Source organism: Acinetobacter sp. V91_7 (assembly GCF_031799075.1).
GTDB lineage: Bacteria > Pseudomonadota > Gammaproteobacteria > Pseudomonadales > Moraxellaceae > Acinetobacter > Acinetobacter calcoaceticus.
Genome location: NZ_JAVQNT010000045.1, coordinates 173,015 through 227,562, shown reverse-complemented (window position 1 = coordinate 227,562; position 54,548 = coordinate 173,015). Strand labels below are relative to the sequence as shown.

Genomic DNA, 54,548 nt, shown 5'->3' with positions numbered 1-54,548 from the left:
TTGTTTGGGAATGTACTGGTCCTTATCAACCCATATCAAACCAATCTTCTTAATCTGGTTCTCACATAGCCCAAGCATGAGCGAAGCACTATAACTAAATGTTGTATTGCTTGTTTTAGTGCTCCCACCCTTGCCGCCTGATTTCTCAACCGTAGTGTGAGGCGTAGCCAAGAAATCACCGTACCAAAACATGTTGGCCGCTACACGGGTTTTTCCATATACCAATGGCTGACATAGCCCATAAGCTGATTGTTGAATCCGCATAGAGTTGATACGGGTATCAGTAGTACTAATCGTGGTACCGCCAAATAATCCACCCATTATTTTTTCAGCCTCTTCATACGAAAAAAGCCCGTTATACGGCGGGCTAAACTTCCTTTAGTTCCATCTTGGATAATCACTCCCTGATGGAGATAACTGTGAATGACCTGCGGCCACTCGATGACAATTGCACCATGACTAATGCACTTGCCAAATTGATATAAAACGATGTCACCCGGTTGTGGTGGTCCTTCTATCGGATCACACACACCTAAGATAAGTTCTAAATAACGCTGCCCCATCTGATGCAGGTGCCAGTCTGGTGGATATGGTCGCGGATCTAAATGATCCATAAGGCCGACTTTCTCGTAGACCTCACAAATCAAAGTTCCACAGTCTACCCCAACCCCTTTAACACGACCTTGGTGGTGGTAAGGTGTGCCCAACCAAGTAAGCGCTTCTTCTACTGCTTCAAGGTTTTTCATTTCTTAAAATATTACCCCACGATGCTCTTGTCTAACCTTCATACGTTGCGCCAATGCTTGTATTTGAGAAACGGTAAGCGCTTTTGTATGGATAATTGATTCAAAGTGTTGGGTAGTAGAATTGACTGAAGATGCGTAACGATTATTACCAATCGATAGGGGTAAATTTGAATTTACATAGGAAAGATTGCCTGTTTCCTTTGAGTAAAACATACCATCTTGATACGCACAAAAAACCGCGGTTCCTGCGGTTTTATTAATCGAGATAGAAGTAAATACTGGCATGGCTGGATCTAAGACTATTCCAACATCCCAAGATGACACTTGAGGACGAATTGTTGCATATAACTTTTCACCTACAGTAAAAAGCCCAAATCCATCAGATGTACTACTAGCACCTAAAACCCCCATAAGCGTTGAAAGCTCTGATGTTCTAGGTTTAACTAAACCAGATAAAGTAAAACCTGTGACACTAGAATCAAGCAATTGTGAAATGAGAGCATTACCACCTTTCACACTAAGATCAACATAATTATCACCATAAGAAGGTTGTACAGTTGCGCCATTCTGAACAGTTAATGTATGACTATTAACCTTGCCAATTAAGGAATTAGAATCACTACCAAACATCCAATGGTCATAAGAATCAGATTCATATTTTTCAACATAAATTAGATCTTCGGTTTCAACTTTTGGCAATTGTGATGCAAAAGGACTTATGTAGTCTTCAATTTGAATGCAAATATTCATTTTTAAATTCCTTTATCTAAATTGGCAATTAACTCGAAATGTGGGCAAACGTGGTACAAGTGTTGAGTCACACCAGCTATATCAACTGAATCGGGGGTAGAATCTCGCAGGTTCCCACTCGCACCGTTAAGAATATTTAAACCAGCACCTAGATAGTCCATTGCATAGCGGACAAGTATTTGATTTGTAGGTGGTGCATTAAGTTCTAAAAAAACAGAATCATGTTCTGCTGACACTTTTAAAATCGGAAGGGCTATTTCATCGCCATTGGTATCGGTAGCAATCAGACCGTTTTCATCAAGCAGAAGTACTTTAAATCCATCATCAGTCGTCTGTGCTAATGTCGTCCGGTCAACCTGCAACGGTAAGGCTGGAACATCAAATTTAATTTGGATTTTGCTGCCCTCAACTAATGCAGCAAGTGGTTTTATACAATCTGGATATCGCCCTTCCGTATAATACTGACTGTATGCTCGGCCAAAATAAGCACCTAAACGTTTGTAGCCAATATTAGTTAAATGAGTGCCTTCAGAATGTTGAAGATGATATGTAGGGGTTATAAATAAAAAATTTTCATTTTCTTGAGGCAGATCCCATAAAGCTTTAGATATTTGCGGTTGTGTTTTAACCCCGTAACTAATCTGAACAATTGCAAAAAGCACATCTTCATCTTGCCCTGTTAAGGCTTTTACATCGGCATTAAAGTCTAAATGGACCTGCTGAAAGGTATTTTTAAAACTTACGTAACTAGTAGCGTAATAAGCGTCATTGGTTCCAATTATAAACGGCGTAAAAACTGCTTTATGGGATTTGCCAGCATTAAGCTCTCTTGCTTTGTTAATATGATTTAATACGCGCGGATAGATAGCACCGCCCTTTGCTAAATCAGAAATTTTGGCACCACCATATCCTGCTGTAGAAGCAAAGATAATATGTTCGTTTGGACTTATACCTTTGCGAATTAATTCAAGAGATGCATAGTTTGCGGCACCAGAGCAATGAGTTTCCCCTCGGTTCCCACCGCCATCTGAAGCTGGGCTATTATATTGCTCAACTAAAGGGATAATTCCTAACGTTTCACCAGAACCAAGCGGATCCAAACGTGGACCTTTACTAAATGTTGTATTTAGATAAGGCTGTGACGTGCTCAAAATATTTTGGGCTGTGGCACCTACAGATAAAGACTCACCGTAGCTCAGCATGTGATTAATTTCAGCAGCAATAGGCTTTTGTTCAAAATACTTATATGTTTTTTGTTGGACTGATGAAGGCTCTAAACCAGCAGCAAAAAATTTACCAGTTGACTTTTTGATGCCCCATAAAGCATTTCCTTCAGAATCAACTTCGCCGGCAATTACATCAGTGTTGCTATAAGACTTCAGTTGAAAAATACGGGTGAAAATATTTTGTAGAAGTCCGACTGCATTAAAAATACCTGTGGCTTTATCGATCCATACCAATGAATTGCCAAGAGAATCATTAACAATATTAAAAATGGTTGGGTCATTTGCTTTTTTTAAAGTGATTGCAGCACTAACAGCATCAACTTTAGTATTGGTGTAACCATTTGAAATTGTGACAGGATCGTAAGGACTTTTAACTAATTCCGTTCCGTTCCACGTGTAATCCCCATTTTTTGTTTCATCAGGATCATTGCTAACTGTCACCTTATAATCAATAGGCATCAATTCAGTTTTAGAGTCAGCAAGTTCCTTTGTGGCAAAGATATTAACTAATTGTTCATTAGTTGGAACTTCATCACCTAGAAACCGAATCAGTTGAGTTTGGGCTTCTTTAAAGCCGGATTCAGTAACATTTTGACCAACAAACTGGTCGGCATTAGGTAAAGGCATTTCTACCCCCAAATAAAAAGCCCTGCAATCGCAGGGCTTGGGTTAAATTTAAAAACTAAATTGATGTTTCAGGAACTGGAACGAACGGCGCACCACGGAAACGAGCACGGTTGTTAAAACGGTTGGAACATGTATCAAGTCGCTTATCACAACCCGGATAAACTCGGATTGCTTCACCGATGTCAGGCATTTCTAAAAGCGGTAAAGTTAAGAGCAATGACCCTGCTTCATGTAAGCGCACAGTACGTTTAATACCGATATTTGCACCCTCTAAAAACTCTACAACACCTTGTGTAAACCAGCCCTGAGGCTGGCTTAAGTCACATAGGATTCGACTAGGCGTACTATTAGCTCCAATAGTCGTATTTACAGCAAAATCCGCACTTAGTAGTCCACATGCGCTATCAAACAAAGTATTTAAGCATCCTGGTGTATATAAATTCCGTGGCATTTGAAGTTTTAAATTGTCTACATCAGAAACCACACTTGCATTAATTACATAGCGATCAAGTTCGGGCTCAACAATACGGCCTTCAAATAAAACCAAAGTGCCGGCACTTGTATCAGTAGGTGTGTGCATATCCATGAATATGCGTTCCAACTTAAATCGTGCACCGTCTAATATGCCATTATGAAAAGCTTGAGCTACAGGAACATCGCCAAATTTGGTGCTTTCATTTGTTTCAATCGTGATAGATAAATTGTCCACCTCAATCCCCAAAGAAAGGCTTATTCCATCTCGGCTTATAACTGGACCATCAGCACGAAATTCTTTGCCCTGTACCGTCAAATTGACGTCATAGCTTGTATAACGATATTCAATGCCCTGTATGGTTGTGATGGTGTATAGGTCTGCCATGATAAATTGATCAGCATCTAACAGGGCAATTAATTGAGGTGATGCTTGTCTCATATCTTAGTCCCCAAGGATCCGATTAACTCAACCTTTCCAGCCTTCCAGAGCTTATGCATAAAGTTGACGTATTGCTGGGTGTCATCTTTAAAACGGCAACGGTAGTAAAAAGTACCAGTTACAGTCACTTCTACTCCTTCCTCGATCGGCTGTGAAAGTACATATTTACCGTCACTCGTTACTTGAGCTGATGAGTTATTCCACATCGGTTTTTCTTGGTTTGAGTTCCACATAGTTTTTACAGGAACTTGATTCCACATATTAGGATTAACTTCACCTATGATTTGCTCTTGTGTGTTACCTAAGGGCAATTGGCTCGTATGCATATCCTTGTATAACTGGAATGAAGTTGCAGCCCCATCCCCAACAAATGTGCAATTAAATTCATTATCATCCGGCATCTTGTAAAGAAATGAATCAAAAGCCCCACGGCGCTCTAAATAAAACCCTTGAAGTTGCTGCAACTCCTTTCTCCCCTTATTTTCACGCAAGAATGCGTAAGACAACGAGATTTCATATTTTGGTGCGGCCTGAAAGCTCGCACGGAGCTCTCGGCCATTAATTGAAGTCATGATCTTTGTATTGAACATGGGAGTAAGTGAGGTATCCCATTCAAGACCGGGTAATTCTGGAAATAAAACGTTTGACACTTACACCCCCTTATTTACCATTCTTACCGAATCCACGTGCATAGCTTTGCAGACCACCAGCAACCGCACGACCATTATTCTTAAACAATCGCTGAATACTCTTGGCATCGAGTGTATTAATATTTATGGTCGCCCCAGATCCGCCGCCTTCAGCTGCTGCAGCTGCTCCAAAACTTGCACCACTACGCATGGCTTTACCCATTTCACGAATGGTATTTGCATGTTGTGAAGGTAAAACCATTTCATCTTCATGAAGCTGGGTCACTGGATTCACACCGGATGGGATGTCATAACCGCCTCGAGCAGATTTAATCTTACCCGCTAAGCCTGCCACTAAACCGAATGCAGCCGCACCGGCACCAACGGCGAGAATAGGACCAATGTATGGAATAGCAACCATAGCTTTAAATGCGCCCGCCATAGCCTCCCACGCCGACATCATAATGCCCTTGATTGCCTCGGCTGCCTTTAAGCCCAAACGAGCTATACCACCCGCAGCAGTTACACTGGTACGTGTTGCTTCACCTGCGATCGTTGCACCTGTTTGTGCAGCCTGACCAGAGGCCTCGGCCGCTGTTTCTGCCCCGACAAACCCAAGCTTACGAGCTAACTTAATCGCTTGAATTCTGAGCCAGCCTTGAAGCTCTTTAGTTGCTGATTGCAATGCAAATGCACCCATATCAGCTAAAACTGCTTTAGTGGCATTACTCCATGTTAGAGTGCCATTCATTAAAGATTGAATGCCTTGATCCCAAAGGTTAGAGAGTCGAGAAGTGAAGCCGCCGAACTTAGCCTCAAAGTCTTTCATTTCCGCATCACTAATTAAGCCCATAGACTTGGTGTCAGCAACTTTCTGATCTGTCTCTAAATCAGACATGTTGTTTGTGATTTGGTTTTGATTACCTTGCTTACCAGTAATACTGGTTTGCTCATTCTCTAGTGCTAAACGCTCCCTAAGACCCTTTAACTTAATTTCACGCAGCTTATCTTCCTGTTGCTTCTCCAATTGAATTTTCTGAACATTTGAAATTTTCTTGGCATCATATTCTGCTTGAATACGCGCCATCTCAAGTTCATACATTCTTTGATTTTGTTGCTGATAATTGTCGATCTGTTCTTCACGAGCTTTTTTGTATTCCTCAAACTCTTTTAAACGGATAGTAATGATCTTGTCTGAAGCATCCTTTTCGGCCTTAACTTTTGCAGCGGCTTTTTCATCGGCAGTCATCTTAGATTTTTCAATCTCATCCAATGCCTTTTGCAGATCTAAAGCGACTTTCTTTTCTTCGGAAGCATATTTATACCGAATATCAGCCAGTGCTTTAGCTGCCTGTTCAGCTTGACGCACAGCATCGGATTTGCCCTGCTTTGCCTTATCCGACTTACCTCCATCTGGATTGAGTGCCTTATTTTGTCCGATACCAAAAGTAACCCCTTTACTGCCACCTCTAGCACCTAGTTGAGCATTTTGAATATCAATTTTAGCTTGGGATAAGCGATCAAATGAGGGAGTTCCGCTGAAGATATTTGATGCGGAATTAATTGCGGCTTTGGTGGTACCAGCAATATCAACCACCGTATCTTTGGTTTCAGTCCAGATTGCCTTAACACCACCCGCCAGAGCCTTACCTTTAGCCAGAATCCCATCCGCATTTACAAAGTTTACGGCGGTACTTCCAATGGTCCTTAGGTTACTCATCACACCAGACATTAATCGCACAAGATTTTGTAATCCAGCTCCAAGCCCAACAATAACAACTGCCACGCCTTTAGCAACTGAGCCTAAGGTCTGAATAACTCCGGTAAATGCTCCACCTTTTATGGTGCCATTCATAAAATGACTAATAACACCGCTTAAAGCGGGCATCACTGCTTGAGCCAATTGATTTTTTAAACCGGTGTACTGCATTTGAAGTACTTCGGTTTGAGCCTTTAATTCAATGGATTTTTGAATTGCCTCTTCACCCGTAATAATCCCTGCTTCTTCCATGGCAGACTGGTATTCTTTCCAAAGCTTACCGCCATCCTGCAAAATCGGAATCATAGCTGTAAGATCAGATCCCATACTTTCTAAATAAAATGACATTTGCTGCTGGTTGACTCCAGCTTCTTCCAGCTTATCAACATACGTTTGTAATGCCTCCACGCCATCCATCTTGGACATTTCTTCAGCAAGCTTTTTCGCACCTGCCGCACCACCTTCTGTTTTAACGGCAATTTGCTCAAAAAAGTCCATTGCACCACCAGAACCTACAGATGCAAATTCTCCAAGTTTTTCATTGAAGTCTTTCATCATGTCTGAGACTTTTTCTTGGGAAAACCCTAAAGTTTGGGCTGCGCCAGATAATCCCTGAAATGTTTGTATCGAAGTATTCGCCAGAGCTGAAAATCTTGCGAGTTCAACATTATTATTGGCAACTTCAATTGCTAGCGTCGCCATACCTGCAGCAGCTACTGCTGCTCCTCCCACAGCTAAACCCGCAACTGCCCCAGCCGCAACCAGTGCACCGCCACGTAGAGCTCCTAACTTGGAAGTAATACCATCAAATGCTGAACCTATTTTTGAACCGCCGAATGCTTCACTAATTTGGTTGCTAAAGCCTTCTGAAATTGACTTAGAAACATCATCGAACTGTCGTTTAACACCTGAAAGGTCAAACTTAAATTTCACCCCTTTGGTTGTGTTTTCAATTTCCTTGGCTGATTCAGTTACTATTTTTTCAGCATCATCCATACCCTTTTTAAGCTCGGATGTTTTTGCACCCACATGGACTTCAACGCGGTTGTTATTTGCCATACGAACCTCTTAGGCATAAAAAAACCACCCGAAAAGGTGGTTTTTAGATTATTAAAAAGGCACCCTAAGGTGCTTTAAGCTAGAATTTACAAGCTTTCTTTACTGGATCTATGTTCTTTTCAAATTCATCAAGGTTAAACTCGATAACAAATGGGCCTTGGCGGTGAATATTTACCTCAAGTAATAATTTATTATGGCCTTTTAGTTTCTCAATTAGTTGTTTTGGCTTTTCTGCAAAGAAAGTTGTATAAGACCCCTGTCCATTACTAAATGAAATATTAAAGGCTTTCTGGTTATCTAGTCTTGCTTTAATTGTTTTACCTAATGCATTTCCATACTCAGGACTTAAAGGTGTTTGAGTAGATAAAATTACATCAATCGATTCATCTTGGCATCTAAAGGTTAAATCAGGAATAACCGCCTGCGATGGGTCACTATTCTTCATCCAGATAGAATCAGATTTTAAAGTAACATAGACATTTTTTTTATCTGTCATTTTGGAAATATCTTCTTGATATTGCCACTTCGAATCTTTTGTTTCACTAGTGCTATTTTTAGCTTTATTTTCAGAACTGCTACCCTTTACACCTAACAAATTAAGAATAACACCCAAAAGAAAAAAACCTATAAATAGAATCAGCACCCACTTGAAAAACTTTTTCATGAATTCACCGGTTGTTATAAAGTAAGCATAATTTAACAAACCGATTACATTTTGTCATATCCAGATAAGTCAGGGCGGCCTTAACCACCCTGTGGGAAACTTTCTAATACTTCCAGCATATCGTCTTCGTCATCGTCTGAGATGGTTATTGCTGGGTCTGTCTCCTCAATTCCAGCGAAAGCTTCCAAGATACGGCAAAGACGTTGTATTCCAATATGTGCGGGAGGGTTACTTTGCTGATACGCACTTAGTGCTCTTAATCTAGGTAAATCAATTTCATTACGTACATAGTCGTAATCTTTACCCATAGTCAGCACTAAATGCGTGTACAGCTCCTCCCAGTTTATTCCCCCGAAGATTCACCTGCTGGTTTAGCTGTACCTGTATATTCCAAACCAGAGGTTTTAGTTACTATTGATAAAACCTCTTCCATGTTAGCCATATCTAAGAGCTCATCCGAAACATATTCACGGGTAATATCTGGATAATTTCGCTTTAAACAAACATGCGCCATATCAATAATTACCGAGACAGGGACATTATTTGATTTCAATTGTTCTTCAAATCGCTCAAGCGTACCCAATGGAGCCGGAGCAAAAATCCAAGTCTGACCATCAATTTCTTTACTATTACCACGAGGGTTTTCAACTTGCTTAAATTGCATCTGGTATTACTCCGATAAATCGATTTTGAAAACACGGTTAAGATCATCAGCCATAGGCTGAAATTCAAACTCAGGAATGTCGTAATCGTCCTGTTTTGAACTGAATCCAAGTTTGTTACTGGTACAGCGATAGAAATTCATGTGCATGAACTTACCCTTGTAATCACGCTGAAGATCCAAGGCAAATTCAGGTGTATAACCCATATCTAAGTTAGATACAGTGATTGACTTACCACCAGCAACTGTCGCGGAATATCGGAAGCTAATGAATACAATCTTGCCAACATCGGCTGTAGCAAAAGTATATGCTCCTGTCACGTTATCAACGCTGTATTGCCCTGCCGTTGGTGTTGAAGCTACACGTTTAAGCGGAATAGCCTTCCCATCAGTAACACCTAAATCCTTAACAAAAGTGCCAGCATTTGGAACTACAGGTGTAACCAAGCCGCCTGCTTGAATAGTTTCACCATTGATGGTTTGGGATACCGTCTCGATTCCACCTTCTGCAACAACGCCACCGAAGAAAATAGAATTTAGCAATGTTCCGTTAATACGCCCAAACGATGCTTTACCTTTAATAGATCCTTTACCACGTGCAGCATCTACAGCGAACTGCCCACGACCAAAGAGTTCTTTTAAATCGAAACTAATATCGACACCTACCGACTGCAATACCCCTACTTCAACTGGTGTGGGATTACTAATCGGCTGCCCATAAACGTCTTGAATCGGTGTAGCAAAGATTTTGCCGGCACCAAATAAATATTGAGCCATTTATTTTGACCTCTCTAAAATGACAAAACCGCCATAGAGGCGGTCATTAATTAAATGTTTTGTTAGTTAGTTGTGAGGATCCGGATAGGGATAATCGCAATCGCCTGATCATCTAGCATGTTTTCTACTGCTTCATATACTTCAACTGTGCCTTCGATCCAGCAATGTTCCACCAAACCACCTAAGGTTTGATATTCGCTAAATTCTGGATGGTCTGGCTGAATAGCTTCACGTACACGATCGATGAAAATATTCATCTGTGATGATGGTGGTTTATCTCTATCAGACTCATGGATATAGAGATAAACCTCGGCAGCAAGTTCAACTTTTGAATCTAAACCATGTACCGGTACTTCTTGCTGGTTGCCTTGTGTAATAAACATGGCTGGGCGCTGTTCTGGTGTTACATGGTTAAAATGACGTAAACGGCGACTTACCGTAATCAATCCTTCTACATTTGTACTTAACCGATCAAATAACGCTTGATAGATTGCTTCGCTATCCACCTGCTATACCTCGCTCAATTGCTGCATCAATATTTTTCGGAACAATCTTGGCTACCATATCCAGTGAATCACGCATGAAACGCAACTCCCTAAATCTGACGTTTCTTGAATGGGCTTTAATATTGACTTGAACTGGCGATATGGGTCGGCCAAAAGCCTGTTTTATTGTTCTAAGGTGAGCTTTCACCCCCATAGATCCATTTAAACCAAACTCATGTGCAGGTGCATAAGGTACCAATGCACCACCAGCTCCCACCGTCCCCTCTATCGAATCTTTATTCTCATCCACTTTAGATGAAACGGATCCACGTAAGCGGCCAGACTGTACATTAAGCCGTTGGCCACTCAACATGTCTTCCTGAACAATCCGCTGTAAGCGCAAAGTAAGAGCGTTAATCGTGCGTCTTACTTCAAACCTAATGCGATCATTCATCTCATCAAAGTTGACTCGAGTCTCAACACGATTATCACTCATGGCCTATTTACTCTTTTGCGGAGGCTGCCGATTTCTTTGGCTCAACCACTTCGACATAACGCTCAAAACCTAGAGGCTTTAACATATTAATAATGTCGTCCTCAGATTCTAAAACACCATTTTTGATATCTAGGTTTTGACCAGCAATAACGATTTTTGTTGGCTTATAGCCTTGGGGTGCCTGATATTTAAAAGGCATGGGATTCTCCTATACAACAAAAACACCAACGCCTAAGCGATTAGGGTTTGTGCCTTCGTCATCAATTGGAATTGAGTTTTTTAATGCAAGGTAGCGTTGGCCATACATGCTGAGATCATAGAAAGCTTCTTTCGATGATCGTGAATAACTCACACTTTGACCCGCAATTGTCATGCTCGATGCGGTACCAAAAGCAGCACCATTGCCGCTTACGGTACCAACTTTAAGAATGTGTGCTGCATATAGACCTACAGCACGCTCCTTTAATGCCCCGAACTCAATTTGAGAAACAACCAGCTCAGCCTCTTCTAAGGCATCCTGAATTTTATCATTAGGCAAATTTACCAAGGCTGTATCAGACGAGTACTTCTGGCGAAACGTTTGTACGTCCATAGGTCCACCTTATTCCTTAGCTTGAGCTAACTTTGCTTGTAACTGCTCAAGTGTTTCATCGTCACTGAACGTTACTTCAAGCCCTGCTAGTTCAGCTCTCACGGTGGCCAAAGCAGCTTCATCAGTTGGCTTTTGCTGCTCACCAGCTGCATCGTTTTGTTTACCACCTTTACCACCACGGCCACCCGTTTTACCTGCTGCTTTGGGCTCTTCACTCGGAATTTCCTGAACTTCAAGCTCTCCTTTTTCAATGAGTGATTTAAAGGCTTTACCTTTTGAAATACGTGCGAGATCCGCAGCACCAACTTCCACAGTTTGACCCAGACCGACTTGAATCCCATCAAAAGAAAAAGCGGCCTGAGAGCCGCTATAAGTAATTTTTGGCATGTTTAGTTTTCCTTATTCAACATCGTAGTAGCGGAGAGAATCGACACGTTTTAAATAGACACCCTCATACATATAGTGTCCTGGTGTTCGCATCACATAATTGATAGGTTGAGCTGCTAAGAATTCCAGTTCATTACAACGGAAAGTAATGCAGCTTGGATCACGGCGGTAAATAATGCTACGGTCAGTACCACCTTCACCTTTACCTTCAAGCATACTTTCAGAAGTGAATGTCAGAGTTTTACCTTGCATTGCAAAGGTGTTCTTTTCCTTAATATATTCAAGGAAGGTTTTCCCTGCTGAATCGGGAACGATACGACTAGCGAGAATGGTGAACTTATTCTCAGGCATTACAAAAGTATCAGGCTGAATACTGCTATCAAACTTAGAGGCATTCGAAGCGCCTTTAATTGCCTTATTGATATCGGCAAGAACGGCTTCAACTGTAGCTGTTGCATAATCAACCGTAGAGGAAATAACCTCTACACCAGTCTGATTATAGAAACCAAGTAAACCCGATTCAGGCTCTCCAAACCATGCAACGTCACTCATATGGTTTTCATAAGCCAGACGAGCCGCTTCAACTTTATCAGTCGTTAATTGAATGCCTGCTTTTAGGGCTGCTGCAGCTTCAAAAATACTGATTTCATAGCCAATTACACCCGGCTGTACAGTAAGTTTAACTTCGTCATAAACCACTTCTGCTAAGGGAACATCGTTGCCAGTACCTGCGAAACGTTTACCACGGCCGACACCTTTCTTACGTTGTAAGACACTTGCGGATCCCATTACTGCGCCGTCTAATGACTCAATAGGCAAATATTTTGCATAGGCTTGAGCTTCGGCAAGCTGTGGTGTCATTTCATCAATCGATTCAAGTTTTAAAAGTAACTTGGCAAAGTTATCTAAATTGAATGCATCACCTACAGCAGCTTGAACACCATGGGCTACAGCAGTTAAGCGAATTTTCATCCGTTCTAATTGTTTTGACATTGTTTACGCTCCACGTAATCGAAGAATTGCTAAGCCATCTGGACCCGTAATGGTTTCCCATGAGGCATTAGGTAGTTCTGTTGAATCTAATGCTGCAGAAGAAAGTGAACCAAGTGGTGCTTGCGCTGTAGGGTTTGCGGTACGCACATATACCTTTGCATTAATATCAATCACTGGTGCTGAAGACTTCACCCAGATAGAACCAATCTGCATAACAGGCGCACAGTCTTTGGCTTGATATGCTTCCTTACCTAAGGCGTTTTTTCCAGATTTACCGACGTGCTGTAAAACCACCACACCAAACTTTGTATTAGTAGCACCAGTTACCGCAGTAACAGTTTTGCCATCAGTGGACTGAACCACCACTTCACCGTCACTTATCACAGTATTACCCGCAACCGGTAAAGATAAAATTTCTTCGGGCATATGTAGACGTGCACGCATACCCGGAATAGCTTGAGGGGTTAAAGACATTCTCTATTCTCCAGTTTCTTAGAAGCTTTTTTTCCAAGCTTCTTTTTTGTTGTTAGGTTTAAGTTCCCCATCCTCTGGTTTGCCATCACCTGCTTTTATGTTTTGCTGCTGATGGAGTGCATCACCTACAGGATTTGAAGGATGAATACTTTTCAGAGCAGATAGGGCTCGGAATGCTGTATCAATCTGCTCAGGCTTCGCATCACCGACTGACACACTACCCAACACTGCCCCCACCAAGGCATCACCCGCTTTTGCAGCAAGCACATCGCGTTTGATTTGCTCGCATGTGCACCCTTCTGTTTTTACTGTTGGCACCAAGGCTTTAGCATCAGCAATCACAGCAGCACGTTCTGTTGCCGCTTGTTCTAGCTTTTCAGGCGTCATCTGGTTCTTTTCCAGATCACCGACTTTCTGCTCAAGCGTGGTTTTATCGGTATGCAATTGATCTACGACCGCTTGAACGGCGTTTAGTTCATCACCGATAGAAAATTGCTTATCACCAACTTTAAGTTTTGCAGCCTTCAAGTTTTCCAGCTGCTCTTGTTGCTGCTTTAATGCATCCGCCAAGGGCTTGTTATCGCCAATATCAAAACGAATACCGTTTACACTTACTTCCATTATTTTATTCCCCTTAGGTGGAGTTTGCTTTTGGTCACCGATGCGGCAATCACCACCGCAACGGCCATATTTAACTAGCGCCATGTGGTCGCCATTAAAATTAATAAATTTGGCTTGGTATGGCGTTCCATCAGGCGCCGTACCTTGTTCAACGACGAATAAAGCTCCATAGCCAAGCGACATTTCTAGGCGCTCGTTGCTTTGGATCAGATCAATGCTGATCTTGTCTTTAATGAGCAGATCACCCACCAAATAATCGCCTTCCTGTCGGACGTTCTCACAATAGCCAATGTGATAATCCTTCCAGTTAGAGGCATTAATTTCATTCTTTGGCGGGTGATAGTCAGTGACGTCTACACCGTTAAAACTTTTTATAGTCTCAGGCTTAAAAAGCTCATCAGCAGGTGTGTAGACATTGATAATTTGATCGGGTGAGTAACCTTCTAATGATGGGAACTCATACGCATAGTACTGGCGTACTTGAGGCGCTTTAGCTAAGCGAACATTGACACATTTCAGATACCCTTCTTTGGTAAATGAGCGCGTCGATTCGCTTGGCGCAAAGTCACCAATTTTGAGTTGGTAAATGGTTTTCATAAATTGCGCTCAATAAAAAACCCACCGAAGTGGTGGGTTCTTGTAATTACAAGTACATTAAGATTTAGATTTCACCTCATTAATCTTTTCTTGAAGAGCTTTAGCTGTTTGCTCATCCAGCGATACATTTAAACCATGATAAGAGAGCATGAAACGTCCATTTGCATCAACTACTTTGATATTCTGAATATCATTGTGCGGAACCGCGAAATGAAAGCTATCGCTCGATCCTATAAAAGATAGTCCAACTACTTCTTTTAATGAATTTGGATCGTTATATGTTTCTACAGCTAAATGAGATAGTTTCATATTCATTCCTATTTAAAACAAGTTGAAAATCAATCTATATCAATATCATAACTACCAAGTTAATCAACCAAAATATCCTCATAGTTAGGCAATGCAGTACAACGACACCGTATAGGCAGACCAGGATGTCCACCCGCTGGAGGGGAATCCCATCTAAAGGTTTGGCCTTGCTTGTGTTGATGATCAGGCCGCACTCGCTCATCTTTGGCCGTTTGCCATGTATATGTCTCAACACCCATTGAAAGCTGTCGGGCTTGGTTAATTTGGCCGTTAATCTTACCCATCTGATCACTAGCAATAAGACGTGCACGGTAATCAGTAGATAATCCTAATTGCTTAATTGCTTTGGCCAACTCTTCATTTGTTTGGCCAGTCTGCAAAGCGTTGGTAATTAATACCTCAAGCTTATCTGCGTATTGCTGCGGAATAGACTTAATCAAACTGACATTAGCCGTGATATTTAGATCTACTTCGTCTTGAATATCAGCAGCTCGATAGAACGGTGTTAGATCCACTCCAATAATTGATTTGGTGTGTTCTGCTATTTGCTTATCTACTTCCTTTTGTGTGTCAGTCACAACCTTTGTTGCTAGAGGCCTAGAAACCTCAACAACATACTTTGTGAGCTTTTCCCGAAAGGTCCACATCATGTCCGAAAACCATGCATCACCGATGTTCTGGCCTACAGTTGGAATGACTAGATCCTTAGTTTGGTCCTGACAGTATTTTGAGATAGCTAGTAATTGCCGTGTGTAATATAGCTCTACACGGCGATTTACGTGCACGGCCCTCGGCTTAGAAGCTTTACGACCTTTTTTACGTTTCTTCGCCTGCTGGAGGTGTGGTTTCAGGATCTGAATTATCGTCGTCATTAGGCTTCACCATTGTCTCAAGATCTTTGATATGTTCTTCATCTATCACTGAATAAACACCGTCAATAACAAGCTGTCTTGCTATCTGTGGTTCTGTAATAATGCCCATCTCTAAATACTTGGAATCCCGTTCTGCGTTAGCTTTTTCAACCTCAGAACGGACCTTAGCATCCAATTGCCATAACGGATTAAATACAACATCTAAGCTATGGAACTGACGACCAAAGGTAGCTTGAATAATCACTTTTAAAAGCTTAAACATGAAAGGCTTTAAGGACCATATTTGCTTAGTAGCGATACTGTCGTAATAGTTCCGTGTGTCATGTTCGCCTGTCGCATTCATCCCTGCAGGAGATTGGCCGAATAAAATCGTATAAGGCATATCAGCAGCACCAGCAGCTTGAATAGAGAATTCACGCATTAGATCAGGCAAACCACCAAAGCTATAAGACTTTGAATCGTATTCCTCGTCTTTATCCAAGACGAGCATACCGTTTAAACCCTTTAGCAATCCGACACTGAGAAAACGTTCAACTACGGATTTCATGTCCTCCTTGATCTTATCGACCAAGTTGGGGGTTCTAATCACGTCAATTTTTGATTCATGCACAAGACTCGCTGAGGCTTTCTTAACAGCAGCATGATCAAGCAAGTCCTCGTAAACCTCCTGTAAAACACTTACAGGCTCTTCATTGACTACATCTGCATGACCAAATTTAATTAAGCGAGTGTGGTGGATCCGTTGGTTAGACTTTCCATCGAGCTTTAGCTTGTAAAATTCAGGTTGCTTTAAAAGTCCGCCCGCTTCATTTGGTGGTAAGTACTTTGAATTATCGGTTTCAATCTGCTTTTTCTTGAGTACCGTGAAAAACTCTAAACGGCCAACGCCCAACTTGTTTAAATCAAACGGTTGATCTAAATTGCCGCCGTCCACAGTCCCTAGAAGCACATAGCAAACGCCATATAAGCGAGAAAGGATCAAACTAGATAAGAGCACCCCATCTAAGTTAAAAGCTTTACACGCCTCTTTAAGCTTCAATAAATCGTTATCTTGAATCCCTTCAAAAAACCATCCAGCTCGGAGCATGTCACTTGCTGGGCGGTTTACGATGCGCTTAGCTAACCAGTGTTGATACACCGCTTCTAATTGCTCATCAGGAATTACTTTCTTAACGAAAGATCCGTGAGAAGCTTTGTCACGTTCGGTACCAATATTTGAGACAAAGTTTGTATATGCCCCTGCATCGCCAATTGCATCGGGCTTTTTAGTTTCAGCCATAATTTCCTCTAATCAAATACAGTTGGCTTGCTTGCTAATGAATCGTTAATTGCATCAATGGTTGGGTCCCACTGGTCATCATGGTCATGTGTCCAATCGGCCGTGAGCCCTTCAATTTCTTCAACATAATTCAATAACCATGGTGCTTCTGCTGGCAATAAGACACGGCCATCTTCAACATATAAAATGACGTCCATAGTTCTCGATAGCTTGTCGTCGCCACGCTGAATAGCCCGAATAGGTAATGTTGTTTCTTTAGCAATGGTTTGAATTAATCCAGTACCACTAGCCTTATCCTCTACTGCCATATATCGAAGCTTGCCGATTTGGGTATTGCCATCTTTGTGTTTTTTAATGAAGTCCTTGGCTACTTTTAATAGCGCTGGCGCTTCCCATTTGCCACGCTTCACATCGATGATGTAAAGATTATTGTCATAGCCAAGGCCAGCACATATGAATGCTGAATAGTCGTTATGCTTCTTAACCTTCTGTGCTGTATCTGCCCATATCCCACGCCATTTAAGAACGGGTAATTCCAAATATCGAGGGAACCATTCAGATTTAACAAGATCACCACCGAGCTTTTTAGGCGCTTGCTGATATTGGCTGGCAAACGTGTAGCGCGATACCGTAGCACCGTCCTTGTCTTGACCACCCTTTTCAAGCTGCAATAGAGATTGCAATGATTCTTTTAAGGGCCAATAGCTTTGACGGCCTTTCGCATCTCGCTCAACATCACGTGGAATTTTGCTCTGTATTTTTTCGGGTAACTTACTGATGTACTCATCATCGATAAGCGCGGGAATACTGATCTGTTCCCATTCACCAGGCACATTGCCGGTCATCACAAAGTTAGTCGGATCCTCAACGTGCAAACGCTGCATGATCAGAATAATGGGGGTATCAGATTTAGCTTTACGTGAGTTGACCGTGTTTAGAATCTTACGGTTAGCTTTACGTCTTGCTGTTTGGCTAAATGCATCCTCAGGCTTTAACGGGTCATCCAAAATAATCGCACCGGTAAACCCTTCATTCGCTAATGTACCGGCACGGCGACCAGTGACCTGCCCACCCATGGATGCAGAATAAACATGACCAGCGTCATAACCATCGACCGTAGTTTTCCAACTCGATTTAGCATCCGTACTAGTAGAAATCTTTACAGGCCATAAATTCTGAAAGTCTTCTGACTTAACAATATTTCTAGCTGTTGCTGAGACATCCTCTACAAGTGATTGTGAGAAAGACAAATACAAAAAGCGTGAACGAGCATTACGCGCTATACCACGGGCAATAAGGTTTGTTAATAATTCGGTTTTACCGCTACCCGGTGGAACGTTAATAACTAGGTTTTTAACCCTACCAGCAATTACCTCATCAATCTTGTCAGCAATATATTCATGATGCCAATTGACCGAAAACTTAAAGCCCATACGTGGCAAGAAAAATCGCCGTGTGAAAAATAGATGTTCTTTCTCACAGAGCTCTCGCTCTAACTGCATTTCTAGCAGATTAGTATTTACCTTGGAGTTCATTTAACACCTGCTTTATTTGTTCAGGCGTTGCAACAATTTGTGTGACATGCTCACTTTGGAGCGGCCCCCCACCAGCGCCCGTTACTTCGGTTTTATTGGTGAATTGACCGCCCATGTCCTTTGCAGCTTGCTCAAGAATTTTTAGCGAAAATAAAGGATTCTTTGCATGAACTGAATATTGTTTCTCAAGCCTCTGTAATCTGACTGCGAGATTAGCAATAGGAATGTTTAAAGGCTTTTCTAAAAATTCATTTCGTGTGTGCTCAAATTCTTCTTTTAATTCCTGACTAAGATCTTTTCCGGCCCGCTTGGTTGGGTCATATCTTTCACACTGTTGGCGTGAGATCTTGACCTTAAATTCTTCGTTGACGAGCTCAACTGTCTCTTGAGGTGTGTTAAATACAGCAAGTGACCGTACTATATAGAGTTTTACCTCTTTTCTAAGTGCTGCCATAAACCTCTTCCTGTCAACGTACGTCAACGTAAACAGGCAAAAAAATTAAGCCAGTTTCAGTAGACAAGTACCACATGCATGAGCAATTTTTGCTTTTGAAATTGTCGGACCTGCATTAGCTAAATCCACCATATGTTGTACGGCGTCATTTGCGCCGTATCTACCAACTACACCATGAAATTCTTCAACGTCATGGCCACGTAAATAATGCTTTGGCATTCCTGTAATAGGACTCAAGATCATGTCTCCCTCATCCGTACGCTTTACCCCTATGTGGTAAAGCTCATGCTCAATGAGTGCACAAAAATCGATATCACTACACTCAGAAGAATAACGAGCATCGATTGTGATTACGTAATCAGGCACATAACCAAACCAATTAATCATTTGTCTTTCTTGGCGCATCTTTTGCCAACCTCCAGCACGGAACATAACGCGCTCAGTTTGCCCCCATACAGTTTGGCCAGCTTTAATAAAAGCATTAGAAGCCCATAACACTTTAAAAAAACGACTACCAAAATAAGTTAAATGATCATGGTCTGGATTATGCAATGGTGAGTTTGAATCAATGAATGTATCCCAAATCCAATTCTCAAGTTCTAATGAAGGCTCAAAGTCAACATTGTCATAAATAGGATCTAATTTAAGTAAGCGCTCTGGTGGTTCAGGTCTATTCATAAAAAACCTCAGGCTTATTATTGAGACGAGCAATTAACTTATTTTGTTTTGCTAAGGCTAAAAAAAATCGCTCATCTAAGTGAGCGATCTGTTCTTGTGTTAACCATTGCGTGGTGCAACTCCCCAAATGATTAATCTCTAATTGGAGCTGTCTAACCTCATGCGTAGTTTTCTGAAATTCAGTCATAAACACTCCAAATAGGCAATAAAAAACCCACCGAGTGGTGGGTTTCATTTTTTGTTAAAAATAAATTAAGAAAGATATTTGTATTTTTCAGCTAGATGCTTGCCAGCGATTTCTGTTGTTTCCATATATGGCAGTTCAGCACAAAGCCAAAAACGATATGTATTTTCACCAACTATGTAACTCTGGCGGTTGTATGTTGATTGTTTAGTTGCATCTATTTCCTTGGCTTCAAAGTAAGTACCTTCGCGGCCCTCTACAACTTCACCATCCAAGTCACCGCCAATACAAATAAACATTGAGCTAATCCGTTAAATTATGAATGGCAGCTTAACATATAAAGTAAAAAGCCCCGCCAATAATCGATATTTAGCGGGGCCATTTGCGCCGCAATACGTCCGGCAAAATTAATAGTAAAGTTTACTAAGGGAATGAGATCCTAGTATTCGAATTAACTATTTACAAAAATAGAATTTAACGTAAACATGTAATTTCTAAAAACTTATGAGAATAATATGAGCAACTTTACTTATCCAAATTACATTACACCCTCTATAGACGATCCAAACGTACTTGAGCTAGCCAAAACGATAAATTCTGAAAAATTACAATCCATTCCATTTAATGAAAATCTACTTCCAACTGGTAATTGTTATTGGAATGTAGAGCATTACGTCAATACTTATGGAGGAACAATACAATATGGTTGGATTTTCAATCTCTGGCCAAACATTTTAGTTGAAGCTATGCATCATGCTGTATGGAAGACACTAGAGGGTAACTTAATTGATGTCACAGAAAACTATACTATGCTTAGTAAAACAAACATTATTTTTCTCCCAGATGACACTAGTAAGTTAAGCACTCTGGATATAGTTCCCGCTATTCAAAATCACTATCACCCCATAATGAATAATATAGTTGTACAGAACTTTATTGCTGCGAATAAGAATAAAATTGACTTAATTAAACATCATATACAAGCATCATATAATGCTGGTTATCGTTGCGAATTACACAGATCTAAAGCTTCTCAAGATCATTCTTCTTCACCGAATATTGATTACAACCAATTATCAGAAATTGACTCAAGAGCAATAAAGGAAATTCCACAAATGATCCAAACTATTGAGGCACATTTAGGGGCTTATATTTCACATTTAAATCAACTTGGTCAGCAAGATGGCTCTTAACTCCACGAGATAGACTTGTTCCAATATCCATGTAATTGAACCCATTATGAGGTTTCTTAGATTTTTTTGATTTACTTTTTTTCATAACGCACTCTCCTTACAACAAAAACCTCAGTTCCAAATGATTCTGAGGTTTTTCTTTGGGCAATAAAAAAGCCCACCAATTGGCGAGCTCTTAAATTCATTCAGGCGATTACTTTACATTTCGCCCATTTTAGAAATCTTTATACTCAAGTGTATACCCAACTGTCAAGCACAAGTTTCTTGATTATCAGGAAGTTCGTACTGAAACGATCTACGAATTCGTCCTCTAATCTCATTTTCCCATTGTGCAACAATGGATTCACCAAAGAGTTCATATTTCTGGTAGCTCTTAATGTATGCAGTTTTTGTCGCTGTAATTTTAGCAATATTCATTTTCTCATTTAACGTGTAAGGGCGTTTGCCTGTGCTATCACACTTATTGCAAAACACTGCCCCGTTGGGGTTGCCTTTTGAATTGAAAGTTTCAAGCTTACCTAATCCTTGACAAGCCCCACACATAGCCTTAACAAACAAATGACTACGAAGAACTATTTCAGCTATGCCTTTTGCAAGATTGGTTAAGTCACCTTGAGCATTGGTAGGCTTAAATTTTTTCTTTATCATTTCTTTATGGATTTTAACAGCCAACTTATTTCGAGCTCTGAAAAAATCCCCTGACTTAATTTCTCCACGTACAAACTCGACCTTACCGGGTATATCTTCAATACGGCGCTCTGTTTGAAAATTAAAGTCAAACTTACTAACAAAAGTTTCAGTTTGCTTTTCAGCTGGGGTAATGATTGCTATACGCTCAAAGTCTACTTTTTCAACAAGCAATGTAGCCCATAATCTAGCATCTGGTGATAAAAGCCCTAGTTCTCCTAAAACAATATCTTTAGAAATCTTTTTACCTTCTGCCTTACCTTGAGCAATAGCAAGGCGAAGCAACTCAATAAAATCAAACTTTTCAACTAACATAATCGCCTTCCTATTAACCCTTTACCATTTTTAAAAACAACTTGTTAAAACCTATTTCCACATCAAAATTTTGCATATCGACCAAAAACAAGCATGGCCGCATCTCGTGCATGTTCATTTGTACGTTTTGCCCATCCTGTAAGCTTTAAAAAATACTTAGCATCAGTTTTGGTTTTGTTTGCAGCTGGATGAATCATCTGATATTTCAATCCCTGCTCTTTGCACCAATCTTCCCAAATCTGAGCATCACGTTTTACTGAACCAATACCCTCACGAACACCAGCTCCACTTTTGGCTTGTCTGGCATCTGCATTGCCGAACCAAGTGCGTTTACGTGCATCCTCAATAAATAATTTTATGTTTTGCTTACTGTGGATTTCGACCAGCTCTAACACCTTGCTCATTGCCAGGGTAATCGTGTGTGAGTCAACATCCTGAAGCTGTCCACCATTCCCCTGATCAATGGCCACTGCAAAACCAGTATTCACGCCAGTATCAATCCCTATTAAAACTTTACTCATTTCGCTCAAGCCTTAAGTAACTGATCCAATTGATCAGCAATCATGTGATAAACGCGTGATTTATCCAGATCACCCAATAGTGTTAATGCATTGGCATCCTGTTTGTATTTGTTAGCCAGGTTCTCAATAGCACCTTTCAGCTCTACTAATGGATGTTTTTTAATTTGATTTAGTCGCTCAAAGTTTCTAGATTCTTTGCCTTTCAATTCTTCGACCATTTCATGAAAACTTTTTTGTCGCGCTAACTCTCCAGACTTAATAAACTCAGGAGAAAAGTGCTTTTCCAAGTTGTAGCCTTGTTCTTTCAGCCATTTAATGTCCATTATTTTCACCCTCTTTATTGCCTTTGAGCGCTTGCTCTAAATAAAAAACAAAATCATCGGCCTCCCTATAGCTATGCTGGTGATATGCTTCAATCAATTTTTTGACCGCTTCCACTTTGGCTTTGTAGCTGATGCTCTCTTGAGCCATATCGACCAAAGCGCATATATTCAATGGGTGAGCAACAACATCAACAAATGGGCCGTAATGTCTATTGCAAGCATGTATTGCATCTTCAGCTGCTCTACGAATTAGCACCAACTCCCTTTGTGACAACTTAGGTTCATTCATGATTTCCCCCTTGATTACGATAAACCCGCTCACCATCAACGGTTCCAAAACCACAGATCAAACAAGCCACATCAAAACCATGAATGCATTTAGGTTGATAGATTGATTCGTAATCTCGAATAGCCTGCACTAAACGCTCTTTGGTACATGTCCAGTTATCTATGTAGCGATGTTCAAACTCACCCCAACCAAGCTGTACGATGTTAAACAGGGTATCTTTTGCACCTTTGAACCCGTCAAGTTCTTCAATGATTTCTAGCGATTCCACCAGACGTTTGATGTCGGAAAGTTCAACAAAATATTTTTCCCGATCTGCCTTACTAATCTCTACACTTTGGCCACATTGAAACTCAAACCCTTCATTCCACTCAGTTGCGTTAGAGGGTGCAGAATCTACGATATCCTTTGCGTATTTCAGCCCTTTATCTCTAATTAATTTAGTTGCTTTCATTGAGCACCCCTTCAGAATTTTCGCTTGATAATGGCGTCATGACTCCATCAGGCCATTTAAAACTTGTTATCCAACCTCTATCCCATTTTGCCCAAACGCCGTATTTACTTAATCGGTAATACACTCCAGCTTGCCAATGTGTTGCACCTTCAGGGCGGTTTTTTAATATTTCTTCAGACATGGCTTGCTCCTTTTGATGGAGTTTTAAAGCCCATCTCAATTAAATATGGAATGAATGGTTTTTGTTGCTCAGGATCTACCAGCTTTTGGGCCATACGTTTTCCTGCATCCATCCAGGATTCACCGCTATGACAAAATGAATCTTTGAAATCAGGATGATTCACAAGAAGGCGTGCAAAAGTAAAAAGCTGTTTGTCAGAGGCAAAAGTTATTACCTCCGGCAATGTGTTTTCAGAATTAGATTGTGGGCCACTTGAGTTTTTGTTTTCAAAAGAACGTGGTGCCGGTGTTTTCATCTTTGCGTATTTGGCACGTGCTTTAAGCATCCACTCTGCAAAAAACTTAACCATGAAATCATCGGAGTGATTGCGATCCTGGTTAAATCCTTTGAATGCTTTTAGCTCTCTCTCAAACCACGAAGCTTTGAAAATCTCGTCAGGTTTGATTGCTGGATTGATAGAACAAATTTCATAATTCAAATTTTCCAAAACAAACCATGTATTTTTTTTATTTTGATTAGTGTGTTTTGATAGTGTGTTTTGTGTGTTAAAAATTTTAACTAGCAGTGGTAAAAAATTTTTACTAGCAGTAGTTAAAAATTTTAACCGGCAGGTACTTTCAAGGTAGTTAAATTTTTTAACTAGCAAGCGAGATTTTTGAGGGAAATTTAAGCAAAGATTTTTGACCCTTTTGCCATTTGATGTCTTTTTAGGTACTGGTGCTTGGTAGTTAAAATTTTTAACTAGCTGACCATTAAACAAGCTAAAAGATTGGACCAGAACTGATCCTTTATTTGGAAAATTAATTAACTCGCCAATAAAATAATTATCAATTAACGAGTAAACATTTCCGTAAATAGATTGCTCGTGCTTTTTAACCAAGCCTACTTTAACCAGTTCTTTTGTACATCTAACAACGGTCGGATGACTTTTTCCTGACAGCTCTTCCAATTGCGTAAGCGAAAGCGCATCACACTCTTTTGCCCAACCCCGTGTTTTACGGTTAATGATTAAATAAATCTTTACTGAGGCATCTGAGATTTTACTCATTGCCTCATCAACGAAAGCGTTGGCAACCTGGAACGAATTAGGCACATATTTACTCATGTTGTTTGTACCTCATGATTTTTATGCTTTCTGCGCTTATACCGAATGTCATAGCAAGCCTTACAAGTTGCACAGAAAATAGCTGAGCCATCTTTTCTTTTAGAACCAGATCGCCAGAAAAATTCCTCATCTAATGGAAAGTACTCATTGCAATGGATACAGAGTTTTTCTGTACCCAATTCAGTTTGAATCGTTTTTGGCAAAGGTGAATTCGTCATTTAAGTTCACCTTCTTCAATGATTTGAATGAAAGTTCCTAAGTATCTGATCCGCTTAGCTCTATAAAGACTCGAGATAATTGCTCCAGCGTGATGAAGATAAATTCCATGTACACCATGCTCATCTACAAGAGCCTGCATAAACTCATCACGAGTTACGGCCGCTTGATTTTCATCATGGTTTCTACGTTTCAAATTTTGCTTACGCTCAGCTAACAGACCAGACAAAGTTCTTAAAGCTGGTTCGTGCCAGGATTGGTAACTTTGCTGACGCTTTTGTTCTAAAAGTTTGTCTTTAGTCGATTGATTTGATAAATTAGTTTGCATATTCATTGACCCTGAAAATTAATGAATTAAAAGCCTGATCTTGACCATCAGGCTTTTTTATTACCTTGAATAACTTGAAGTGGGTAATTGACCGTTGAATCCCCATCATTCCCCTCTTCGACCACAATTGCCCGCATACGCTCATTTCTTCTAATACGCTCAAGCCCTAAACTTACGGTGTGCCACTCACCAACAATGGCTTTTTCAAAGAGGATTACAGCTTGTCTACTTATCTCCATTCCGTAATAGGCGGAAATATCACGAAGCTTGTCCATGATTTCCGGATCGTGTTTCGTTCTAAGATCTTCTTTTTCAAGACTCATATTTATGCCCTTATGCTGATAGATATTGGTTTCTTAAATAATTAAAATCAGCGCCTGGACATAAAAGATCGCAGGAAACACGCCCTTCACTCGCTTTATCAATACGAATTGCAAGCTCAGCACTGCATTTTTTGTTGACGTAGATAATTTGCTGAAGGTTTCCAAGTGTGGTTAAACACGCTTTAGCAAAGTTTTTGCGATCCTCAATAGGCATACCTTGCAAGTAGTTTTTAAGTTGCTCGGTGTTTGAAGAAGACATGCTAATCTCCCATAGTTAAATATTTAGTAAATACTAATTTTAAATACTAATTATGTCAACAGGAGTTTAGTGGGTACGAATTTACTTTTTACTAAAAAATAGTTGAAATACTAATTATGGATATTGTTTCTTTAAGACGCATAAATTTGCGCGCAGCGATTGATGCTGCTATAGCCTCTGGTAAGTTCTCAAGTGATGCAGATTTTGCAAATCACTATGATATTAGTCCGAGTCAAATTTCCCAGTTAGTAAAGGGTCATGGTAGTTTTGGTGAAAAAGCAGCAAGAAATTTAGAGAAAAAGATTGGTTGGGAAACTGGTGTGCTAGATGCAACACCAAACAATAATGCAGCCGAAATCACAACTGAAAATAACATGAATCAAAAAAAACCTCAGCACATGAACTTTGTGCCACCGGTTGATTTGACATATAACGAAAATCCACGACAAACACCTGTCTTGTCATGGGTGCAGGCTGGCGACTTTAGCTATGTCTTGTCTAGCGACCTGTCTAGTGCAATTGACTGGATACCTTACGATTCAAGAGCAGGTTCAAATGGCTTTGCGCTGATTGTACAAGGTACTTCCATGGAACCTGATTTTAAGCCTGATGAATTTATCTATATCAATCCAACCTATCAAATAGATGAGCTTAACACTGGTGCTTTGGTGGTTATGACTTGTGATGGCGATAGTGAAGCAACCTTTAAAAAGCTAATTTCTGAGGATGGTAACTATTACCTACAGCCATTAAACCCGAATTGGAAACCGCAACTCATACCTCTTGATCATACATGCCGATTGGTTGGTAAAGTGGTTGGTAAGTACACAAGATATTAATAAAGAGAACCTCAAACATGATCGCAACACTCAACAAAACCAAAACATCACTAACGATTAATCGTCAAGAATTCAAATTGGCATTAGATAAAATTGGCGAAGGCATTGAAAAGCAAATAGCCTCGCTTAAAAAAGCCAAGCAAAGTTATGACTCTACTGAAATGGCATGTGAGGTCATTAATGAAGCAAATATCTTTGAGGCTATAATCGAAGGATTTAATGAAGCTGAAGGCACTAATTTAAAACTATCAGATATAAGCAATCTGGAGCAGGCGCAAGGCTGGGTTGATGATTTTTTAGAAAAGTACAGCACTTGAAGGTGTCGAGTTCGATAAATATAAAATTAAAAAACTATGATCCGATGCGGTACCTTTTGGACTGCTAGGCGGATCACACCCAAAGCAAATAAGATAAAGTCAATGAAGTAAGATTGATTATGAGTAAGAAATACAGACAACCGGAGCTTCGCGAATATAGAGGCTTAACAAGCACCGAGCAAATGGCAATACACCAAATGCTCATCTCCTATGTTCGTGAAGAGAATTGTCGCTTTAATATAATAATGACCGGCACAGCAGAACCCTACAACCTGGTAAAGCTAACCAGTATTAATTTTGAGAATGAAGCATCTGCAATTTGGGTCCATTTTGAAACCATCACAGGTGAGCAAATAGCTCTACCAATTGACTTTCTTTCAAGAATTGAATTTTCAGGTCAGCAAGAAATTTAATTAAAAATATTAGGACTCGGTATAGGGTGATCTTAAGGATATAAAAGGGAATCCAGAATATGCAAAAAATAGGAATTAATTCCCGCAATATCAGCCATGTTCTTTATCAACACTTCTTATTGACGGTGGTACTTAGAACTGGTGAGCGGTTTATTTACAGACTTCTTGAAGCAACCACATTCAAAGAGTTTGTTGATTCAGAAGATAAAGATAAATTTTATAGAAGTCATATTGAGGCTAATAAGGAATTTAAGCGGATTCAGCTTTTTGTGTAATTGAAACCGTGACCCGACACGGTCCTTTAGAACATATCGGGTGGAGAGAAATATGGCAAATTACTTAATCAGTTATGACCTCATTGGTGATAAAGATTACGAAAAACTATTTGAGGCTATCAAATCTATAGCTAATGGCTACTCCAGACCCCTGAAATCAGTCTGGATCATAGGCCATAAAGGGGAAGCTTCTGACATAGTCAGTGCCTTATCACGATATATCGACAATAATGATAAGTTGTTTGTTACGTTAGTCACAAAAGACACTTCATGGACTAAAACTCTAAAAGACTCCACTAGAGAATGGCTTAAAAAATATATTTAGTCATAATTTTGGTTCTGATGTGACCCCGACCCCATTAAAATAATCTTCTTGATCAAGAATTGCTTTATCAATCCATTCTTGATCCGCATTAACAACCACATTTTCCACTAGGGTTACACAGCCTTCAAATAACTTGATACGTGTCCCCGCTGGAATAATACCGCGCTCTAGTTCTGCATCTTTCATAAAAACCACCCTCCAACCCACCACCACGGTGGGTTTTCTTTTGTCTATTAAAGCATTCGATTAGTAAAAAATAAATAAATTCACTAATTTTATTTAGTGTTTACTATTGACATATTATTTAGTAAATACTAAATTACTTTCATCAAGACAATAAAAAAGCACACCGCCTCTCCCCAGATTCGATGTGCTTTTGCAAACAGCGAGGTAAGTATGAACGTAAAAGCAACCCCATACAAGTATTACTTAGCAATTGGCGTATCAGCAGCCATTGCTACGGTGACTCTAAGTAACTGCGGTTTTCAAACTGCTGAATCAAGCACAAATACAAATAATGTATTTGTTCCAAACACTACACCTAGCGTTTACAGCGTTAAAACAGCTCAAATCACTGGTAAAGATAGCGGTATTGCTTCAGTCAATCTTGACGGCTTTACCCTAGATTTTGATTTCAAATATTCTGCTCACAAAGATGACTATGGTGTATCTGGTTCTGATTTTATCGCCGTAGATATTACTGAGCTGGGTGAAATAAGCGTCAAAGATGCAAATGGTAATCCTTATAAAGATTTTACAGATTACATCGATCATCGAAATATAAACGCCCTTCTCGTTGGCTTCATTGAAAAAAATCGTCTGGTGGAGGAATAGTAATGAAAAAGACCTTCACCACACCTTTTCGTAAGTTTCTTTTTAAAGACCAGGAAGGTTTCTACCATGTACGTCTTGGTCCAAAAATCTATTTGGCCAAGCTGACTCTAGATTTTACGCCAGACTTTGACAAAGAGTTTACTGGTGGAAAAAGAGCTCAGCCCTTCAATTGGTACAACGTACTTGTTAAAGATTCACAAGATAGTGAGCCGCGTCCAATTACTACGGATGAATTATCACAAAAATGGTTCAAGCCTGAATTTAAAGGCGGTGTTAATTATCACCGCGCTATTGAGCAAAAGAACCGTACTCAACCCCAACGATACAGCGCAGAGCAACGTATCGCTTATAAAAACTCTCGTTATTAATTGGGTGGGATCATGACTAATCAAAACAACGCATTACATAAAATTCAACAAGAGTTGAAAGCTCCAAAAAACAAAACCAATGATTTTGGCAAATATAAATACCGTAACTGTGAAGACATTCTTGAAGCAGTTAAACCGCATCTAAATGAGTTGGGTGCAACACTCGTTCTTACAGACGAAGTTCAGCAAGTTGGCTCGGTTGTCGTTATTACAGCAAAAGCGGTCTTTACTGATGCTAACGGCAAAGAAATTACCGTAACGGCTCATGCTGGCGTGGATGTTAATAAAAAAGGTATGGATGTTGCTCAAACATTTGGAGCATCAAGTTCATATGCTCGTAAATATGCTTTAAATGGATTGTTCCTTATTGATGACACAAAGGACTATGACACTAATGAATATCATCAACAAATGGACCAAGCATCTAAAAATCAAAGCAATCGTACTAACAATAATCAAGGTCAGCAATCTAATCAAAGCCGACAAGCAAACAACTCCAATAATGCTCAGTCTTTAGCTCAACGTTATACCAATGCTCTTGCAAGCATCAAAAATGCCAAATATCCATCAACCCTGGATAAAGCCATTGCTACTTTTGCAAATTCTCAATATTCCGCTGGGATCTCTAATGCATGTCGAGCCCGTGCAGATCAAATGGGATGGAATTTTAATTCTAATACTCAGCAACAAAACCAAACTCAACAGCTCCACCATTAATTAAAGGCAGGAAATAATCATGACTAATTTAATTTCAAACCAAGAAGCCTTTAATGCTTTGATGTCCGGCAAAGTTATTCTTTGCCGCCACATCGATGGTGAGTTTAAAACTTTGGATCAGTTCCCGGCTACAGTATTTCCTTTGCCAGACTATGAGTACTGTATCCAATTGCCAAAAGTTGAATTGGCTGGGATTACATTTACTCAACCGCTAACCCTTGATGATGTCAAACTGGATCAAGATATTTATCTTATAGAGCCAACTGGCAGCATTTATTGGTACAAATACAATGAAACTTCTGCTCATAAAACAGCAATTACAAATGGATTTGCTCAAGCTGATATAGAGAATGCTCGACTCCAGTTAAAGGCATTTTGTGCAGCCGTTGGCCGTGATGTAGATACAAGCGATGTTCTTGTAGTTCCTATCGGTGGTGCAGAAAAACAAAAAGCAGCAAAGAAAAAATCTTCAAAGACTGCTACTCCAAAACAAGTTGAGGAAGTCAAAGCTGAGGATCCAACTCATACAGAAGTTTTGGAACCCTCTTCGACTGATGAAACCACAACATCTGAAGATTCAAACTATGTTCAACACCAAGTTTTACTAGATGCTTTGAAAATTGCAAATACAGAGCAAGAAGTAGAAAACGTTTGTTCAGGTCTTGAAAAAGAAGGATTTACGCAAGAGCAATTGGATGAAATTGAAATTGCTAAACAAACTCGATTAACTGAGCTGGATTTTATTGAAATGGATACAGCTGATACAGCTAGTGAGCAAGTATTTTCTGTTTTACATGATTCATTTATTAGTGACATCGAATCTTGCACCTCAGCTGAAGAACTGAAAGCCGTTAAAAACAAGATTGGCGCAAATGACCATCTAGAAGATCTAGAACGCGACAATTTAATGAAAGTTATTCAAGAGACAACTTTCAGCGACAAAAAAGCATCTGCCCCAAAAGAAATACTTAAGGGTCTAATTGATCGTGCTAGTACCACTGAAGAATTAGCCAAAGCTAATGACACAATCCTGGCAAGCAAAAATAATCTTTCAACTGACGATTTACGAGATTTAAAAATTCATTACGAGCAACGAAAAGAACAACTTTCACAGCTTGATTTAATAGACCCTGAACCTACCTATCCTGGATTCACATACACCAAAGATCTTATAGACAGTTTAATTGTTGAAATGGATATGGCTGGGAATGCTGAAGAAGTTAATGCAATCTTTGACCGCACGCGGAAATGGTCTGAAGCTCAGCGCAAACCTTTGCTTGAGGCATCACATCACCGTCTTAGACAACTTCAAAACAGACCTTTAATTGAGCGCATCCATGCTGCACAGAATATTGATGTTCTACGCACCTTATTCGCTGAGATCCGTTTACTTGAAAATGGAACTCTAAAGTATGACGCAATGAAAGCTTATAAAAACCGCGAAGCTCAATTACCAGGTGCACCATTGGAGATAAGCCAATGAAATATCGCTACTCAACAATGACGCGCATTCTTCTCGTGATAGGCGCTCACATGAACCACCAGTTCGACAATGTTAACCCTTCTGAAATCGATGCTTGCTTAGTCAATGTAAAGTTTAAAGAAGCTACATGGAGAAAGTGAAAATGAGTACAGCAACTGAACTTAAAAAGGCCAATGAAATGACTAATTTCAAAAAATACAAAGCTAAAGTTTTTGAAGCACTGGCAAATGATACTTACGGATTAACAGTTTCTCAGTTGGCGACTGTATGCAAGTTAAGTGCAAAAACTATTAAGCAGATCTTGGCCGAACTTGATGTAGAGAAAAACGGCGATGTTTATTTATTAATGACCAAACAACCGGCTCCATCAACGCCTCATTTCCCAATATATGATAATTGGCTTTCTAAAAATATGACCACCCTTCGCCAGGCTACAGCTCATCTAAGAAATAATGAGGTTAATGACATTATTGAAGTTGCTGGACGTTTAATTTGGGAAGCGTCAAAAACTCAGGCGTTGCCGGAAGGTTATGTCATCGTTACTGAAGATCAGGCAAAAGATACAGCTCGCTTAGACTTCATGATTGATGACTCTACTAAACGAACTGTCTGCCACCAGAAGCACTGGACTGATGAGGGTGATTTACTTAAAGAAGGCCAATGTGTAGCAGAAATTTACTATATATCTGGATGGGATTACATATACGAGTCGATCGCGAAAACAAAGAGAGAGGCTATTGATAAAGCAATGTTTGAAAGTAAATCAGGAGCTGAGGAATGAAAGGTATTAATAAAGAAGCTGAGATTGAAAAGTTTAATGCTGCTAATGATGATGCAGAATTTTCACCAGAATCACTAGCTGCAATACTTGATGTTTCGACATCTTGGTTGCAGAAAAAGCGTTGTGAAGGTGGCGGTATTCCCTTTTCAAAAGTCCACTATCGAAAAATTTTTTATAAAAAAGCAGATGTGTTAGCTTATATTGAGCGGCAGCGCATACAATCAACATCACAAATGGCGGTTTAACCGCCTTTTTTATTAAAAAAATTTGTAGGCAAACAATAGGCTAAAAACATATAAAAATAGGCAAATTAAAAGAAATAGGCAGATAGTAGGCAAATAAAGTATATTATCGTATCATGACATAAGCTTTAATATTGTTTCAGGTATTTTCATTAAAATACAAAAACTTAATAGTGACTTTAATATACTTATATATGGTCTAATATCGTTTCATAGTGCTAAAAAATCGTTTCTACCCGAGAACTCATCTGGTTCAGGGTAACGACACATGCAGCGGCATCTTCGGAGCATTTAGTTTTAACTTTAAGAAAAATTCAAAATATTTATTTTAATTTAATCTTTCATACAGACCTGTCAGTCTAAAATTCCTTTTTAAACATTAAATTATCCTCTTACGTTATTAATTTACCCTCCACCTCTACCATATTATTTTTCATTTCTATTAAGACACTCTTCATACCAAGCTGTTTGAAAATCTTCTATTGCTTTTCTTTTAAAGAAACTGGTTTTGAATACTTTGGCCGAGTAAGCCGAATTAATTAAATCCTGATAAAGTTGTTTTGCTTTAGGATCTTCTAGACCATTCGCTATCTGTTGCAAGTCTTGAGATGGAACTTTTTGTTGACGTGCCTCCATGACTGTATGAGCAACTTTTTTCACTACATTACAAATCTCGGGATCATTTACGTTTTCGTCTGCATGACAACTTAAAGCCAAAAAACCAAGAAGAAATAATCTAAACTTCATGTCTCTATCCTATTTTTATAGTTTAAAACGAATGACAGAATTTAATTATTAAAAAAAAGAAATAGAAAATTTCTTACTATTTCTTTTTAAAAGATCACGCTGGATTAATCACATAAAAATAAATAATCAGACCCACTAAAACGGTTGAAGCAATTGTTAAATATGTACCGACCGTATTAAAACTCTGTAAGAATTTCAAGATTTCCATATCTAGAACCCCCTAAACTATCACCGATAAAAGACAAAATGAAATTTACCATAACTCAATAATGCCAATCAATTCACACTTATCGGATTTTTTGAGATTTTAAACATCAATTAATTTATTGGTTACACCTAATCGCCAAGGCATCCTTGTAGTAGTCAGTTGCACTTTTCAAATCTGACAACAATTTTTCTTCGGTATAAGGTTTTGGTGAAATTTTTATTAATGCGGGCATATATTGGGTCTTGTAAACCTCAGGATAGTCATGGCACAAGATTTTGACTTTAACCTCTTGTGGTGTATTCGGATTATCCAATTGATCTAAAAACTCTCCAATTTTACGGTCAGACTCTTCAAATTGAGCTTTATAGTCAACTTCAGCAGCTTCAGGTTCTGTTTGCTTTGTGCATCCACCAAGTAGTAATACGGTGCTTATTGTAAGGGTTAAAATTTTTAACTTCATAGGCTTAACAATTTCGCATTCATCTTTTTAAATATTCTTATCTCATTAAATGTAAATAAATACTGGTAATACGTAAAGAAATAGAATTTTTTATCGCTAAAGAAGATATCTCATATCACTTTATGACAATTAACTAACCAAATAAATTTAAAGTTATTTTCTAATCACTCTTCTATTTTCATAAAGCTATAAAAAAATAGGTATAATTTTGCTCGACTGATCTCAAATCTTTGTTAGATTTACACATGAATGAACTTAGTTTTATTAGAAAAAATTTAAGATCTAAAAGACGTTCTTTAACCCCATTGGAGCAAAAACAAGCTCAGCTTAATGTTCTCCATCATTTAAATACTCTTGCTATTTTTCATTCATCAAAAAAAATTGGTTTATATTTACATGCCTTTGGAGAGGTTCATACAGACCTTCTCATAAAGTTATGCTTTAAAAAGAATAAGCAAGTTTACTTACCTATGATTTGTTCTATGAATCAAAATTTAGTTTGGGTAAAAATATCTAAAAACCAATATTTAAATCGACGTTTTTCTCATCATCCATTGGGTATGAAAGAACCTATGGCAACAAGAGGAAAACATGTATCTAAACTTGATTTATTGCTCATGCCACTTTTAGCGTGTGATCAATACGGTACGCGTATTGGTATGGGAGGTGGCTATTATGACCGTACATTGGCAACTGCAACACACAGGCCTTATCGTTTGGGTGTGGCCCATCAATTTCAATTTATTGAGCATACTTTAAAACGGCAAAGTTGGGATCAACCATTAGATGCTTTACTCACCCCTCAACATATTTATTATTTTAAAAGATAGTTTTTACAAAAAAATAAATTCAATAACTTAAAATAAAACTTTACTTTTCATGCCTCTAAAATCATAAAAGTAACCACCCTAAGGATGGTTACTTTTAAGTGACAGACCGCTTTACCAACTTATATTAACACGCCTATTTAGTGTTCAATATCGAATAAGTTTTGCATTATTGTTAACAATACATTGCTTATAAATGGCACAAGAAACTGATTACTTTCCATCCAAACGGATTTTTTGTTATATGAATATTTCATAATTATTAAGCTAAATTACTTATCCTTGCTACAAAATTTTATTCTTCTTAAGAATTAATTCATTGATTCATAATATTTTTAAAAAAAGTTGACTAAATTAGTCATTTTTTCCACATTTTCTATTGAAAGGCCCTTGTAATTTTCAAAATACACATCACTATAAAAACATGGCAACCTCGTTGTCACTCATTAGGAGTGCCCATGTCTGAACTTATTATGAATGAAAAAACTGACTTAGAGCCTCAGGTTCCAAGTGTATTACCACTTTTAGCGTTACGTGATGTAGTGGTCTATCCACACATGCAAATTGCGTTATTCGTGGGTCGTGAAAAATCGATTAATGCAGTTGATGTGGCTCGTAACAGTGACAATTTAGTATTTGTAGTTGCGCAAAAAGATTCGCTTACAGAAGATATTGATCACGATAACCTTTATCAGTACGGAACTGTCGCTAAGATTGTTCAGGTCGTAAATCATGAGAATGATGAAAACTGCATCAAAGTACTGATTGAAGGGTTACAGCGCTCTAAGCTTGAAAAAATTATCGATGAAGATAGCCATTTGACTGCTGAACATAGCTTAAGTCCAATGACAATTAACGTAGATAAAGCTACCCAAGAAACTCGTTTACAAGAGTTACGTACTTTATTTGCTCAATATGCTGAAGCAAAATTACGTAATGCACGTGAACTGGTTGCAGCTGCTAATAAAATTGAAGACTTGCTACAGCTTATGTTCTTCGTGGCAACACGTGTGCCTCTAAATATTGAAATTAAACAGAAATTTTTAGAGCACGATGAGTTTGAAGCACATTTGCAAGAGCTTATGAGCTACTTGGTGAATCAATCTGCAGAACAGCAAATTGAACAAACTTTGCATGACAGCGTAAAACGCCAAATGGAAAAAAACCAACGTGAATACTTTCTAAATGAAAAAATGAAAGTCATTCAACGTGAACTTTCTGACATGAATGGCGGCGCTGAAGATGACGTTGCTGAAATAGAAAAACGTCTTGCTGAAGCTGATTTACCTGAACACGTACGTAAAAAAGCTGAAGCTGAGTTCCGTAAGCTTAAAGCAATGCAACCTGCATCTAGTGAAGCGGCTGTTGTACGTAACTATCTAGAAGTAATTTTAGATACGCCGTGGAATAAAGCGAGCAAAGTGAGTATTAACCTTGCGAAAGCTCAAGAGATTCTTGATACAGATCACTACGGCTTAGATGACGTTAAAGATCGTATTGTTGAATACTTGGCTGTTCAGTCTCGTGTTAAAAAACTCAAAGGTCCGATTCTATGTTTAGTAGGCCCTCCTGGTGTAGGTAAAACTTCACTTGGTGAGTCAGTTGCAAAAGCAACAGGTCGTGAATTTGTTCGTATGGCACTTGGTGGCGTACGTGACGAAGCAGAGATTCGTGGTCACCGTCGTACTTATATTGGTGCGATGCCAGGTAAAATCGTGCAGTCTTTAACAAAAGTTGGCGTGAAGAACCCATTGTTCTTACTCGACGAAATTGACAAGATGGCGCAAGACTACCGTGGTGATCCAGCTTCTGCATTGCTTGAAGTATTAGATCCATCACAAAACAGTAAGTTCAACGATCACTATTTAGATCTTGATCTTGACCTATCTGAAGTGATGTTCATCTGTACTGCAAACAGTATGAATATTCCAGAAGCATTGCTTGACCGTATGGAAGTCATTCGTCTACCGGGTTATACCGAAGATGAAAAAGTAAACATTGCTGAACGTTACCTTGTTCCAAAAGCAATTAAGAACAACGGTCTACGTGCAAAAGAGTTAACAATTCATGAAGAAGCGATTCGTGACATTGTTCAACGCTACACACGTGAAGCTGGTGTACGTAATTTAGAACGTGAAGTGTCTAAAATTGCGCGTAAAGTGGTAAAAGAAGCCGTAAGTAAAAAGTCTAAAAACTTACAGCTTGATATTACCTCTGCCAATCTTCCAGAATACTTAGGTCCACACAAGTTTGACTTTGGTATTGCAGAAGATGAAGCGCAAGTAGGACGTGTAAATGGTCTAGCTTGGACATCTGTAGGTGGTGAGTTACTTACCATTGAAGTTGCAGCTGTAAAAGGTAAAGGTAAATTCATTACCACTGGTTCACTCGGTGATGTCATGAAAGAGTCTATTACCACAGCAATGACTTTAGTACGTACGCGTGCCGATGAGCTAGGTATTGAGGCTTCTCGTTTTGAAGAAACTGATGTACACGTTCACTTACCAGAAGGTGCGACACCAAAAGATGGTCCATCTGCTGGTTTAGCGTTGACCACTGCCCTTGTATCAGCATTTACAGGTATTGCGATTCGTCCAGATATTGCAATGACTGGTGAAACAAGTTTAGGTGGTCGTGCAATGCGTATTGGTGGCTTAAAAGAAAAACTTCTTGCAGCACACCGCGGTGGAATCAAACTTGTATTTATTCCACAAGACAATGTTCGTGATTTGGCAGAAATTCCAGCGAATGTTAAAGAAGGTTTAGAAATCAAAGCTGTAAAAAGTATTGATGACATCTTACCTTTAGCATTAGTTTCGATGCCAAAGCCTTTACCTAAAACACCGATTGTAAAACCGGTGGAAGGTTCAAAAGCAGCACGTCACTAATTAAAATGTGAAAAAAAAGAGAGCTTCGGCTCTCTTTTTTTTGTTACACAATTTGATTGAAAAATATCCAACCATCCTCATAATAGGTATTAAGAGTATTTAATTAAATTAAGTATTCTTCGTTATCTATTATTTTATAGATAGCCTTGTTTTTATTCTCTATGATCATCTGAACTCCAGACAGATGATCATTTGATCGCAGTCCAACACCGTTTTTTGGACTGCGTTTTTTATGCCTATTTTACTACCACGAACTTATCTTTTCCTCAGGTATAATGCGCAAGATGCTTTGAATGAATAGATAATATGAAAATTCGTATTCTGACCATTGGTCAAAAAATGCCTGCTTGGGTTCTCACTGGGTTTGAAGATTATTTCAAACGCATCCAACCTTTTGTGCAAACCCAAGTCATTGAACTTCCTATGGCCAAACGTGGTAAGAATGATTCAGAAGCCGATATTTTAAAATATTGCCAAGTTGAAGGCGAAAGTATTTTAAATGCGTTAAAACCGAACGAAACTTTAATTGCCCTAGAAGTTGGTGGTCGAGAACTCAGTACAGAAAAATTAGCTGACACCATGAAACTGTGGATGCTTGAAGGTAATGATGTAGTACTCGCGATTGGTGGACCAGATGGCCTATCAGATCAGGTACGTAAAGCAGCGGCATGGCATTGGTCACTCTCAAAACTAACAATGCCACACCCTTTGGTACGTGTTTTATTAATTGAACAACTATATCGAGCGATGACTATTAATCATAATCATCCCTATCACCGTGCATAAAAACAACAACCGTTTCATTTTAGGAACAATCCGTTGAAATCAGGATACTTTTAACATGTCCTGATTTTGGCATAATGACTATCTATTATTCTGTTTTTCAACTCAGGTGTAATGCAATGGAACTACAAACCCTTCCTGGACTGTTTATTTCACATGGTTCACCCATGCTTGCACTTGACCCGGAACAAGTAGGACCTGCTCTACACCGTTTAGGTGCAAATCTTCCTACACCAAAGGCAATCATTGTGATGTCTGCGCATTGGGAGAGTAAAGCACTTGAAGTGTGTATTTCGACTCGTCCCGAAACATGGCATGACTTCCGCGGCTTTCCTAAAGAGCTATATGAAATTCGCTACAGCGCACCTGGGCAGCCAGAGCTCGCCGAAGAAATTTTAAAACTACTGGCAGATGCTCATTTTGTTGCTCATGCCAATAGCACCCGTCCTCGTGACCATGGTGTATGGATGCCTCTATTACATATGTACCCTGACGCTGACATTCCTGTCGTCGAGATTTCTTTGCCAACCAATTTAAGCGCACAGGAAATTTATCGTATAGGGCAAACTCTCGCACCTTTACGTGACAAACAAGTTCTACTCATTGGTTCAGGTAGCATTACCCATAATCTTGCAGAGTTATCTTGGCAAGGAGACAACTCTAAAGTTCCTGAATGGGCTTCAACTTTTAGAAATGCTGTTGTTAATAAACTTACCCATCAAGATTATGATGGTGTACTGGAATGGCAGTCATTGCCTTATGTAAAACGTAATCATCCTACCCTTGAACATTTTGCGCCTTTGTTTTTTGCTATGGGTTCAGGCAATCGCTTTACGATTGTTCACAGCAGCTTCACAATGGGCTCACTAGGCATGGATATCTATCGTTTTGATTAATTATTAGCAAATACCCCGTTTTTCGGGGGTATACCATTATTTTTGTTGAAAATTAGAATAACTTACAAACTTATACATTTTAAAAACCGAAACAATCAAATGTTTACATTTTCTTTTTTTAAGAATGTTTTAAGCTTACTGCTGTTGTTTTTTTACTTGAAGTTTTTAAATGAAAATTAAATATTTAATTCTTGCGTTATTACCTTTTTCTTTGATGGCGTGTCAAACAGTTACTAATACTCCTGCTCCAATTGTATCTGAGCAACAACAAAACCTTGCAACCACTTTAGGTGAATATGCTTGGACTTATCAAAATGTAAAAGCTTCTAAACCACTTGTACTTAATTTTAATGCAGACGGTCAACTAAATATTAATACCGGTTGTAACGGTCAAGGTGGTACTTGGAAAGTTGAAGGTAACCAACTTGTTACCTCTAGTCTTGTTTCAACTTTGATGGCTTGTCAAGATGACTTGATGAAACAAGAACAACTTTCTACTAGCCTCTTTAATGAAGCAAAATTACCAATCGAAATTAGCAACAATAATGGTCAGGTGATTTTAAGCGTGACAGATAAAACTGGTCAAAAGCATATTTTCCAAGGTCAAAAAGCAGTTAATACTCAAGCTTTAACAGATTATTCTTGGTCTTATCAGCCTGAAAATACAAAAAAACCAATCGTTCTTAACTTTAGCAATGACCGTTTATCTATCGCAACAGGTTGTAACCGCCAAGGAACAACTTGGAAAGTTGAAAATAATACGATTGTAACGGCTGACGTAATGTCAACTATGATGGCTTGTGAACCTGCTTTAATGAAACAGGAACAATTCTCTAGTAGCCTCTTCCAAAAACGTGCGATTCCATTTGAACTCAATACAACAAATGTTGATCAACCAACATTGACTGTTGTTGATGCGCAAGGTCAAAAATATACTTTCACAGGTAAAATGACACCTGAAGCAAAATATCAATCTGAAGGGAAAACTGTTTTCCTAGAAGTTGCTCCACAAACTAAATCATGTACTGGTGTAGCACCACAAACATGTATGCAAGTTCGTGAAATTAAATATGATGACAAAGGTGTTAAAACTTACGCTGACAAAAACTGGTCATTATATTATGGTCAAATTGAAGGTTTCGAACACAATCCTGACCAACGCGTAATTTTACGTGTAAAACGTTTTGAAGTGAAAAACCCAGCAGCAGACCAATCTAGCCTAGCAGATGTGTTAGATATGGTTGTAGAGCAAGAGTTAGTCAAAAAACCTAAAAAATAATTTTTTAGACTAAAAAAAATCCGATGCTTATGCATCGGATTTTTTTTATTTCTACTCTTAGAAAATACCTTGAGCAAGCATTGCATCAGCTACTTTTACAAAGCCTGCAATATTGGCACCATCAACATAGTTAACAGTACCATCTTCTTTCGTACCGTATCTTACACAATTAGCATGAATAGCTTTCATAATTGCATGTAGACGCTCATCTACCTCAGCATGTGTCCAACTTAAACGAATTGCGTTTTGAGACATTTCTAAACCAGACGTTGCGACACCACCAGCATTAGATGCTTTTCCTGGCACATATAAAATTTTGGCTTTGATAAAGTGTTCAACTGCCTCAAGTGTAGATGGCATATTAGCGCCTTCAGCCACACAAATTACGCCGTTAGAAATAAGCGTTTTAGCGTCTTCACCTGTTAATTCATTTTGCGTAGCACATGGTAAAGCAATATCAACAGGAATATGCCAAGGTGTTTTCCCTTCAAAATATTCAAAGCCATGTTTAGAAGCAAACTCGGAAATACGGCCACGCTTAACGTTTTTAAGATTCATGACTTCATCAAGTAATTCATCTGTAAAACCATTTTTTACATAAACAGTTCCATTAGAGTCAGATAAAGTAACAACTTTTGCCCCTAAGAACATAGCCTTCTCTGCCGCATATTGCGCAACATTTCCTGAACCAGAAACCGAGACTGTTTTGCCAACGAAAGACTGCCCACGTGCTTTTAGCATTTCTTCTGCAAAATAAACCGTACCATAGCCAGTTGCTTCTGGGCGCATTAAGCTACCACCAAATGAAATTCCTTTACCAGTAAAGACACATGCTGTGTCGTTACTTAGCTTTTTCATCATGCCTGCCATGTAACCGACTTCACGCGCACCGACGCCAATATCCCCCGCAGGAATATCAGTATTCGGTCCTAAATGACGGTATAGCTCAATCATGAGTGCCTGACAGAATCGCATAATTTCAGCATCAGATTTACCTTTAGGATCGAAATCTGAACCACCTTTCCCCCCACCCATTGGTAAGGTTGTAAGTGAGTTTTTAAAAGTCTGCTCAAAACCTAAAAATTTTAAAATTGATAGATTGACTGATGGATGGAAACGCATTCCGCCTTTGAATGGACCAATTGCTGAATTATATTGAACACGGAAAGCTCTGTTAACTTGAGTCTGACCTTGATCATTCATCCATGAAACACGAAATTGAATAACTCGCTCTGGTTCAACAAGACGCTCTAACAACCCCTGCTCTGCATATTCTGGATTTTTTTCAATAAATGGCCATAAACTCGTCATGACTTCTTCGACAGCTTGCAAAAATTCAGGTTGATGCGGATCACGCGCTTGCACGTAATTCAGGAATTCATTCAGATTGTTGTATTTCAATGCAAGGTCCTCAGCATAGTCATGAATTAAATTGGTGCAATGCATTCTCAAATGCATCATTTAGCAGCAAAATATTAAATCTCTTTCCATCAATTTTAACAATAGTTATTTTAAATTATTTTATTTAGCTTAATTATCATAAACTTATTTTTAGAAAAACTATCTAAAGATAAGAAATAGTAATTTAACCTTTCACTTTTATTGATCTATTATTGTGCAATATTAGCTACATTTTAGGTCAATCAAAAAGCCAATAAATTCGTTAAAATCCATTGACCTTACTTAGGTTTTTCTTCATTATCGCATCGTTTTAACCAAACTATTTACCCCCTATGAATTCATCTATTTCTCTCATACGCGAGATTGATGCGTTATTACCACAGACACAATGTGGTTTATGTGGACATCGTGATGGATGTCTGCCTTACGCAAAGTCGATTGCTGAAGGTGAAGAAGCAAATAAATGTGTTCCAGGTGGTCAGCCTGTAGCCGATGCACTGGCAAATCTACTCAATCGCTCTCCATTAACTGCTGAAACTAGCGTGTGGCCTATACAGGCTGATGGTCGCCCACAGCGAATGAAAGCGATTATTCGTGAAGATGAATGTATTGGCTGTACCAAATGTATTAGTGCTTGTCCTGTAGATGCTATTATTGGCAGTGGTAAGCTCATGCATACTATCTTAGCCGACTTATGTACGGGTTGTGAGTTATGCATTCCACCTTGTCCAGTAGATTGCATTGATCTGGTCGAAGACACGCAAGCCTTACCCAATGAACAACAGCGTGCCGCAGAACAAAATGATTTAAGGCAACGCTACTACTCACATATTCAACGTGAAGAAAAGCGTCGCAGTCACCGTAAAGGTCCTGTGGTACGCGCTGAAATTGACACTCAACTGTTTGCTCAGTTCTCTCAGGTACTTGATGAACTACCTTCAATTGAACTTATTGAGAAACCTAAAGAGACTGTGCCAACTGATGCTAAAACTACAATTGAGTTAGCTAAAATTCGTACTCAAATTAAGAAACTGGAAAAACAGTTAAGTGTACGTGAAGATGCTAAAAAACGTCTTCAACTCGAAGAACTACAACAGCAACTCATGCAACTACAGGAGGTCTGAATGGCTGTCAAAAATATGACGAAAAAGCAGATTCAAATTTTCTTTGAACGCCTTCGCGAACAACGGCCCTCTCCTCAAACTGAGTTAAAATATTCATCTTCTTTTGAGTTACTCATTGCAGTTATGTTGTCAGCTCAAGCTACCGACGTGAGTGTGAATAAGGCAACTGATAAACTTTACCCTGTGGCTAATACAGCCGAGAAAATCTACAACTTGGGTGTAGATGGGTTAAAGGAATATATTAAAACAATTGGTCTTTACAACGCTAAAGCAGAAAATGTCATTAAGACCTGTAAGATTTTAATGGAACAATTTAATGGCGAAGTTCCAAGCAACAGAAAAGATTTGGAAGCTTTACCGGGTGTCGGACGTAAAACCGCAAATGTTGTTTTAAATACAGCTTTTGGACAACCTACCATGGCCGTCGATACCCATATTTTCCGAGTGGGAAATCGAACTGGCTTAGCCGTAGGTAAAAATGTACTTGAAGTTGAGCACCGCTTAATTAAGGTCATTCCCAAAGAATTTATTTTAGATTCACATCACTGGCTTATATTACACGGCCGTTATTGTTGTATAGCCCGTAAACCTAAATGTGCAGAATGTGTGGTTGCAGATGTTTGCAACTGGCCCGACCGTTTTGAATTTGGCGCGCAAAAACAAATTACCATTAAAAATATTGAAGCTTAAAAATATGGTTGGGTATAGGTAACATACCCAATCAATCTTACTTTAGACGCTTTTTCTGATTACGCTCTTCTTTTGCTTGTTTTTGTACCTGCCTAAGCATTTTATAACTCTGATAACCCAAAAATATGACGAGTGCCAGACTTAGCAATACCACCAAAATCAATATGATTTTCATATTGTTCTCCTGCACTGAGTGAAAGAAAAGAGCCCTCATGATGAGAGCTCCTTGTCACAAATAATATTTTAATTATTTATCTAAAATATTAAACAAGTCTGTTTGTACATCTTCAATTGTACGTAAACCATTAAGCTTGTCATAAGTCGGTGCATTCTCACCAGATGCAGCACGGCTTTGATAGAAGCCAACCAATTGCTCGGTTTCTGTATGATAAGACGCTAAACGTTTACGGATCGTCTCTTCTTGGTCATCTGGACGTTGAACAAGATCTTCACCAGTTTCATCATCTTTACCTTCCACTTTAGGTGGATTGTAAACTGTATGATAAACACGGCCAGAAGCTGGATGCTGACGACGGCCAGAAAGACGTTGTACGATTTCTTCATCAGGAACATCAATTTCAATCACGTGATCAATGCTAATCCCTTCTTTTTCCAAAGCTTCAGCTTGTGGAATAGTACGTGGGAAACCATCGAAAATGCAGCCATTTGCACAGTCAGGTTGAGCAATACGTTCTTTTACTAAACCGATAATAAGTTCATCTGAAACCAAACCACCAGATTCCATTACACTTTTAGCTTTTAGACCTAATTCAGTACCTTCACGAATTGCAGCACGGAGCATATCACCGGTTGAAATTTGTGGGACATTGTAGCGCTTACAGATCAACTGAGCCTGAGTCCCTTTGCCTGCCCCAGGTGGTCCGAGTAAGATAATGCGCATAAAAAACATCCTCATTTAAAACAATGAATGTGAAGCCTGGCAGAAAAAGTCTCATTAATCTTCAATAGATCCTGCCCGACGTCGAATTATAAGAAAGCCACAAACAAATGTATTGTACCAGCAATAAATCCGGTTACCCCACCTAGTACAATAAGAATCCACTCATCCTCCTGAAATGCAGGACGCAATAAATTCTGAAACTCTTTTGGTGTCAGTTCGCGAATACGCTCTTTAAACATTTGAAAAATCTTCTGTGCCCGGCTTGCGTTCAGTGCTGGGTCACATACGGGTCCCATCGTAATTTCAATTGAACGATCAATCAAGTCCGTCTTTAACCTTGCGTACTCTCTTGGCCCTAAAGAAAGCTGTAAAGATGTACGAACTAACGGTGTTTCCATAATTTCGTTAATATGACGCTTCACAATGCGGCGCGTCTTGTCTTTACGCGGCCCATACATCATTTCAGTCATAATTGATTTTAACGTAATCAGATCTTCAGTTACTACGCTTGAAAACACATCAGAAACTTCTTCTTGACGCTTCATAAAAGCACCTTGGACATTATAAGTGCCAATTCGAAGAACTGGTACAATCCAAGGGAACTTACGATCTTTTGTTAATCTAAAAATCTGCGGATAACGAATATAATGTGGCTCAATCGGGTTGAATACCATCCAGATTGCAATCCAGTTCGTTAAAAAGCCCCAAATCGCAGCCCAAAAAGGTACTGTCCAGTGCCAAGGTACGACAAACCAGACAACCATTTGGAAAATACCAAAGAACATTCCAATTAAAGCACTAATATGCCAAATAAAGTTGATTTCTTTTTGACCAACTTTTAAGAACATGCGTACCATCAAACGGCGATCACCTTCCATTTGGCTCACCACCATTTCACGCATATTAACCAGTGACTCGACGTTCATGGTCAGCTCAGTCACTAATTCTCTTAACACGCCCGGTAATTGTTTATGCGCCTGAGCATAAATACGGCGTTTAATTGAATAAGGTAAGTTTTCCCAAAGTACAGCATTACGATCGATCATGACTTCATCAATCAGATGTTCAAGTTCAAACCCAACTTGTTCACCAATAATACGTGCCATATCTTCAGGATCCATTGCTTCTAAAAATTCACGCAATGAACCTAACTTAGATAAAGTATTGTCAGTAATAATACCTGAGATACGTCCAGCCTTACGTGGCACGATACCTTGCCAACCTACTGGTAATGGACCTAAGTGGAAACCCCAAAATTTAATTGGGTAAAACACCATTTTTAAAGCCATCCACACATGTGCCCATGTAACAAAGGCAGTGACTGGAATAATACTTAAAACGGCCCAAAAATCAGGTCTGTGTAAAAAGGTCTGCCACAATCCGCTGACGTACTCTAACATGTAAGACTCTCGTATTTATTTGTGCTCTGCTTATGGCGAGTTAACAATAAACTGCTTTTTTATAAACCAAAACTTAGAGAATAAGAAAATTGAATTTGTGGTTTAGTATCTGCGGCAACATTTCCATTTTGGTCAGTTAATTTTTCCGCCGCACCAATACCCACACTAAAAGTACTAATTCTTTCTGAATTCAACAACACGTAGGCCAAATCGACACCAGCGCCTAAACGGGATTTATAATCACCATCGACCTCTTTACTATCGAGATGCCCAGCATAAAAACCGATATAGTAACCATTTTTATCTGTGCCGGTAAGATAATAAGGATATCGAAACCCGACTTGGCCACCAGCAGTTTTGTCACCATTCAAAAAAGCGCCAACTTTTGCATAGGCAATACCATAAGGGTTTACCCATTCGCCGTTTAGATGTAATAATTTTTGTGTAAAACCTGCACCCACATTCCACGTAGATGCCGTATGTCCTGCTAATTTTGCTTCTGGAAGAAACGAATAGTCTTGAGCATGAGCCCAACTACTTACCGTCAAAACTGCAAGTAAGGGATAAATTTTTCTCATTATTTTCTCCATTTTCCCTAATCGTATGGTGAGAACAACCCTATTCTATTGAATGAGAGACTTTAACAGAATTATTTTGCTTCTTATATACAAGTATCTACAATTTTGTTGTCTGCAAAGTCAAAACGTATCTTATTAAAAGGCAATGAAACTTTGAAAATTATGCAATATTTTAAGCTCTCTTGCGTTAGAATAAGCAGCTATTTTTCTACCCTATGTCATTAAGTCGATCCTTATGAAGCAGCACTTTCCTTTAAAAGATATCCAGCAAGAAAAGCGCATTTATCGGGGACGAATCTTTTTTGCCGTAGGTCTGGTTATCGTTTGCTTATTAGTATTGATTAGCCGATACGCTTATCTACAAATTTTTCACTACGACGAATTCTCTACTGCATCTGACAAAAACCGAATTCGCTTGCAGCCACTTCCACCTGCTCGTGGTTATATCTATGACCGAAATGGTGTATTGCTGGCAGACAACTATCCTGTTTTTACAGCAACTTTAAGTAAAACAGATGTAGAAGATGCAGACCATGTTGTTGAACAGCTACAGCCTATTTTAGATCTAACACAAGAAGATATTGACCGTTTCAAAAGTCGTATAAAAACTGCTCGAAAAACTGAACGTGTCGCGATTAAACTTAATCTAACCGAAGCCAATATTGCCAAGTTCAGTGAAGCTAAATATAAGTTTCCCGGCGTAAGAATCGAAACACAAATGACCCGTTATTACCCACATGGTGAGTTATTTGCTCACGTGATTGGTTATGTAGGGCGTATTAACGATAAAGAATTAAAAAGTATTGATAAAGATTTATATGCTGGAACCAACCTGATTGGAAAGATTGGCGTTGAGAAAAGCTATGAAGATTTGCTACACGGAACACCTGGTTATGAATCTGTTGAAGCAGATGCCCATAGTAACATATTGCGCCATTTAGGCCGCAAAGACCCTACTCGCGGTAATGACCTCTATTTATCTTTAGATTATGGTTTACAAGTCGTTGCGTCTCAACAGCTCGCAGGCCGTCGTGGTGCCATTGTAGCGATCGACCCTCGTACTGGCGAAATTCTGGCTTTAGTATCTAGTCCAAGTTTTAACCCTAATTTATTTGTGACTGGTATTAACCATAAAGATTATAGTTCTTTACGTGATAGTTTAGATCAACCGCTTTATAACCGCGCTGTACAAGGTGCATATCCACCAGGCTCCACCATTAAACCAATGGAAGCCATGGGTGGTTTACACTACGGTATTGTAAACTGGTCAACAGCAATTTCTGACCCAGGTTATTTTCACTTACCCGGTGATTCGCATAAATTCCGCGACTGGAAAAAATCTGGTCATGGCATCGTGAACATGCATAAAGCCATCATTATGTCATGTGACACCTATTTTTATATTCTTGCCCATCAAATGGGTATTGATCAAATGAACCAATGGATGCGTCAATTTGGATTCGGTCAAAAAACAGGTGTCGACTTACCAAGTGAAAGTGAAGGTCTTTACCCAAATCCTGAATGGAAAATGCGTACTCGCAAAGCCAAATGGATGAAAGGTGAAACTATTTCCGTCAGTATTGGGCAAGGTGCGTTTACAGCTACACCATTACAACTTGCTATGGCAACTGCAATTACTGCCAATCATGGTTCTCATGTCACTCCTCACGTCTTACGTGCCACTCATGGTGCAAAACCATTTACTGTGCGTAATGCGCCTGATGGCAAAATTAACTTCAACGGAACGGATGAAGACTGGGTTCAAATGCGTGATGCCATGATTGATGTAATTCAATCAGGTACTGGCCGAGGTATTCGTACTCCCCTATATCAAATTGCAGGAAAGACAGGAACTGCGCAGGTTAAGAGTATTGCACAGGGTAAACGTTACAATGAATCAGCCCTGAGCGAACGCCAACTTGACCATGGCTTATTCGTTGGATTTGCACCTGCTGACAAACCAGAAATTGCAATTGCCGTGATTTGGGAAAATGGTCGTCATGGTGGTTCTGCTGCCCAACTTGCAAAACCTATTTTTGATTATTGGTTATTAACTCGCAAGAAAAATCCAACTCGACCAGCAAACCATCAAGTCAATGGTGGATTGATGACAGCTGGAATTAAGCCAGGTGAACTCCCAAGCGGTGGTGAAAGCTCTAGTCCAGCACCAACTACCTCAACTGCACCTGCAGCATCAACACCACAAGCTACACCAGCTCGTCCTGCAACCAATGAGGTCGATGAATAATGAAAAATCAATTACGTATTATTGGCGGCGAATGGAAAAGACGACTACTTCCTTTTGCTAGCATCGATGGCTTACGCCCCACTCCAGACAGAGTACGCGAAACTTTGTTTAACTGGCTAATGTGGGATATTCAAAATGCGCATGTCCTTGATGTGTGCACAGGCTCTGGTGCATTAGGTTTTGAAGCATTGTCACGTGGTGCTGCGTCTGTTTATATGATTGAACCAGACAAGACTCAGGCACGATTTTTAAAAGATAATGTTGAGCTATTAAAAGCCCAAAACTGTCATTTAATCAATGCAACTGCTCAACAAGCTTTACTCCGTTTAAAAGAACAGTTCGATGTGGTGTTTTTAGATCCGCCTTATAGTCTCGATTTATGGCAAGAACTCTCGAACTTGGCAGAGCCGCACATTAAAAAGAATGGATATATTTACGTTGAAGCTGACCGAGATTTATCTCAGCTTCACCTTCCTTCAACATGGCAGCAAGTTAAAACAACGAAAGCTGGTACAGTACACGCAGGGCTTTATCAAAAAGTAGCTGAATAAAAAAGGTAGCCTAAAGCTACCTTTTAATTTCGAAGTTATGACTAACTTAATCCAATCACTGCAACAATTGCCGCACAAGCACCTACAATTTTTTTGCCATATGGCACATATCGTGTAAGCACAGCACCTAATGCCAATCCACCACAATAAATTAAAGCCATAGCCGCAACCATACCTGTCACTAATGCAACGACATGTCCTGCATGTGCTAATTCAACCCCATGCGCTATGCCATGAAAGCTTGCAAGTAATGCCGCAGCAATTGGTAAAATACGATTTGATTTTGTCCACAGTGCAATTGCTGTAACAACTAAAGAAGCAACAATCCCATATTCAGCAACATTTGCAGGTACTAAACCTTGAGCACCAATTAAAAAACCTACAATGAGGGTAACACTCAAAGTCATTACACCTGCAACTTTCCATTGCTTAGCTGCTGACCAGAGTAAAACACCGAAAGCTAAGGCCATCACTAAATGATCTAAACCAGTAAATGGATGAATAAAACCTGCCATAAAACCCGAATGTTGATGGTCATGTCCAGGGTGTGCCATTACAAGTGTAGGTAGCAATGCAAGGAGCCCTATGCCCCATTTTTTTATGAAGTCCATAATCTCTCCTTAAGCTTTAAACAGCCCTTGTTTCTCGATAAATTGAATAATTTCTTCAAGACCGTCTTGTGTTTTCATATTTGAAAATAAGAATGGTTTTTCACCGCGCATGCGTTTCGCATCTTGATCCATAACATCAAGATTTGCACCGACCATTGGCGCAAGGTCAGTTTTATTAATAATGAGTAAGTCTGATTTGGTAATGCCCGGCCCACCTTTACGTGGAATTTTTTCGCCACCAGCTACATCAATTACATATAACGTTAAATCAGAAAGTTCCGGGCTAAATGTTGCTGCTAAATTATCACCACCGCTTTCAATAATAATCAGCTCCAAGCCTTCAAACTTTTCACATAAATCATCAATGGCAGCCAAGTTAATTGAAGCATCTTCGCGAATTGCTGTGTGTGGGCAACCACCTGTTTCTACACCCACAATACGATCTGGCGACATCGCTTCGTTACGGGTTAAAAAATTTGAGTCTTCTTTGGTATAAATATCATTTGTCACCACAGCCATGTTGTATTTATTACGCAAGGCTAAACATAAATTAAGTGTAAGCGCAGTTTTACCCGAACCTACCGGTCCGCCAATTCCAACTCGTAATGGACTACGTTCTGTCATGATTTTTATCCTTCTTTCCTAAACTTAAGATCTGAATAACCGTGAATATTGTGTTTCGTGTTTCATGCTCAGCATGGCATAACGAGGTAAAGCGCTGCTCAATTGCTCATCATTAAGTTTTAAGGCTTTCTCTATCGCCTGTGGCACCAAACCATGTAAATGCCATAAAATTCTTTGTCCAGCCATTTGCCCTAACGGTACGGTTTTTACCGCAGCCAGAACCTGATTTTCTAAAACAGTAAAGGTATAAGCTGTGAGCACATCAGCGTCTTTAAGCTCAAGCCGACCACAGAGCTGTGCATAGACAGGCACAAAACCAAACTGCTTTTTAACCTCAACAGTTTTTTTTAAAACATCTCTAATCCATGCATTTAAAGAAAATGCCAGCTGCTGAGATTCCGCTAAAAGCTCTTTGCTTTCTCGGCTTGCTCTATATAAATTTGCCCAAACCAGAAACTGATCTTGGTCATCATGATGTTGCATGAGACGTTTCAGTACTGGCAGCTCAAACCGTACTAACAGCATTTCAAGCACTTCTTCGAAATAAGCAATTGCTGAGGTTTCATCGTGTATTAAGCCAATATCAATGGCTGTTTCTACACCTTGTGAATAACAATATGCTCCGACTGGCAATGCCGTAGAAGACAATGTCAGTAATTGAAGTAATTGCGCCGCGTTATGAATGGACATGGTGCAAAGCTTTGATTAGGCTTAAGCGATGATCATGACTATGCTGTGCGTAGGCACCGCTTTCAGGTTCAAACGGATGATCAGTTTCTGAGACTGTAAGCCCCAGTCCTTCTACCATTTCTGCAAGCACATGATCAGGTTCAAAATATAAAGCTGTAGGCGTCAGCATTAATGGTACATGTCTGTTACCGAGGTGGTAGGCTGCTTTAAGCAAATCAAAATCGCTTGCTGCGCTGACTTGCATCAAACGTTCAGGCTTAGCATCAACACGTAGTACATCACCTTGTTGAGTTGCAATATATGAACCACTACGCAAAATTCCGGTACGTGGCAAATCAGCACCAATATCTACGCCACTCGCTAAAGTCGCCCGAAAGCGGGATTTTTGGCGGGTATCAAAAGTCAGTTCAACCGTTTCAAATGTCTGATCAGGAGAAATGTGTTCAAGGCGTTGGGTATAGATTTTCATTTAGCTTCTCTCTCCTTACTTATTTCTTTCATATATAAAGTAATGAGGTAAATCACCTCTGTAAAACTCATTAAAACAAGAAATAACGCTGCGCCATTGGCAATACTTCAGCAGGTTCACATGTTAATAATTCACCATCAGCTCTCACCTCGTAAGTCTCGGGGTGTACATGCATAACAGGACAATATGTGTTGTGTTTCATATCGGTTTTGCTAATCGCACGCGTGTTTTTACATGAACTAATTAATTTTTTAAGGTTTAATTTTTCAGCAACTTTTTCATCAATCGCCGCTTGCGATAAAAATGTAATGCAAGTGTTATGTACGCCACGTGGATAGGCACCAAACATTGGACGGTAATGCACTGGTTGAGGTGTCGGAATTGAAGCATTAATGTCACCCATCGGTGCTGCTGCAATCATGCCACCTTTAATAATCATAGATGGCTTCACCCCAAAAAATGCAGGTTTCCACAACACTAAATCAGCAAGTTTTCCGACTTCAACCGAACCAACTTCATGACTTAAACCATGTGTAATTGCTGGGTTAATCGTATATTTGGCAATGTAACGTTTAACCCGATTATTATCATGGAACTCGTTATCACCCTCTAAAGGGCCGCGTTGAATTTTCATTTTGTGGGCAGTTTGCCAAGTACGTAAAATCACTTCCCCCACACGCCCCATTGCCTGAGAGTCCGATGACATCATGGCAATGGCGCCTAAGTCTTGCAGAATATCTTCGGCTGCAATCGTTTCACGGCGAATACGACTTTCTGCAAAAGCGATATCTTCTGCAATTGCTGGATCTAGATGGTGGCATACCATCAGCATATCTAAATGCTCATCAATGGTATTTATCGTATAAGGTCGTGTTGGATTAGTAGAAGATGGCAAAACATTACTTTGCCCAATTGCTTTTAAAATATCAGGCGCATGTCCACCGCCCGCACCTTCTGTATGGTAGGTATGAATCGTACGATTTTTAAATGCGGCTAGAGTCTCTTCTAAAAAACCACTTTCATTTAAGGTATCTGTATGAATCGCGACCTGCACATCAAACTCATCCGCCACACTCAAGCAGTTATCAATGGCTGCTGGTGTTGAACCCCAATCTTCATGCAGCTTTAAACCAATTACTCCAGCTTTAATTTGCTCTCGAATTGGGTCTGGTAAACTTAAATTACCTTTGCCTAATAGACCAATATTCATCGGCAAATCATCAATGGCCTGTAACATGGTAGCAATGTGCCAAGGTCCCGGAGTCACTGTTGTTGCAGAGGTTCCTGCTGCCGGTCCTGTACCACCTCCGACCATTGTTGTTGTACCAGACATAAGCGCAGTTTCAACTTGTTGAGGACAAATCCAGTGAATGTGAGTATCAATACCACCTGCTGTTAAAATTTGTCCCTCACCCGCAATCACTTCTGTTGCAGCCCCTAAAGGAATCGTAATGTCCGGTTGAATATCAGGGTTTCCAGCTTTTCCTATTTTCCAGATTCGGCCATTTTTCAAGCCCACGTCAGCTTTAACAATTCCCCACCAATCCACAATTAAAGCATTGGTAATGACCGTGTCAGCAACTTCATCAGCTAAAAGCTGTGACTGCCCCATCCCATCACGAATGACTTTTCCGCCACCAAATTTAACTTCTTCACCGTATGTCGTTAAATCTTGCTCAACTTCAATAAAGAGCTCTGTATCAGCCAAGCGAATACGATCACCCACTGTTGGACCAAACATCTCAGCATATGCACGACGTGACATTTTCATAACTTAATACTCATCTCTTTCATTATCATTGTTATGTCTAATCCAACTTGCCCATGACGCGGCCTGCGAAACCATATACTTCTCGCTTACCCGCTAAAGCAACAAGCTCAACTTCCCGAGTTTGTCCCGGTTCAAAGCGAATTGCTGTACCAGCTGCAATATTCAATCGAAAGCCTTTCGCCATTTCACGATCAAACTGAAGTGCATCATTTGCTTCATAAAAATGAAAATGTGAACCCACTTGAATAGGTCGATCACCAATGTTAGCCACTACAACTTTTAAAGTTTGTCGCCCAACATTCAGCTCTATATCGGCATCTGGAGTAATAATTTCACCAGGGATCATAAATGCTCCTTTTATACGATTGGCTGATGGACAGTGACTAATTTAGAGCCATCAGGGAAAGTTGCCTCGACCTGAACCTCAGCAATCATTTCTGACACACCATCCATCACATCTTCGCGCTTTAATAAGGTTGTACCGTAATGCATTAAATCACTGACCGTCATACCGTCCCGTGCACCTTCAAGTAAAGCTGCTGAAATAAAAGCAATAGCTTCAGGATAATTCAATTTCAAGCCACGCGCTTTACGTCGCTCAGCAACCAGTCCTGCTGTAAAAATCAGTAATTTATCTTTTTCTGTTGGATTGAGTTCCATATCTCTTTCCTAAATTTCATTTATATTCTTTAAGCAAAATACGTGCTCAAAAGCAGCATACTTGTTTTAACTGTTTTTTAAATACGCAATTTAACGTAATTTATGTTTTCCATATTCTTGGAAATTCTTCTTCTAAATCAAACCAATATCGACGTAATTTAGCCCGTATAGCTGCAAAAGCATCATGACA

At 39.5% G+C, this 54,548-nt stretch carries 75 protein-coding genes and 1 pseudogene (2 of these 76 running past the window's edge); 21 read left to right on the top strand and 55 right to left on the bottom strand.

The features are described from left to right. From RMB03_RS20785 to RMB03_RS20655, 27 genes are all read right to left on the bottom strand, one after another. A protein-coding gene (locus RMB03_RS20785) for a phage tail protein (protein WP_311077441.1) crosses the window boundary here: on the bottom strand, positions 1-321 show its start. The gene continues 2,169 nt to the left of window position 1, outside the view; only the first 321 of its 2,490 coding nucleotides appear in the window; the start codon lies at positions 319-321; its stop codon lies beyond the left edge, outside the window. Then, the gene (locus RMB03_RS20780) at positions 321-746 is read right to left on the bottom strand and encodes an NlpC/P60 family protein (protein ID WP_311077440.1); all 426 of its coding nucleotides are present in this window, start codon (positions 744-746) and stop codon (positions 321-323) included. The genes RMB03_RS20785 and RMB03_RS20780 overlap by 1 nt, the downstream gene beginning before the upstream one ends. Before the next feature lie 3 nt (positions 747-749). Then, a complete protein-coding gene (locus RMB03_RS20775; RefSeq protein WP_311077439.1) occupies positions 750-1,496 on the bottom strand; it encodes a hypothetical protein in 747 nt (248 codons plus the stop codon). 2 nt (positions 1,497-1,498) lie between these two features. Next, positions 1,499-3,349 carry a hypothetical protein gene (locus RMB03_RS20770; protein ID WP_311077438.1) on the bottom strand — a complete coding sequence of 617 codons (1,851 nt, stop codon included), beginning with the start codon at positions 3,347-3,349 and terminating at the stop codon, positions 1,499-1,501. Positions 3,350-3,404: 55 nt separating this feature from the next. Beyond that, positions 3,405-4,262 (bottom strand): DUF2163 domain-containing protein, encoded by an 858-nt coding sequence (locus RMB03_RS20765; protein WP_311077437.1) that lies wholly within the window; start codon positions 4,260-4,262, stop codon positions 3,405-3,407. Then, positions 4,259-4,912, bottom strand: a complete 654-nt coding sequence (locus tag RMB03_RS20760; protein ID WP_311077436.1) for a DUF2460 domain-containing protein — start codon at positions 4,910-4,912, stop codon at positions 4,259-4,261. The genes RMB03_RS20765 and RMB03_RS20760 overlap by 4 nt, the downstream gene beginning before the upstream one ends. Positions 4,913-4,922: 10 nt before the next feature. Then, positions 4,923-7,709 (bottom strand): phage tail protein, encoded by a 2,787-nt coding sequence (locus RMB03_RS20755; RefSeq protein ID WP_311077435.1) that lies wholly within the window; start codon positions 7,707-7,709, stop codon positions 4,923-4,925. Between the two features lie 79 nt (positions 7,710-7,788). Next, positions 7,789-8,373 (bottom strand): hypothetical protein, encoded by a 585-nt coding sequence (locus RMB03_RS20750; protein WP_311077434.1) that lies wholly within the window; start codon positions 8,371-8,373, stop codon positions 7,789-7,791. Positions 8,374-8,453: 80 nt separating this feature from the next. Then, positions 8,454-8,681, bottom strand: coding sequence for a hypothetical protein (locus RMB03_RS20745; protein WP_311077472.1), 228 nt, complete (start codon positions 8,679-8,681; stop codon positions 8,454-8,456). 35 nt (positions 8,682-8,716) lie between these two features. Next, positions 8,717-9,037, bottom strand: a complete 321-nt coding sequence (locus tag RMB03_RS20740; RefSeq protein WP_311077433.1) for a hypothetical protein — start codon at positions 9,035-9,037, stop codon at positions 8,717-8,719. A gap of 6 nt (positions 9,038-9,043) precedes the next feature. After that, positions 9,044-9,811, bottom strand: coding sequence for a hypothetical protein (locus RMB03_RS20735; RefSeq protein ID WP_311077432.1), 768 nt, complete (start codon positions 9,809-9,811; stop codon positions 9,044-9,046). 62 nt (positions 9,812-9,873) lie between these two features. Next, positions 9,874-10,317 (bottom strand): hypothetical protein, encoded by a 444-nt coding sequence (locus tag RMB03_RS20730; RefSeq protein WP_311077430.1) that lies wholly within the window; start codon positions 10,315-10,317, stop codon positions 9,874-9,876. After that, positions 10,310-10,792: a hypothetical protein gene (locus tag RMB03_RS20725; RefSeq protein WP_311077429.1), complete on the bottom strand. Its 483-nt coding sequence runs from the start codon at positions 10,790-10,792 to the stop codon at positions 10,310-10,312. Before RMB03_RS20725 ends, RMB03_RS20730 begins: the two co-directional genes overlap by 8 nt. A gap of 7 nt (positions 10,793-10,799) precedes the next feature. After that, on the bottom strand, positions 10,800-10,991 hold the full coding sequence (locus tag RMB03_RS20720; RefSeq protein ID WP_311077428.1) for a hypothetical protein: 192 nt from the start codon (positions 10,989-10,991) through the stop codon (positions 10,800-10,802). A 9-nt stretch (positions 10,992-11,000) separates the two neighbouring features. Beyond that, positions 11,001-11,384 carry a DUF4054 domain-containing protein gene (locus RMB03_RS20715; protein WP_311077427.1) on the bottom strand — a complete coding sequence of 128 codons (384 nt, stop codon included), beginning with the start codon at positions 11,382-11,384 and terminating at the stop codon, positions 11,001-11,003. Positions 11,385-11,393: 9 nt separating this feature from the next. Beyond that, positions 11,394-11,771, bottom strand: coding sequence for a hypothetical protein (locus RMB03_RS20710; protein WP_311077426.1), 378 nt, complete (start codon positions 11,769-11,771; stop codon positions 11,394-11,396). Positions 11,772-11,783: 12 nt separating this feature from the next. After that, on the bottom strand, positions 11,784-12,764 hold the full coding sequence (locus RMB03_RS20705) for a major capsid family protein (RefSeq protein ID WP_311077425.1): 981 nt from the start codon (positions 12,762-12,764) through the stop codon (positions 11,784-11,786). Positions 12,765-12,767: 3 nt separating this feature from the next. Next, on the bottom strand, positions 12,768-13,238 hold the full coding sequence (locus RMB03_RS20700; RefSeq protein WP_311077424.1) for a hypothetical protein: 471 nt from the start codon (positions 13,236-13,238) through the stop codon (positions 12,768-12,770). 18 nt (positions 13,239-13,256) lie between these two features. After that, positions 13,257-14,456, bottom strand: coding sequence for a DUF2213 domain-containing protein (locus RMB03_RS20695; RefSeq protein ID WP_311077423.1), 1,200 nt, complete (start codon positions 14,454-14,456; stop codon positions 13,257-13,259). 57 nt (positions 14,457-14,513) lie between these two features. Then, positions 14,514-14,765, bottom strand: a complete 252-nt coding sequence (locus tag RMB03_RS20690) for a hypothetical protein (protein WP_311077422.1) — start codon at positions 14,763-14,765, stop codon at positions 14,514-14,516. Positions 14,766-14,824: 59 nt separating this feature from the next. After that, positions 14,825-15,637: a phage minor head protein gene (locus tag RMB03_RS20685; protein ID WP_311077421.1), complete on the bottom strand. Its 813-nt coding sequence runs from the start codon at positions 15,635-15,637 to the stop codon at positions 14,825-14,827. Beyond that, a complete protein-coding gene (locus RMB03_RS20680) occupies positions 15,582-16,916 on the bottom strand; it encodes a DUF1073 domain-containing protein (protein WP_311077420.1) in 1,335 nt (444 codons plus the stop codon). Before RMB03_RS20680 ends, RMB03_RS20685 begins: the two co-directional genes overlap by 56 nt. 8 nt (positions 16,917-16,924) lie before the next feature. Further along, on the bottom strand, positions 16,925-18,451 hold the full coding sequence (gene terL, locus RMB03_RS20675; RefSeq protein WP_311077419.1) for a phage terminase large subunit: 1,527 nt from the start codon (positions 18,449-18,451) through the stop codon (positions 16,925-16,927). Further along, a complete protein-coding gene (locus tag RMB03_RS20670; RefSeq protein ID WP_311077418.1) occupies positions 18,429-18,905 on the bottom strand; it encodes a DUF2280 domain-containing protein in 477 nt (158 codons plus the stop codon). Before RMB03_RS20670 ends, terL begins: the two co-directional genes overlap by 23 nt. Before the next feature lie 45 nt (positions 18,906-18,950). Next, a complete protein-coding gene (locus RMB03_RS20665; RefSeq protein ID WP_311077417.1) occupies positions 18,951-19,583 on the bottom strand; it encodes a putative metallopeptidase in 633 nt (210 codons plus the stop codon). Further along, positions 19,576-19,770 carry a hypothetical protein gene (locus tag RMB03_RS20660; RefSeq protein WP_311077416.1) on the bottom strand — a complete coding sequence of 65 codons (195 nt, stop codon included), beginning with the start codon at positions 19,768-19,770 and terminating at the stop codon, positions 19,576-19,578. The genes RMB03_RS20665 and RMB03_RS20660 overlap by 8 nt, the downstream gene beginning before the upstream one ends. 65 nt (positions 19,771-19,835) lie before the next feature. Continuing rightward, positions 19,836-20,066 (bottom strand): hypothetical protein, encoded by a 231-nt coding sequence (locus tag RMB03_RS20655; RefSeq protein WP_311077415.1) that lies wholly within the window; start codon positions 20,064-20,066, stop codon positions 19,836-19,838. A 216-nt stretch (positions 20,067-20,282) separates the two neighbouring features. Here RMB03_RS20655 and RMB03_RS20650 point away from each other — a divergent pair, with 216 nt between their 5' ends. Next, positions 20,283-20,960, top strand: a complete 678-nt coding sequence (locus RMB03_RS20650) for a hypothetical protein (RefSeq protein ID WP_311077414.1) — start codon at positions 20,283-20,285, stop codon at positions 20,958-20,960. A 249-nt stretch (positions 20,961-21,209) separates the two neighbouring features. On the opposite strand, the gene RMB03_RS20645 is transcribed toward RMB03_RS20650, so the two are convergent. From RMB03_RS20645 to RMB03_RS20595, 11 genes and pseudogenes are all read right to left on the bottom strand, one after another. Beyond that, entirely contained in the window at positions 21,210-21,962 is a 753-nt protein-coding gene (locus RMB03_RS20645) for a hypothetical protein (protein WP_311077413.1), read from the bottom strand. Positions 21,963-22,024: 62 nt separating this feature from the next. Further along, complete coding sequence (locus RMB03_RS20640) at positions 22,025-22,483, bottom strand: hypothetical protein (protein ID WP_311077412.1); 459 nt, start codon at positions 22,481-22,483, stop codon at positions 22,025-22,027. A 5-nt stretch (positions 22,484-22,488) separates the two neighbouring features. Then, on the bottom strand, positions 22,489-22,806 hold the full coding sequence (locus RMB03_RS20635; protein WP_311077411.1) for a hypothetical protein: 318 nt from the start codon (positions 22,804-22,806) through the stop codon (positions 22,489-22,491). Beyond that, positions 22,796-23,095, bottom strand: coding sequence for a hypothetical protein (locus RMB03_RS20630; RefSeq protein ID WP_311077410.1), 300 nt, complete (start codon positions 23,093-23,095; stop codon positions 22,796-22,798). The genes RMB03_RS20635 and RMB03_RS20630 overlap by 11 nt, the downstream gene beginning before the upstream one ends. Positions 23,096-23,347: 252 nt before the next feature. After that, positions 23,348-23,546, bottom strand: a pseudogene (locus tag RMB03_RS20625) (hypothetical protein); the annotation flags it as partial. Next, positions 23,533-23,727, bottom strand: coding sequence for a hypothetical protein (locus tag RMB03_RS20620; RefSeq protein ID WP_311077409.1), 195 nt, complete (start codon positions 23,725-23,727; stop codon positions 23,533-23,535). The pseudogene RMB03_RS20625 and the gene RMB03_RS20620, both read right to left, overlap by 14 nt. Then, positions 23,720-24,832, bottom strand: coding sequence for a replication protein (locus RMB03_RS20615; protein WP_311077408.1), 1,113 nt, complete (start codon positions 24,830-24,832; stop codon positions 23,720-23,722). The genes RMB03_RS20620 and RMB03_RS20615 overlap by 8 nt, the downstream gene beginning before the upstream one ends. Then, the gene (locus RMB03_RS20610; RefSeq protein ID WP_311077407.1) at positions 24,829-25,050 is read right to left on the bottom strand and encodes a hypothetical protein; all 222 of its coding nucleotides are present in this window, start codon (positions 25,048-25,050) and stop codon (positions 24,829-24,831) included. Before RMB03_RS20610 ends, RMB03_RS20615 begins: the two co-directional genes overlap by 4 nt. After that, on the bottom strand, positions 25,047-25,376 hold the full coding sequence (locus tag RMB03_RS20605) for a hypothetical protein (RefSeq protein ID WP_311077406.1): 330 nt from the start codon (positions 25,374-25,376) through the stop codon (positions 25,047-25,049). The genes RMB03_RS20610 and RMB03_RS20605 overlap by 4 nt, the downstream gene beginning before the upstream one ends. Positions 25,377-25,423: 47 nt before the next feature. Continuing rightward, complete coding sequence (locus RMB03_RS20600) at positions 25,424-25,699, bottom strand: hypothetical protein (RefSeq protein ID WP_311077405.1); 276 nt, start codon at positions 25,697-25,699, stop codon at positions 25,424-25,426. A 10-nt stretch (positions 25,700-25,709) separates the two neighbouring features. Then, positions 25,710-25,958 carry a hypothetical protein gene (locus RMB03_RS20595; RefSeq protein WP_311077404.1) on the bottom strand — a complete coding sequence of 83 codons (249 nt, stop codon included), beginning with the start codon at positions 25,956-25,958 and terminating at the stop codon, positions 25,710-25,712. A 116-nt stretch (positions 25,959-26,074) separates the two neighbouring features. Here RMB03_RS20595 and RMB03_RS20590 point away from each other — a divergent pair, with 116 nt between their 5' ends. The 5 genes from RMB03_RS20590 to RMB03_RS20570 all read left to right on the top strand — a co-directional run bounded on the left by RMB03_RS20590 (position 26,075) and on the right by RMB03_RS20570 (position 28,127). Beyond that, positions 26,075-26,797 (top strand): S24 family peptidase, encoded by a 723-nt coding sequence (locus RMB03_RS20590; RefSeq protein WP_311077403.1) that lies wholly within the window; start codon positions 26,075-26,077, stop codon positions 26,795-26,797. A 17-nt stretch (positions 26,798-26,814) separates the two neighbouring features. Next, entirely contained in the window at positions 26,815-27,114 is a 300-nt protein-coding gene (locus RMB03_RS20585; protein ID WP_311077402.1) for a hypothetical protein, read from the top strand. 119 nt (positions 27,115-27,233) lie between these two features. Further along, the gene (locus RMB03_RS20580) at positions 27,234-27,527 is read left to right on the top strand and encodes a hypothetical protein (RefSeq protein WP_311077401.1); all 294 of its coding nucleotides are present in this window, start codon (positions 27,234-27,236) and stop codon (positions 27,525-27,527) included. 59 nt (positions 27,528-27,586) lie between these two features. Further along, a complete protein-coding gene (locus RMB03_RS20575) occupies positions 27,587-27,802 on the top strand; it encodes a hypothetical protein (RefSeq protein WP_311077400.1) in 216 nt (71 codons plus the stop codon). Positions 27,803-27,854: 52 nt separating this feature from the next. Next, positions 27,855-28,127, top strand: coding sequence for a hypothetical protein (locus tag RMB03_RS20570; protein WP_311077399.1), 273 nt, complete (start codon positions 27,855-27,857; stop codon positions 28,125-28,127). Here the strand turns inward: RMB03_RS20570 and RMB03_RS20565 are convergent, their stop codons facing one another. Further along, positions 28,128-28,313, bottom strand: coding sequence for a hypothetical protein (locus RMB03_RS20565; protein ID WP_311077398.1), 186 nt, complete (start codon positions 28,311-28,313; stop codon positions 28,128-28,130). Between the two features lie 210 nt (positions 28,314-28,523). Here RMB03_RS20565 and RMB03_RS20560 point away from each other — a divergent pair, with 210 nt between their 5' ends. The 6 genes from RMB03_RS20560 (at position 28,524) to RMB03_RS20535 (ending at position 32,555) form a co-directional block, all read left to right on the top strand. Next, positions 28,524-28,961: a hypothetical protein gene (locus tag RMB03_RS20560; protein ID WP_311077397.1), complete on the top strand. Its 438-nt coding sequence runs from the start codon at positions 28,524-28,526 to the stop codon at positions 28,959-28,961. Positions 28,962-28,963: 2 nt separating this feature from the next. Beyond that, complete coding sequence (locus RMB03_RS20555; protein ID WP_068523739.1) at positions 28,964-29,329, top strand: hypothetical protein; 366 nt, start codon at positions 28,964-28,966, stop codon at positions 29,327-29,329. Between the two features lie 12 nt (positions 29,330-29,341). Further along, positions 29,342-30,046 carry an ERF family protein gene (locus tag RMB03_RS20550; RefSeq protein ID WP_311077396.1) on the top strand — a complete coding sequence of 235 codons (705 nt, stop codon included), beginning with the start codon at positions 29,342-29,344 and terminating at the stop codon, positions 30,044-30,046. Positions 30,047-30,065: 19 nt separating this feature from the next. Next, positions 30,066-31,529, top strand: a complete 1,464-nt coding sequence (locus RMB03_RS20545; protein ID WP_311077395.1) for a hypothetical protein — start codon at positions 30,066-30,068, stop codon at positions 31,527-31,529. A 142-nt stretch (positions 31,530-31,671) separates the two neighbouring features. Next, positions 31,672-32,310, top strand: coding sequence for a hypothetical protein (locus tag RMB03_RS20540; RefSeq protein ID WP_311077394.1), 639 nt, complete (start codon positions 31,672-31,674; stop codon positions 32,308-32,310). Next, on the top strand, positions 32,307-32,555 hold the full coding sequence (locus RMB03_RS20535; protein ID WP_130120952.1) for a helix-turn-helix domain-containing protein: 249 nt from the start codon (positions 32,307-32,309) through the stop codon (positions 32,553-32,555). The genes RMB03_RS20540 and RMB03_RS20535 overlap by 4 nt, the downstream gene beginning before the upstream one ends. Positions 32,556-32,978: 423 nt before the next feature. Here RMB03_RS20535 and RMB03_RS20530 read toward each other — a convergent pair whose 3' ends face one another. The 3 genes from RMB03_RS20530 to RMB03_RS20520 all read right to left on the bottom strand — a co-directional run bounded on the left by RMB03_RS20530 (position 32,979) and on the right by RMB03_RS20520 (position 33,967). Then, a complete protein-coding gene (locus tag RMB03_RS20530; RefSeq protein WP_311077393.1) occupies positions 32,979-33,299 on the bottom strand; it encodes a hypothetical protein in 321 nt (106 codons plus the stop codon). A gap of 94 nt (positions 33,300-33,393) precedes the next feature. Beyond that, positions 33,394-33,507 (bottom strand): hypothetical protein, encoded by a 114-nt coding sequence (locus RMB03_RS20525; protein ID WP_002117788.1) that lies wholly within the window; start codon positions 33,505-33,507, stop codon positions 33,394-33,396. A gap of 115 nt (positions 33,508-33,622) precedes the next feature. Next, entirely contained in the window at positions 33,623-33,967 is a 345-nt protein-coding gene (locus tag RMB03_RS20520; protein ID WP_311077392.1) for a hypothetical protein, read from the bottom strand. 245 nt (positions 33,968-34,212) lie between these two features. Here RMB03_RS20520 and RMB03_RS20515 point away from each other — a divergent pair, with 245 nt between their 5' ends. The 5 genes from RMB03_RS20515 to RMB03_RS20495 all read left to right on the top strand — a co-directional run bounded on the left by RMB03_RS20515 (position 34,213) and on the right by RMB03_RS20495 (position 40,640). Further along, positions 34,213-34,797 (top strand): 5-formyltetrahydrofolate cyclo-ligase, encoded by a 585-nt coding sequence (locus RMB03_RS20515; protein ID WP_132071844.1) that lies wholly within the window; start codon positions 34,213-34,215, stop codon positions 34,795-34,797. Positions 34,798-35,252: 455 nt separating this feature from the next. Beyond that, entirely contained in the window at positions 35,253-37,682 is a 2,430-nt protein-coding gene (gene lon / locus RMB03_RS20510) for an endopeptidase La (protein WP_005042167.1), read from the top strand. A gap of 306 nt (positions 37,683-37,988) precedes the next feature. Next, positions 37,989-38,468 carry a 23S rRNA (pseudouridine(1915)-N(3))-methyltransferase RlmH gene (gene rlmH, locus RMB03_RS20505; RefSeq protein ID WP_056478553.1) on the top strand — a complete coding sequence of 160 codons (480 nt, stop codon included), beginning with the start codon at positions 37,989-37,991 and terminating at the stop codon, positions 38,466-38,468. A 116-nt stretch (positions 38,469-38,584) separates the two neighbouring features. Next, the gene (locus tag RMB03_RS20500; RefSeq protein WP_056478551.1) at positions 38,585-39,361 is read left to right on the top strand and encodes a class III extradiol ring-cleavage dioxygenase; all 777 of its coding nucleotides are present in this window, start codon (positions 38,585-38,587) and stop codon (positions 39,359-39,361) included. Positions 39,362-39,530: 169 nt separating this feature from the next. Next, the gene (locus RMB03_RS20495) at positions 39,531-40,640 is read left to right on the top strand and encodes an META and DUF4377 domain-containing protein (protein WP_132071850.1); all 1,110 of its coding nucleotides are present in this window, start codon (positions 39,531-39,533) and stop codon (positions 40,638-40,640) included. 57 nt (positions 40,641-40,697) lie between these two features. Here RMB03_RS20495 and gdhA read toward each other — a convergent pair whose 3' ends face one another. After that, positions 40,698-42,101: an NADP-specific glutamate dehydrogenase gene (gene gdhA, locus RMB03_RS20490; RefSeq protein WP_311077390.1), complete on the bottom strand. Its 1,404-nt coding sequence runs from the start codon at positions 42,099-42,101 to the stop codon at positions 40,698-40,700. A gap of 272 nt (positions 42,102-42,373) precedes the next feature. Between gdhA and RMB03_RS20485 the strand changes: the two genes are divergently transcribed. Both RMB03_RS20485 and nth read left to right on the top strand, forming a co-directional pair. Continuing rightward, positions 42,374-43,165 (top strand): RnfABCDGE type electron transport complex subunit B, encoded by a 792-nt coding sequence (locus RMB03_RS20485; protein WP_311077389.1) that lies wholly within the window; start codon positions 42,374-42,376, stop codon positions 43,163-43,165. Then, a complete protein-coding gene (gene nth, locus RMB03_RS20480; RefSeq protein ID WP_017391676.1) occupies positions 43,166-43,855 on the top strand; it encodes an endonuclease III in 690 nt (229 codons plus the stop codon). A 37-nt stretch (positions 43,856-43,892) separates the two neighbouring features. On the opposite strand, the gene RMB03_RS21105 is transcribed toward nth, so the two are convergent. The 4 genes from RMB03_RS21105 to RMB03_RS20460 all read right to left on the bottom strand — a co-directional run bounded on the left by RMB03_RS21105 (position 43,893) and on the right by RMB03_RS20460 (position 46,734). Continuing rightward, complete coding sequence (locus tag RMB03_RS21105) at positions 43,893-44,030, bottom strand: hypothetical protein (protein ID WP_162234628.1); 138 nt, start codon at positions 44,028-44,030, stop codon at positions 43,893-43,895. A gap of 72 nt (positions 44,031-44,102) precedes the next feature. Beyond that, positions 44,103-44,756: an adenylate kinase gene (gene adk / locus RMB03_RS20470; RefSeq protein ID WP_003652994.1), complete on the bottom strand. Its 654-nt coding sequence runs from the start codon at positions 44,754-44,756 to the stop codon at positions 44,103-44,105. An 86-nt stretch (positions 44,757-44,842) separates the two neighbouring features. Continuing rightward, positions 44,843-46,156, bottom strand: coding sequence for a membrane protein (locus tag RMB03_RS20465; protein WP_017391677.1), 1,314 nt, complete (start codon positions 46,154-46,156; stop codon positions 44,843-44,845). A gap of 59 nt (positions 46,157-46,215) precedes the next feature. Next, on the bottom strand, positions 46,216-46,734 hold the full coding sequence (locus RMB03_RS20460; RefSeq protein WP_005042185.1) for a hypothetical protein: 519 nt from the start codon (positions 46,732-46,734) through the stop codon (positions 46,216-46,218). A gap of 235 nt (positions 46,735-46,969) precedes the next feature. Here RMB03_RS20460 and mrdA point away from each other — a divergent pair, with 235 nt between their 5' ends. Next, positions 46,970-48,982: a penicillin-binding protein 2 gene (gene mrdA, locus RMB03_RS20455; RefSeq protein ID WP_132071858.1), complete on the top strand. Its 2,013-nt coding sequence runs from the start codon at positions 46,970-46,972 to the stop codon at positions 48,980-48,982. Further along, a complete protein-coding gene (gene rsmD / locus RMB03_RS20450) occupies positions 48,982-49,533 on the top strand; it encodes a 16S rRNA (guanine(966)-N(2))-methyltransferase RsmD (protein ID WP_311077387.1) in 552 nt (183 codons plus the stop codon). Before mrdA ends, rsmD begins: the two co-directional genes overlap by 1 nt. Before the next feature lie 41 nt (positions 49,534-49,574). Here the strand turns inward: rsmD and RMB03_RS20445 are convergent, their stop codons facing one another. From RMB03_RS20445 to RMB03_RS20410, 8 genes are all read right to left on the bottom strand, one after another. Continuing rightward, positions 49,575-50,144: a HupE/UreJ family protein gene (locus RMB03_RS20445; protein WP_311077386.1), complete on the bottom strand. Its 570-nt coding sequence runs from the start codon at positions 50,142-50,144 to the stop codon at positions 49,575-49,577. 9 nt (positions 50,145-50,153) lie between these two features. Then, on the bottom strand, positions 50,154-50,768 hold the full coding sequence (ureG, locus tag RMB03_RS20440) for an urease accessory protein UreG (RefSeq protein ID WP_002117800.1): 615 nt from the start codon (positions 50,766-50,768) through the stop codon (positions 50,154-50,156). Positions 50,769-50,792: 24 nt separating this feature from the next. Continuing rightward, positions 50,793-51,458 (bottom strand): urease accessory protein UreF, encoded by a 666-nt coding sequence (locus RMB03_RS20435; RefSeq protein ID WP_198078899.1) that lies wholly within the window; start codon positions 51,456-51,458, stop codon positions 50,793-50,795. Continuing rightward, the gene (gene ureE / locus RMB03_RS20430; RefSeq protein ID WP_311077385.1) at positions 51,445-51,927 is read right to left on the bottom strand and encodes an urease accessory protein UreE; all 483 of its coding nucleotides are present in this window, start codon (positions 51,925-51,927) and stop codon (positions 51,445-51,447) included. The genes RMB03_RS20435 and ureE overlap by 14 nt, the downstream gene beginning before the upstream one ends. 70 nt (positions 51,928-51,997) lie before the next feature. Continuing rightward, positions 51,998-53,698, bottom strand: a complete 1,701-nt coding sequence (ureC, locus tag RMB03_RS20425) for an urease subunit alpha (RefSeq protein ID WP_311077384.1) — start codon at positions 53,696-53,698, stop codon at positions 51,998-52,000. 37 nt (positions 53,699-53,735) lie between these two features. Next, a complete protein-coding gene (locus RMB03_RS20420; RefSeq protein ID WP_003653016.1) occupies positions 53,736-54,044 on the bottom strand; it encodes an urease subunit beta in 309 nt (102 codons plus the stop codon). A gap of 11 nt (positions 54,045-54,055) precedes the next feature. Then, the gene (ureA, locus tag RMB03_RS20415; RefSeq protein WP_005042204.1) at positions 54,056-54,358 is read right to left on the bottom strand and encodes an urease subunit gamma; all 303 of its coding nucleotides are present in this window, start codon (positions 54,356-54,358) and stop codon (positions 54,056-54,058) included. 100 nt (positions 54,359-54,458) lie between these two features. Beyond that, positions 54,459-54,548 carry the end of an urease accessory protein UreD gene (locus tag RMB03_RS20410; protein WP_311077383.1) on the bottom strand. It continues 786 nt past the right edge of the window, so the window shows 90 of its 876 coding nt (coding positions 787-876); its start codon lies beyond the right edge, outside the window; it ends in the stop codon at positions 54,459-54,461.

Bases quoted from the DNA above. Each gene is read 5' to 3' on its own strand.
- RMB03_RS20740 (WP_311077433.1), bottom strand. From the start codon at position 9,037: ATGCAATTTAAGCAAGTTGAAAACCCTCGTGGTAATAGTAAAGAAATT.
- adk (WP_003652994.1), bottom strand. From the start codon at position 44,756: ATGCGCATTATCTTACTCGGACCACCTGGGGCAGGCAAAGGGACTCAG.
- RMB03_RS20665 (WP_311077417.1), bottom strand. From the start codon at position 19,583: ATGAATAGACCTGAACCACCAGAGCGCTTACTTAAATTAGATCCTATT.
- RMB03_RS20725 (WP_311077429.1), bottom strand. From the start codon at position 10,792: ATGAGTGATAATCGTGTTGAGACTCGAGTCAACTTTGATGAGATGAAT.
- terL (WP_311077419.1), bottom strand. From the start codon at position 18,451: ATGAACTCCAAGGTAAATACTAATCTGCTAGAAATGCAGTTAGAGCGA.
- RMB03_RS20445 (WP_311077386.1), bottom strand. From the start codon at position 50,144: ATGGACTTCATAAAAAAATGGGGCATAGGGCTCCTTGCATTGCTACCT.
- RMB03_RS20585 (WP_311077402.1), top strand. From the start codon at position 26,815: ATGATCGCAACACTCAACAAAACCAAAACATCACTAACGATTAATCGT.
- RMB03_RS20775 (WP_311077439.1), bottom strand. From the start codon at position 1,496: ATGAATATTTGCATTCAAATTGAAGACTACATAAGTCCTTTTGCATCA.
- RMB03_RS20640 (WP_311077412.1), bottom strand. From the start codon at position 22,483: ATGAGTAAAGTTTTAATAGGGATTGATACTGGCGTGAATACTGGTTTT.
- gdhA (WP_311077390.1), bottom strand. From the start codon at position 42,101: ATGATGCATTTGAGAATGCATTGCACCAATTTAATTCATGACTATGCT.
- ureE (WP_311077385.1), bottom strand. From the start codon at position 51,927: ATGAAAATCTATACCCAACGCCTTGAACACATTTCTCCTGATCAGACA.
- RMB03_RS20600 (WP_311077405.1), bottom strand. From the start codon at position 25,699: ATGAGTCTTGAAAAAGAAGATCTTAGAACGAAACACGATCCGGAAATC.
- rlmH (WP_056478553.1), top strand. From the start codon at position 37,989: ATGAAAATTCGTATTCTGACCATTGGTCAAAAAATGCCTGCTTGGGTT.
- RMB03_RS20535 (WP_130120952.1), top strand. From the start codon at position 32,307: ATGAAAGGTATTAATAAAGAAGCTGAGATTGAAAAGTTTAATGCTGCT.
- RMB03_RS20610 (WP_311077407.1), bottom strand. From the start codon at position 25,050: ATGACGAATTCACCTTTGCCAAAAACGATTCAAACTGAATTGGGTACA.
- RMB03_RS20660 (WP_311077416.1), bottom strand. From the start codon at position 19,770: ATGACTGAATTTCAGAAAACTACGCATGAGGTTAGACAGCTCCAATTA.
- ureC (WP_311077384.1), bottom strand. From the start codon at position 53,698: ATGAAAATGTCACGTCGTGCATATGCTGAGATGTTTGGTCCAACAGTG.
- RMB03_RS21105 (WP_162234628.1), bottom strand. From the start codon at position 44,030: ATGAAAATCATATTGATTTTGGTGGTATTGCTAAGTCTGGCACTCGTC.
- RMB03_RS20465 (WP_017391677.1), bottom strand. From the start codon at position 46,156: ATGTTAGAGTACGTCAGCGGATTGTGGCAGACCTTTTTACACAGACCT.
- RMB03_RS20570 (WP_311077399.1), top strand. From the start codon at position 27,855: ATGGCAAATTACTTAATCAGTTATGACCTCATTGGTGATAAAGATTAC.
- RMB03_RS20765 (WP_311077437.1), bottom strand. From the start codon at position 4,262: ATGAGACAAGCATCACCTCAATTAATTGCCCTGTTAGATGCTGATCAA.
- RMB03_RS20720 (WP_311077428.1), bottom strand. From the start codon at position 10,991: ATGCCTTTTAAATATCAGGCACCCCAAGGCTATAAGCCAACAAAAATC.
- RMB03_RS20750 (WP_311077434.1), bottom strand. From the start codon at position 8,373: ATGAAAAAGTTTTTCAAGTGGGTGCTGATTCTATTTATAGGTTTTTTT.
- RMB03_RS20555 (WP_068523739.1), top strand. From the start codon at position 28,964: ATGAAAAAGACCTTCACCACACCTTTTCGTAAGTTTCTTTTTAAAGAC.
- RMB03_RS20700 (WP_311077424.1), bottom strand. From the start codon at position 13,238: ATGTCTTTAACCCCTCAAGCTATTCCGGGTATGCGTGCACGTCTACAT.
- RMB03_RS20485 (WP_311077389.1), top strand. From the start codon at position 42,374: ATGAATTCATCTATTTCTCTCATACGCGAGATTGATGCGTTATTACCA.
- RMB03_RS20545 (WP_311077395.1), top strand. From the start codon at position 30,066: ATGACTAATTTAATTTCAAACCAAGAAGCCTTTAATGCTTTGATGTCC.
- RMB03_RS20595 (WP_311077404.1), bottom strand. From the start codon at position 25,958: ATGTCTTCTTCAAACACCGAGCAACTTAAAAACTACTTGCAAGGTATG.
- RMB03_RS20550 (WP_311077396.1), top strand. From the start codon at position 29,342: ATGACTAATCAAAACAACGCATTACATAAAATTCAACAAGAGTTGAAA.
- RMB03_RS20620 (WP_311077409.1), bottom strand. From the start codon at position 23,727: ATGTCTGAAGAAATATTAAAAAACCGCCCTGAAGGTGCAACACATTGG.
- RMB03_RS20565 (WP_311077398.1), bottom strand. From the start codon at position 28,313: ATGAAAGATGCAGAACTAGAGCGCGGTATTATTCCAGCGGGGACACGT.
- RMB03_RS20580 (WP_311077401.1), top strand. From the start codon at position 27,234: ATGAGTAAGAAATACAGACAACCGGAGCTTCGCGAATATAGAGGCTTA.
- RMB03_RS20515 (WP_132071844.1), top strand. From the start codon at position 34,213: ATGAATGAACTTAGTTTTATTAGAAAAAATTTAAGATCTAAAAGACGT.
- nth (WP_017391676.1), top strand. From the start codon at position 43,166: ATGGCTGTCAAAAATATGACGAAAAAGCAGATTCAAATTTTCTTTGAA.
- lon (WP_005042167.1), top strand. From the start codon at position 35,253: ATGTCTGAACTTATTATGAATGAAAAAACTGACTTAGAGCCTCAGGTT.
- RMB03_RS20525 (WP_002117788.1), bottom strand. From the start codon at position 33,507: ATGGAAATCTTGAAATTCTTACAGAGTTTTAATACGGTCGGTACATAT.
- RMB03_RS20735 (WP_311077432.1), bottom strand. From the start codon at position 9,811: ATGGCTCAATATTTATTTGGTGCCGGCAAAATCTTTGCTACACCGATT.
- RMB03_RS20705 (WP_311077425.1), bottom strand. From the start codon at position 12,764: ATGTCAAAACAATTAGAACGGATGAAAATTCGCTTAACTGCTGTAGCC.
- rsmD (WP_311077387.1), top strand. From the start codon at position 48,982: ATGAAAAATCAATTACGTATTATTGGCGGCGAATGGAAAAGACGACTA.
- RMB03_RS20755 (WP_311077435.1), bottom strand. From the start codon at position 7,709: ATGGCAAATAACAACCGCGTTGAAGTCCATGTGGGTGCAAAAACATCC.
- RMB03_RS20670 (WP_311077418.1), bottom strand. From the start codon at position 18,905: ATGGCAGCACTTAGAAAAGAGGTAAAACTCTATATAGTACGGTCACTT.
- RMB03_RS20690 (WP_311077422.1), bottom strand. From the start codon at position 14,765: ATGAAACTATCTCATTTAGCTGTAGAAACATATAACGATCCAAATTCA.
- RMB03_RS20780 (WP_311077440.1), bottom strand. From the start codon at position 746: ATGAAAAACCTTGAAGCAGTAGAAGAAGCGCTTACTTGGTTGGGCACA.
- RMB03_RS20560 (WP_311077397.1), top strand. From the start codon at position 28,524: ATGAACGTAAAAGCAACCCCATACAAGTATTACTTAGCAATTGGCGTA.
- RMB03_RS20520 (WP_311077392.1), bottom strand. From the start codon at position 33,967: ATGAAGTTAAAAATTTTAACCCTTACAATAAGCACCGTATTACTACTT.
- RMB03_RS20420 (WP_003653016.1), bottom strand. From the start codon at position 54,044: ATGATCCCTGGTGAAATTATTACTCCAGATGCCGATATAGAGCTGAAT.
- RMB03_RS20540 (WP_311077394.1), top strand. From the start codon at position 31,672: ATGAGTACAGCAACTGAACTTAAAAAGGCCAATGAAATGACTAATTTC.
- RMB03_RS20500 (WP_056478551.1), top strand. From the start codon at position 38,585: ATGGAACTACAAACCCTTCCTGGACTGTTTATTTCACATGGTTCACCC.
- mrdA (WP_132071858.1), top strand. From the start codon at position 46,970: ATGAAGCAGCACTTTCCTTTAAAAGATATCCAGCAAGAAAAGCGCATT.
- RMB03_RS20680 (WP_311077420.1), bottom strand. From the start codon at position 16,916: ATGGCTGAAACTAAAAAGCCCGATGCAATTGGCGATGCAGGGGCATAT.
- RMB03_RS20635 (WP_311077411.1), bottom strand. From the start codon at position 22,806: ATGGACATTAAATGGCTGAAAGAACAAGGCTACAACTTGGAAAAGCAC.
- RMB03_RS20530 (WP_311077393.1), bottom strand. From the start codon at position 33,299: ATGAAGTTTAGATTATTTCTTCTTGGTTTTTTGGCTTTAAGTTGTCAT.
- RMB03_RS20460 (WP_005042185.1), bottom strand. From the start codon at position 46,734: ATGAGAAAAATTTATCCCTTACTTGCAGTTTTGACGGTAAGTAGTTGG.
- RMB03_RS20575 (WP_311077400.1), top strand. From the start codon at position 27,587: ATGCAAAAAATAGGAATTAATTCCCGCAATATCAGCCATGTTCTTTAT.
- RMB03_RS20615 (WP_311077408.1), bottom strand. From the start codon at position 24,832: ATGAGTAAATATGTGCCTAATTCGTTCCAGGTTGCCAACGCTTTCGTT.
- RMB03_RS20650 (WP_311077414.1), top strand. From the start codon at position 20,283: ATGAGCAACTTTACTTATCCAAATTACATTACACCCTCTATAGACGAT.
- RMB03_RS20435 (WP_198078899.1), bottom strand. From the start codon at position 51,458: ATGTCCATTCATAACGCGGCGCAATTACTTCAATTACTGACATTGTCT.
- RMB03_RS20695 (WP_311077423.1), bottom strand. From the start codon at position 14,456: ATGAAAACCATTTACCAACTCAAAATTGGTGACTTTGCGCCAAGCGAA.
- RMB03_RS20590 (WP_311077403.1), top strand. From the start codon at position 26,075: ATGGATATTGTTTCTTTAAGACGCATAAATTTGCGCGCAGCGATTGAT.
- RMB03_RS20655 (WP_311077415.1), bottom strand. From the start codon at position 20,066: ATGTTTATTTGTATTGGCGGTGACTTGGATGGTGAAGTTGTAGAGGGC.
- RMB03_RS20770 (WP_311077438.1), bottom strand. From the start codon at position 3,349: ATGCCTTTACCTAATGCCGACCAGTTTGTTGGTCAAAATGTTACTGAA.
- RMB03_RS20715 (WP_311077427.1), bottom strand. From the start codon at position 11,384: ATGGACGTACAAACGTTTCGCCAGAAGTACTCGTCTGATACAGCCTTG.
- RMB03_RS20605 (WP_311077406.1), bottom strand. From the start codon at position 25,376: ATGCAAACTAATTTATCAAATCAATCGACTAAAGACAAACTTTTAGAA.
- ureG (WP_002117800.1), bottom strand. From the start codon at position 50,768: ATGACAGAACGTAGTCCATTACGAGTTGGAATTGGCGGACCGGTAGGT.
- RMB03_RS20710 (WP_311077426.1), bottom strand. From the start codon at position 11,771: ATGCCAAAAATTACTTATAGCGGCTCTCAGGCCGCTTTTTCTTTTGAT.
- RMB03_RS20630 (WP_311077410.1), bottom strand. From the start codon at position 23,095: ATGAATGAACCTAAGTTGTCACAAAGGGAGTTGGTGCTAATTCGTAGA.
- RMB03_RS20685 (WP_311077421.1), bottom strand. From the start codon at position 15,637: ATGACGACGATAATTCAGATCCTGAAACCACACCTCCAGCAGGCGAAG.
- RMB03_RS20745 (WP_311077472.1), bottom strand. From the start codon at position 8,681: ATGGGTAAAGATTACGACTATGTACGTAATGAAATTGATTTACCTAGA.
- ureA (WP_005042204.1), bottom strand. From the start codon at position 54,358: ATGGAACTCAATCCAACAGAAAAAGATAAATTACTGATTTTTACAGCA.
- RMB03_RS20495 (WP_132071850.1), top strand. From the start codon at position 39,531: ATGAAAATTAAATATTTAATTCTTGCGTTATTACCTTTTTCTTTGATG.
- RMB03_RS20645 (WP_311077413.1), bottom strand. From the start codon at position 21,962: ATGTTAGTTGAAAAGTTTGATTTTATTGAGTTGCTTCGCCTTGCTATT.